This is a genomic window from Rhizobium sp. MHM7A, from assembly GCF_005862215.1.
Classification (GTDB): domain Bacteria; phylum Pseudomonadota; class Alphaproteobacteria; order Rhizobiales; family Rhizobiaceae; genus Rhizobium; species Rhizobium bangladeshense.
In genome coordinates this window covers 1-57,671 of sequence record NZ_VCHT01000002.1, presented here as the reverse complement: position 1 = coordinate 57,671, position 57,671 = coordinate 1, and the positions used below count along the sequence as shown (strand labels likewise).

Annotated in this window: 53 protein-coding genes and 1 pseudogene (1 of these 54 running past the window's edge); 31 read left to right on the top strand and 23 right to left on the bottom strand. The window is 58.0% G+C overall.

From position 1 onward, the window contains the following. The 5 genes from FFR93_RS08500 to FFR93_RS08480 all read right to left on the bottom strand — a co-directional run. Positions 1–560, bottom strand: partial view of a YcaO-like family protein gene (locus FFR93_RS08500; RefSeq protein WP_138392908.1) — the 5' portion only. 628 nt of this gene lie to the left of the window's left edge; the window shows 560 of its 1,188 coding nt (coding positions 1–560); it begins with the start codon at positions 558–560; the stop codon falls past the left edge of the window. Between the two features lie 42 nt (positions 561–602). Next, on the bottom strand, positions 603–815 hold the full coding sequence (locus tag FFR93_RS08495; protein WP_064705902.1) for a hypothetical protein: 213 nt from the start codon (positions 813–815) through the stop codon (positions 603–605). A gap of 20 nt (positions 816–835) precedes the next feature. Beyond that, positions 836–2,680 carry a peptide antibiotic resistance protein gene (locus tag FFR93_RS08490; protein ID WP_138392907.1) on the bottom strand — a complete coding sequence of 615 codons (1,845 nt, stop codon included), beginning with the start codon at positions 2,678–2,680 and terminating at the stop codon, positions 836–838. Positions 2,681–2,690: 10 nt separating this feature from the next. Beyond that, positions 2,691–3,116, bottom strand: coding sequence for a helix-turn-helix transcriptional regulator (locus FFR93_RS08485; protein WP_064705904.1), 426 nt, complete (start codon positions 3,114–3,116; stop codon positions 2,691–2,693). Positions 3,117–3,332: 216 nt separating this feature from the next. Further along, on the bottom strand, positions 3,333–3,965 hold the full coding sequence (locus FFR93_RS08480) for a methyltransferase domain-containing protein (RefSeq protein ID WP_138392906.1): 633 nt from the start codon (positions 3,963–3,965) through the stop codon (positions 3,333–3,335). Between the two features lie 529 nt (positions 3,966–4,494). On the opposite strand from FFR93_RS08480, the gene FFR93_RS08475 reads away from it, so the two are divergent. Then, entirely contained in the window at positions 4,495–5,361 is an 867-nt protein-coding gene (locus FFR93_RS08475; RefSeq protein ID WP_138392905.1) for a DUF6030 family protein, read from the top strand. A 30-nt stretch (positions 5,362–5,391) separates the two neighbouring features. Here FFR93_RS08475 and FFR93_RS08470 read toward each other — a convergent pair whose 3' ends face one another. Next, positions 5,392–5,766: a hypothetical protein gene (locus tag FFR93_RS08470; RefSeq protein ID WP_138392904.1), complete on the bottom strand. Its 375-nt coding sequence runs from the start codon at positions 5,764–5,766 to the stop codon at positions 5,392–5,394. Positions 5,767–5,964: 198 nt separating this feature from the next. On the opposite strand from FFR93_RS08470, the gene FFR93_RS08465 reads away from it, so the two are divergent. From FFR93_RS08465 to FFR93_RS08390, 16 genes are all read left to right on the top strand, one after another. Continuing rightward, complete coding sequence (locus tag FFR93_RS08465) at positions 5,965–7,038, top strand: endo-1,4-beta-xylanase (protein ID WP_138392903.1); 1,074 nt, start codon at positions 5,965–5,967, stop codon at positions 7,036–7,038. 31 nt (positions 7,039–7,069) lie between these two features. Continuing rightward, positions 7,070–8,221 (top strand): glycosyltransferase, encoded by a 1,152-nt coding sequence (locus tag FFR93_RS08460; RefSeq protein ID WP_064705909.1) that lies wholly within the window; start codon positions 7,070–7,072, stop codon positions 8,219–8,221. Further along, positions 8,221–8,727 carry an acyltransferase gene (locus tag FFR93_RS08455; protein WP_020922035.1) on the top strand — a complete coding sequence of 169 codons (507 nt, stop codon included), beginning with the start codon at positions 8,221–8,223 and terminating at the stop codon, positions 8,725–8,727. The genes FFR93_RS08460 and FFR93_RS08455 overlap by 1 nt, the downstream gene beginning before the upstream one ends. Next, the gene (gene pssM, locus FFR93_RS08450) at positions 8,724–9,626 is read left to right on the top strand and encodes an exopolysaccharide glucosyl ketal-pyruvate-transferase (protein ID WP_064705910.1); all 903 of its coding nucleotides are present in this window, start codon (positions 8,724–8,726) and stop codon (positions 9,624–9,626) included. The genes FFR93_RS08455 and pssM overlap by 4 nt, the downstream gene beginning before the upstream one ends. Before the next feature lie 147 nt (positions 9,627–9,773). Beyond that, positions 9,774–11,276: a lipopolysaccharide biosynthesis protein gene (locus FFR93_RS08445; protein WP_064711672.1), complete on the top strand. Its 1,503-nt coding sequence runs from the start codon at positions 9,774–9,776 to the stop codon at positions 11,274–11,276. A gap of 30 nt (positions 11,277–11,306) precedes the next feature. After that, the gene (locus tag FFR93_RS08440) at positions 11,307–12,338 is read left to right on the top strand and encodes a polysaccharide pyruvyl transferase family protein (protein WP_138392902.1); all 1,032 of its coding nucleotides are present in this window, start codon (positions 11,307–11,309) and stop codon (positions 12,336–12,338) included. An 11-nt stretch (positions 12,339–12,349) separates the two neighbouring features. Then, positions 12,350–13,171: a hypothetical protein gene (locus FFR93_RS08435; RefSeq protein WP_064705912.1), complete on the top strand. Its 822-nt coding sequence runs from the start codon at positions 12,350–12,352 to the stop codon at positions 13,169–13,171. 80 nt (positions 13,172–13,251) lie between these two features. Continuing rightward, on the top strand, positions 13,252–14,196 hold the full coding sequence (locus FFR93_RS08430; protein ID WP_064705913.1) for a glycosyltransferase family A protein: 945 nt from the start codon (positions 13,252–13,254) through the stop codon (positions 14,194–14,196). 172 nt (positions 14,197–14,368) lie between these two features. After that, on the top strand, positions 14,369–15,337 hold the full coding sequence (locus FFR93_RS08425) for a glycosyltransferase (protein WP_138392901.1): 969 nt from the start codon (positions 14,369–14,371) through the stop codon (positions 15,335–15,337). 91 nt (positions 15,338–15,428) lie between these two features. Further along, positions 15,429–16,403 (top strand): glycosyltransferase family 2 protein, encoded by a 975-nt coding sequence (locus tag FFR93_RS08420; protein WP_138392900.1) that lies wholly within the window; start codon positions 15,429–15,431, stop codon positions 16,401–16,403. After that, a complete protein-coding gene (locus FFR93_RS08415; protein WP_138392899.1) occupies positions 16,400–17,284 on the top strand; it encodes a glycosyltransferase family 2 protein in 885 nt (294 codons plus the stop codon). Before FFR93_RS08420 ends, FFR93_RS08415 begins: the two co-directional genes overlap by 4 nt. Next, a complete protein-coding gene (locus FFR93_RS08410) occupies positions 17,281–18,264 on the top strand; it encodes a glycosyltransferase family A protein (RefSeq protein WP_138392898.1) in 984 nt (327 codons plus the stop codon). The genes FFR93_RS08415 and FFR93_RS08410 overlap by 4 nt, the downstream gene beginning before the upstream one ends. A gap of 24 nt (positions 18,265–18,288) precedes the next feature. Continuing rightward, positions 18,289–19,686: an O-antigen ligase family protein gene (locus FFR93_RS08405; RefSeq protein ID WP_138392897.1), complete on the top strand. Its 1,398-nt coding sequence runs from the start codon at positions 18,289–18,291 to the stop codon at positions 19,684–19,686. 3 nt (positions 19,687–19,689) lie between these two features. Further along, positions 19,690–20,730 (top strand): acyltransferase, encoded by a 1,041-nt coding sequence (locus tag FFR93_RS08400; RefSeq protein WP_138392896.1) that lies wholly within the window; start codon positions 19,690–19,692, stop codon positions 20,728–20,730. A gap of 153 nt (positions 20,731–20,883) precedes the next feature. After that, positions 20,884–21,342: a glucuronosyltransferase gene (locus FFR93_RS08395; protein ID WP_064705920.1), complete on the top strand. Its 459-nt coding sequence runs from the start codon at positions 20,884–20,886 to the stop codon at positions 21,340–21,342. Beyond that, positions 21,339–21,815, top strand: coding sequence for a glycosyltransferase (locus FFR93_RS08390; protein ID WP_064705921.1), 477 nt, complete (start codon positions 21,339–21,341; stop codon positions 21,813–21,815). The genes FFR93_RS08395 and FFR93_RS08390 overlap by 4 nt, the downstream gene beginning before the upstream one ends. A gap of 37 nt (positions 21,816–21,852) precedes the next feature. Here the strand turns inward: FFR93_RS08390 and FFR93_RS08385 are convergent, their stop codons facing one another. The 4 genes from FFR93_RS08385 to FFR93_RS08370 all read right to left on the bottom strand — a co-directional run bounded on the left by FFR93_RS08385 (position 21,853) and on the right by FFR93_RS08370 (position 27,969). Further along, positions 21,853–22,548 (bottom strand): SGNH/GDSL hydrolase family protein, encoded by a 696-nt coding sequence (locus FFR93_RS08385; protein WP_138392895.1) that lies wholly within the window; start codon positions 22,546–22,548, stop codon positions 21,853–21,855. A 223-nt stretch (positions 22,549–22,771) separates the two neighbouring features. Next, positions 22,772–24,079 (bottom strand): HlyD family type I secretion periplasmic adaptor subunit, encoded by a 1,308-nt coding sequence (locus tag FFR93_RS08380; protein ID WP_138392894.1) that lies wholly within the window; start codon positions 24,077–24,079, stop codon positions 22,772–22,774. A gap of 15 nt (positions 24,080–24,094) precedes the next feature. Beyond that, a complete protein-coding gene (locus tag FFR93_RS08375) occupies positions 24,095–25,858 on the bottom strand; it encodes a type I secretion system permease/ATPase (RefSeq protein ID WP_138392893.1) in 1,764 nt (587 codons plus the stop codon). 485 nt (positions 25,859–26,343) lie between these two features. Continuing rightward, complete coding sequence (locus FFR93_RS08370) at positions 26,344–27,969, bottom strand: right-handed parallel beta-helix repeat-containing protein (RefSeq protein WP_138392892.1); 1,626 nt, start codon at positions 27,967–27,969, stop codon at positions 26,344–26,346. A 663-nt stretch (positions 27,970–28,632) separates the two neighbouring features. Between FFR93_RS08370 and FFR93_RS08365 the strand changes: the two genes are divergently transcribed. Beyond that, complete coding sequence (locus tag FFR93_RS08365) at positions 28,633–29,340, top strand: Ig-like domain-containing protein (RefSeq protein WP_064705926.1); 708 nt, start codon at positions 28,633–28,635, stop codon at positions 29,338–29,340. 265 nt (positions 29,341–29,605) lie between these two features. On the opposite strand, the gene FFR93_RS08360 is transcribed toward FFR93_RS08365, so the two are convergent. The 5 genes from FFR93_RS08360 to FFR93_RS08340 form a co-directional block, all read right to left on the bottom strand. After that, on the bottom strand, positions 29,606–30,310 hold the full coding sequence (locus FFR93_RS08360; protein WP_064705927.1) for a hypothetical protein: 705 nt from the start codon (positions 30,308–30,310) through the stop codon (positions 29,606–29,608). Continuing rightward, a complete protein-coding gene (locus tag FFR93_RS08355) occupies positions 30,310–32,586 on the bottom strand; it encodes a polysaccharide biosynthesis tyrosine autokinase (protein ID WP_138392891.1) in 2,277 nt (758 codons plus the stop codon). The genes FFR93_RS08360 and FFR93_RS08355 overlap by 1 nt, the downstream gene beginning before the upstream one ends. A gap of 51 nt (positions 32,587–32,637) precedes the next feature. Further along, positions 32,638–33,351, bottom strand: coding sequence for a sugar transporter (locus FFR93_RS08350; RefSeq protein ID WP_138392890.1), 714 nt, complete (start codon positions 33,349–33,351; stop codon positions 32,638–32,640). An 81-nt stretch (positions 33,352–33,432) separates the two neighbouring features. Next, the gene (locus FFR93_RS08345) at positions 33,433–34,644 is read right to left on the bottom strand and encodes a polysaccharide biosynthesis/export family protein (protein ID WP_064705930.1); all 1,212 of its coding nucleotides are present in this window, start codon (positions 34,642–34,644) and stop codon (positions 33,433–33,435) included. 301 nt (positions 34,645–34,945) lie between these two features. Further along, positions 34,946–36,355, bottom strand: coding sequence for an O-antigen ligase family protein (locus FFR93_RS08340; RefSeq protein ID WP_138392889.1), 1,410 nt, complete (start codon positions 36,353–36,355; stop codon positions 34,946–34,948). A 302-nt stretch (positions 36,356–36,657) separates the two neighbouring features. Here FFR93_RS08340 and FFR93_RS08335 point away from each other — a divergent pair, with 302 nt between their 5' ends. Further along, the gene (locus FFR93_RS08335) at positions 36,658–37,257 is read left to right on the top strand and encodes a transglutaminase-like cysteine peptidase (protein ID WP_138392888.1); all 600 of its coding nucleotides are present in this window, start codon (positions 36,658–36,660) and stop codon (positions 37,255–37,257) included. Between the two features lie 267 nt (positions 37,258–37,524). Further along, on the top strand, positions 37,525–38,844 hold the full coding sequence (locus FFR93_RS08330; RefSeq protein ID WP_138392887.1) for a UDP-glucose/GDP-mannose dehydrogenase family protein: 1,320 nt from the start codon (positions 37,525–37,527) through the stop codon (positions 38,842–38,844). A gap of 219 nt (positions 38,845–39,063) precedes the next feature. On the opposite strand, the gene FFR93_RS08325 is transcribed toward FFR93_RS08330, so the two are convergent. Further along, positions 39,064–39,855, bottom strand: coding sequence for a metallophosphoesterase family protein (locus FFR93_RS08325; RefSeq protein WP_064711388.1), 792 nt, complete (start codon positions 39,853–39,855; stop codon positions 39,064–39,066). A 686-nt stretch (positions 39,856–40,541) separates the two neighbouring features. On the opposite strand from FFR93_RS08325, the gene FFR93_RS08310 reads away from it, so the two are divergent. Next, positions 40,542–40,784 (top strand): KTSC domain-containing protein, encoded by a 243-nt coding sequence (locus tag FFR93_RS08310; RefSeq protein ID WP_064711387.1) that lies wholly within the window; start codon positions 40,542–40,544, stop codon positions 40,782–40,784. A gap of 169 nt (positions 40,785–40,953) precedes the next feature. On the opposite strand, the gene FFR93_RS08305 is transcribed toward FFR93_RS08310, so the two are convergent. From FFR93_RS08305 to ung, 3 genes are all read right to left on the bottom strand, one after another. Further along, entirely contained in the window at positions 40,954–41,559 is a 606-nt protein-coding gene (locus tag FFR93_RS08305; protein ID WP_138392886.1) for an alpha/beta hydrolase, read from the bottom strand. 10 nt (positions 41,560–41,569) lie between these two features. Then, positions 41,570–42,502 carry a VOC family protein gene (locus tag FFR93_RS08300; protein ID WP_138392885.1) on the bottom strand — a complete coding sequence of 311 codons (933 nt, stop codon included), beginning with the start codon at positions 42,500–42,502 and terminating at the stop codon, positions 41,570–41,572. 135 nt (positions 42,503–42,637) lie between these two features. Then, complete coding sequence (gene ung, locus FFR93_RS08295) at positions 42,638–43,339, bottom strand: uracil-DNA glycosylase (RefSeq protein WP_138392884.1); 702 nt, start codon at positions 43,337–43,339, stop codon at positions 42,638–42,640. 232 nt (positions 43,340–43,571) lie between these two features. Here ung and FFR93_RS41270 point away from each other — a divergent pair, with 232 nt between their 5' ends. The 3 genes from FFR93_RS41270 to FFR93_RS08285 all read left to right on the top strand — a co-directional run bounded on the left by FFR93_RS41270 (position 43,572) and on the right by FFR93_RS08285 (position 46,897). Continuing rightward, positions 43,572–44,996, top strand: coding sequence for a phosphomannomutase (locus FFR93_RS41270; RefSeq protein WP_205910735.1), 1,425 nt, complete (start codon positions 43,572–43,574; stop codon positions 44,994–44,996). 39 nt (positions 44,997–45,035) lie between these two features. Then, the gene (locus FFR93_RS41265; RefSeq protein ID WP_205910734.1) at positions 45,036–46,463 is read left to right on the top strand and encodes a mannose-1-phosphate guanylyltransferase/mannose-6-phosphate isomerase; all 1,428 of its coding nucleotides are present in this window, start codon (positions 45,036–45,038) and stop codon (positions 46,461–46,463) included. A 134-nt stretch (positions 46,464–46,597) separates the two neighbouring features. Then, on the top strand, positions 46,598–46,897 hold the full coding sequence (locus tag FFR93_RS08285) for a hypothetical protein (protein WP_064705940.1): 300 nt from the start codon (positions 46,598–46,600) through the stop codon (positions 46,895–46,897). A 26-nt stretch (positions 46,898–46,923) separates the two neighbouring features. Here FFR93_RS08285 and FFR93_RS08280 read toward each other — a convergent pair whose 3' ends face one another. Further along, complete coding sequence (locus FFR93_RS08280; protein WP_138392883.1) at positions 46,924–47,880, bottom strand: endonuclease/exonuclease/phosphatase family protein; 957 nt, start codon at positions 47,878–47,880, stop codon at positions 46,924–46,926. A gap of 226 nt (positions 47,881–48,106) precedes the next feature. Here FFR93_RS08280 and FFR93_RS08275 point away from each other — a divergent pair, with 226 nt between their 5' ends. After that, on the top strand, positions 48,107–49,123 hold the full coding sequence (locus FFR93_RS08275; RefSeq protein ID WP_138392882.1) for an NAD-dependent epimerase/dehydratase family protein: 1,017 nt from the start codon (positions 48,107–48,109) through the stop codon (positions 49,121–49,123). A gap of 11 nt (positions 49,124–49,134) precedes the next feature. Here FFR93_RS08275 and FFR93_RS08270 read toward each other — a convergent pair whose 3' ends face one another. Continuing rightward, positions 49,135–49,449, bottom strand: a complete 315-nt coding sequence (locus FFR93_RS08270; RefSeq protein ID WP_138392881.1) for a hypothetical protein — start codon at positions 49,447–49,449, stop codon at positions 49,135–49,137. 691 nt (positions 49,450–50,140) lie between these two features. On the opposite strand from FFR93_RS08270, the gene FFR93_RS08260 reads away from it, so the two are divergent. The 6 genes from FFR93_RS08260 to FFR93_RS08235 all read left to right on the top strand — a co-directional run bounded on the left by FFR93_RS08260 (position 50,141) and on the right by FFR93_RS08235 (position 56,361). Beyond that, on the top strand, positions 50,141–50,845 hold the full coding sequence (locus tag FFR93_RS08260) for a CerR family C-terminal domain-containing protein (protein WP_064705943.1): 705 nt from the start codon (positions 50,141–50,143) through the stop codon (positions 50,843–50,845). Continuing rightward, complete coding sequence (gene hlyD / locus FFR93_RS08255) at positions 50,842–51,855, top strand: secretion protein HlyD (RefSeq protein ID WP_138392879.1); 1,014 nt, start codon at positions 50,842–50,844, stop codon at positions 51,853–51,855. Before FFR93_RS08260 ends, hlyD begins: the two co-directional genes overlap by 4 nt. Continuing rightward, a complete protein-coding gene (locus FFR93_RS08250) occupies positions 51,852–53,597 on the top strand; it encodes an ATP-binding cassette domain-containing protein (RefSeq protein WP_138392878.1) in 1,746 nt (581 codons plus the stop codon). Before hlyD ends, FFR93_RS08250 begins: the two co-directional genes overlap by 4 nt. After that, on the top strand, positions 53,594–54,721 hold the full coding sequence (locus FFR93_RS08245) for an ABC transporter permease (RefSeq protein ID WP_138392877.1): 1,128 nt from the start codon (positions 53,594–53,596) through the stop codon (positions 54,719–54,721). The genes FFR93_RS08250 and FFR93_RS08245 overlap by 4 nt, the downstream gene beginning before the upstream one ends. Before the next feature lies 1 nt (position 54,722). Then, positions 54,723–55,835: an ABC transporter permease gene (locus tag FFR93_RS08240; RefSeq protein WP_138392876.1), complete on the top strand. Its 1,113-nt coding sequence runs from the start codon at positions 54,723–54,725 to the stop codon at positions 55,833–55,835. 130 nt (positions 55,836–55,965) lie between these two features. Further along, entirely contained in the window at positions 55,966–56,361 is a 396-nt protein-coding gene (locus FFR93_RS08235; protein ID WP_064705948.1) for a DUF1236 domain-containing protein, read from the top strand. Positions 56,362–56,506: 145 nt separating this feature from the next. Here the strand turns inward: FFR93_RS08235 and FFR93_RS08230 are convergent, their stop codons facing one another. Further along, positions 56,507–57,550, bottom strand: coding sequence for a Gfo/Idh/MocA family oxidoreductase (locus FFR93_RS08230; protein WP_064705949.1), 1,044 nt, complete (start codon positions 57,548–57,550; stop codon positions 56,507–56,509). 9 nt (positions 57,551–57,559) lie between these two features. Further along, positions 57,560–57,671: pseudogene (locus tag FFR93_RS08225) on the bottom strand (trehalose utilization protein ThuA); the annotation flags it as partial.

Genomic DNA, 57,671 nt, shown 5'->3' with positions numbered 1-57,671 from the left:
CGATCCGGTTCCCCGCCAACCTGCCACAGCACATGCGCGTCCCGCTCGATCCGCTCGAGCACGCCATGGAAAACCGCCTCCTCGACACTGTTTCCTGATGCCAGGCCGTCCGATGACATCCAGTATCGCGCATCGTAAGTGCGGTCGAGCAACACCGCTTCAAAAGGGATATAAATCGTCTCTCCGGTTAGGATATTGATGCCGGCCACCCATTCCGTCTCCTCGTCCGGGCCGAGATCGGGTTTATGCATCGCAATCAGGCAGTCCAGCGTATCAATCCTGTGCCCCATCGTCTGCAGACCCAACGAGGTACTCAGGACGAGATCGACGAAAGGTTCGCCGGCAACTGCCCGTTCCAGGGCCTCCATGACGGTGGACACTTTGGCGTCGACATCGGTCAGACCCTTTCCCTGAGCAATCACGATTGATCGCGAATTCGGAGTATAGGCGCACCAGACCGGAATTCCGACGTCATCAAGCCCGGTGTGTCTCGCAACTCTTGTTATGCCGAACCGTGCCAAGAAAGGCTCGACGCGGGAAAGAGTTTCCCGCGGCGATATAATCCTGTCGGAATATATGGATCGGTCCGTCAGAATGCCCGCTCAGCCGTCGACGTGACCGGAAAGAGCGACCTGCGCCGACGAAACGGCGACGGCCATATCGGCGCCCTTCACGAATATGCCGCCGGCTTTGCGCAGGCCGCTCGCGGTCGCCAATTCTCCAGTGGGATTGAGCGGTCTGACCGTGCCGGCGTCGAGATCGGCGAGCCAAAGACCTGCCTCGCCAGGTATTCCTATAATGACAGCCTTCGCCATGTGATGCCCCTCAGCTATTGTTAAAATCCGGCCTTCAACAGGCCCTCCCTATATAGGTCTTTTTGCCATTGCTCCTTGAAGGGAACGATGGCGAGCCACTTCTCGACGTCGAACACCGGGTTGATGCTCTCGACGCGCTGCCGATGGAAGAGTGCCCGTTTTCGATCGCCGGCCATTGCGCAACTGGCCGCGGCGATACGATGGGCCGGCGCCTTGTCTTTCATCGCGTCGACATAAGCGATGGCCTCTTCATACTGTTCCAGGAAGAAACTTGCTCCCGCCGCACACCAAAGATAGGCGTCAGGTGCGATCGGATTGAGCGAAATTGCCTTCCTGATCTTGGCGAGCGCGTCGCCTGGGCGGGATGCATGAACGAGTGTATCGGCATGGCTGTAGATGACATCGGCAAAATGCGGGCTGAGTTCTTCCGCCAGATGAAGGGCTGCGACGCTGGCATCCACATCACCGAGATAAAGTTTGGTGACGCCGAGCTCACGATGACCCGCCGCCGATCCCGGATCTCGCTCGATGGCGCGAAGCGCATGCTGCTCCGCCAGATGCAGCAGTTCATCGTTTCCCTGCGCCGTTACGAGCCATTCGCTGGTGAAAGTTCTTGCCAGGCCGGTAAATGACGGCGAGAAATCCGTCTTATGCGACAGCGACTGCTTGAACGCCTTCCTTGCCCGCCGGATATGCGGCAGTGTCAGCTTGCTCATCAGGCTCGAGCCGACGAGATAGGCGTGATAGGCCTCGGGGTTGGCTTCGAAACGTAACCGTTCCTCCTCGTTTTCAGCCAGCTCACGCGCCACCGACGCGGTCAGCTGCTGGGCGATAATCCGTCTTTGACGCGGCAATATATCGGGGGTCATCCTGAAACGATTGGCCCAGATGATCTCGTCCGTGGGGAAATAGATCAGCTGAGCGAACAATCCCTCTTCGGAAAATCGGGTATCCAGAAGATAGGCGATCGAGTGCCGCGCGACCACGGCCGCTTTTTCGGAGTCGCGGCGGATCTGTCCAGCCGTATGCGGGGCGACGATGGAGATATGCCGGAGCGCACAGAGTTCGATTGTGACGTCTTCGATCAGGGCGTTGGCAAGCGCAAGTCCGGCATCGGCGTGCTTCGCTGTAGGAGGAAGCAACACCAGACGAGGGAGGATCCTCAGTGTCGGCGATATGCGTTCGATGTCGGTTGATTGGCTGCCGGGCTCGGGACGCTTCACCTCCGCCCTTGGACGGCCGCCGTCATCTGGCAATCTCTCGCCCAACGACGAGCCACCGGATAGCCGATGCAGCAATGCCCTGATCTGCTCATCATTCGGATCCCGTTCGAGGATTTGCAGGGCAGCGCTGGAAATGATACGCGCCGCGCCTGGCTTTTGCTCATCCGGCAACGCCTCCAGCAATGTTTGACGCAGTTGCAGCGCATGGACGTCCCGCTGCGCCCTGATCCAAGCATCTACCGGCTTTGTCGCCGGCTTGATATTTCCGATGAAACCACGCTGGGTCAACTCGGCGATCGCCTGCAGCCGGTCCAGCGGCGTACCGCCGGCCCGAAAGACATCCAGATCGCTGGAAACCACTTGCTTGTTGAGGCAAACCGTGGTGGCGGTGAAATCAAAAGCTGTTTCAACGCGCCCGCCGTCCATCTCACGGATGCGGGACAGCATTTTGCGCAAATTGAGCCGCGCCAACTCCGGCTCGACGTCGCTCCACAGAAATTGAGCTAGTTCATAGCGGCTGAGTTCATTGCTCGCACCCGCGTAGATATGGGCCATCATCAACAGCCCTTTGATCGGATAGCGAACGAGCTCGCCATCCGCCTCGGTCAACCGCAGATCGCCAAATGTCTGCAGATGAAGCACGATCCGTTCCTCAGTTGTGTACGACCGGATCCTGCAGGTCGCTATCGACGTCAGGCAATCCCGCCACCGCGAGACTTTTGGCCAATGCCACCAGCTTCTGGCGGATGTTCGGATCTTCGATCGCGATGAACGCCTTGTTGAGGGCCAAGCCCTCCTTGGAGGACAAAAACTTGTTCAATTCGCTCGTCTCACCCTCGACCGGACCGGAACCGCCGTTCTCGAAGAAGAAGCCGACCGGCACGCGAAGGATCTCGGATATGCGCTGGAGCCGGCTGGCGCCGATCCGGTTCGTTCCTTTTTCGTATTTTTGAATCTGCTGGAAGGTAATGCCGAGAAGTTCGGCCAAACCATGCTGGGTCATCCCGAGCGTCTTTCGTCGAACTCTCACACGGTTGCCAACATAGACATCGATGGAATTCGGCGATTTGGCCTTCATCTGATTAAGTCTCCCGCTTCATCAATATGCCCCGCTGTATAATGGAGAGTTTAAGCAATAATGCAACTAAAAGTAAATATTTCGTAACGGTTTTTTTCAGCGCCGCCTGCAGTAGAAACAACCTGTGGATTACTGCGGCGCATGACGCGATGTCGTGCCGTCTGCATCCTCGCTGCCGGAAGACTGTCGCGCAATCGACCAGCCGCCTACACTTGGCTAAAGCGGCTTGTCGGCGACGGCGATCATTGATTTGGCAAAGGCAGGAATTCTTCCGACATATTCGAAGCGGACATTATCGAAGCCGGTTTCAACCAACAGTGTGCGCAGCGTGTTTTTCGACCAGAACTTGATATGGCCGTGATCCTTCAATGGCATGAAGTGATCATCCATTTTTCCCGTCACAGCAAGCGCAAGGTTCTTCAGATAGCCGTGATAGGGCGTCGACATGACCGCGATCCCGCCTGGTTTGACGAGATCAAACATCGTGGAGGTGAAGGTCTTGGGATCGTAGACATGCTCGACAACCTCCAGGCTGATAACCGCGTTGAAGCTGCCATATTCGCGCGACAGGTCGTCATAGGCCGAGCCGACGCTCAGCGCCAGTCCAGGATACCGGATATTGGCCTTGCCGATCCCATCGCTGGAGGGATCGACGCCGACGACATCATATCCTGCTTTCGCCAGAGCAGCGGCGGCTCCCCCGGTGCCGCACCCCAGATCGAAGACGTCGTTTTCTACAGAACCATCGAAATGATCCCCCAGCACATCAAAAACCTTGGGCAAAATATAAGAGTGTGCAGTTGTCGCCTTGGCGTGAACGTAGGTGGTTGCGTCTAGCTCGATGGACATGTCCTCTCCTTTCTGCAGTTTCAGCGCAACCTATCGATCATTACGTCGAAAATTTGATACAACCCTCGAAATCCACCTGATGGACAAATATATCGGCAAAATAATGTATGGTTTCAGCGCCAATATTCTAACCAATCGCGCGAAATAAAAGCAAATATCCGACGTTTTTACGATTTTTGGTGCGGATTATATTTTCAGCTCGACCATTAGCTGAAATATTAATGTCAATTCAACAATGATTTCAAACTGACCAGTTTTAAATACAATTCGGACGATACCGATTGATGCGGTCACAGAAGCAGCAAGATCAGCGGCTAACCCCTCGCCGCAATTGCCGAACGCTGTATCGGAGTTCTCGGCGCCAATGCTGTGAAGCATTTCGACGGCGGAACCGACAGCTTGCTTTTATGAGGAAGCGGATGACAGGGCGCTCGGTTGCAGACACGAGGCCAAAGATATTTAACGGATCATGTATACTGCTGGATCTGGACAGACATCGAAACCTTCTCGCGTGCCGGAGAAGACAAGCTTGCCCGATAATTCGTCGCCCGCATATGCGAAACAGCCGGCAGGAAAACCGCGGATTCCTGTGATCTTCTGGTTGCTGCTGACGATTTCCGTCTCCTTGGTTATCGGAACGGTGCTCCTTTCCAACGATATGAGACACTTGAGGGCGGTCGGCCATTATTTCGGCTTCGATCTTTTTCCGCCTGAGGTTAAGCCGCAACCGCCCAAAGCCCTTCCCCGCCCGGCGCCGGCGACTTACAAGCTGCCGCCGCACACCATTGAAGCGCCCGTGGCACAGACCGCTTCGGCCTTTCTGCGCACATGGCGCATATCCGGACCTGCAATGTGCGCGGCACTGCGCCAGGCAGGCATTCAGACCAGCAAATGGGCAGCGGCCAGCTTCGACGCCGACACCTTCGAGTGTTTCTACGAGCATAGCGGCAAGCGCGAGAAGGATCAGCTCGCAAATTCCATCTTCGTCATCGTTCGCGGCGATGCCGCCGGCGCGATCAGCAACATGCGCGTAAAGATCGTCAATCCCGAAAGGGATCAGAATGGCCAGCTCGACCCAGCCATCCTGCGCATTTTCGAAACCATGCTGCGTCAGCCGCAATGGCTCGATTTTCATGAGACTCTGAATGCGATAAAAGACCTAAAGGATATGAAGGAGGACGGCTTCGGAGCCAGCATCAGCTTCACCCACGAAGTGCTCAATCCCGAGCGTTACAATTTTACCCTCTCGCTGGATGCAACGTCAGGCCCTGAGAAAAGGACGAGGAACTATTTTTCCGGCAGAACATGGCTCCCCGCGCCGGAGCACTCGGTTGCGGCCAACCACACGCAACCGAAACTTCTCCGTCAAGAGCCGCCGGCAGAAAATCGCAACTAGTCTAAGCTCCCCGCCCGCATTGGCCGCGCTTCAGGCTATGCGACTTTCATCAGCGTTATGCCTGGACAGGATCCTGTAAAGCTCCGTCAAGCTGTCTGCAGCTGGCCGTTCAGCCCCGTCGCCGCCGGCCAGGCGCCAGAGACGCTCTACGTTAAGGTCCTGAGTGGCCTGCGCAAGTTCATCGCTGAGCGAGCGAACGACGCCTGTCGATCGACGCAACCGCGACGAGGTTCTGACGAGCGCGACGAACAGGATGAGAATGATGCCGACAATGCTGAGAGCAAGTGCTGCGAACTGCCGATCATCAAGCCGGGAGACGCCGTTTTGGACAGTCGCCATAAAAAAAACGGCATTTTGAAATGCCATATAAAAACAGCTCATCAAATAGTTAAACCAATCTTCCATAAAGAGCTTCCTCCGCAGCGGTTTGTATCTTGGAACATGCAGAAAAGTCCAGAAATCACTGTCGTTATCCACTTCGCGGTAAATATATCTGAAGTTGTATCGCTGTTTTGATTTCGATTCCGCGCTGGCTCGTCGTCCGCGCGGTTGGCCCTTCAATTCCGTCGCAGACGTGAAACGCCAGCTACGGCGAGAGAAAGAATGAATAGAAGACGTTTCCTCGCCTCCGTCCCGCTCGCCCTGTTATATGCGCGTGCGGTTCAGACTTTGGCGCAAGTGCCGCCATCTGCCGGACTGCGCGCCCTTGCCGACGGAAAGTCGTTTCGATTCGGTTCGGCGATCGATGCGGAGGATGTCAACAATCCGATTGCGTCGCAGCTATACATCGACAACGTCAATTCGATAACGCCGCGAAACGAGCTCAAGTGGAATGCAACGGAGAAAAGACCCGGCGTCTTTTCCTTCGGCCCAGCCGATCGCCTCGTTGCGTTTGCACGCAAAAACAACATGAGGGTTTATGGACACACGCTCGTCTGGTACCGCACGCCCGATTGGGTGTCCGCTATCACCGACGCTGAGACCATTCGCGTGGCGATGAACCGTCATATAAAACAGGTTGTCACTCGCTATAAGAGGTCGATCGATGCTTGGGATGTGGTGAATGAGCCGTTGGAATATGATGCGCCGGATCTGCGGAATTGCGTTTTCCGACGCCATCTTGGCGACGACTACATCCGAATGAGCTTCGACATGGCACACGAAGCCGATCCCGACGCAATGCTGGTTCTCAATGAGACGCATCTGGAGAAAAAATCCGACGTGTTCGAACAGAAGCGTGCGCGCATCCTGAAGATTGTCGAGGATCTCGTCGCCAGAAAGACGCCGATCGGCGCCGTCGGGCTGCAATCGCATTTCCGCCCCGGTCTCGATCGAATCGATCCGGAGGGGATGGGCCGTTTCTGTGCAACGCTGAAGGATATGGGTGTCGGCGTTTTCATCACAGAACTCGATGCGTCCTGCCACTTCCTCAACCGCGACCAGAGCTTCACGCCGGTCCCTTATGCCGAGATATTCGGTGACGTGATCACAGTCGCTGCCGAACGTGGTGACTTGAAAGGCGCCACGGTTTGGGGCATGTCGGAGAAATATGGCGAGCTTGACGAGAAGGACACCCATCCCGGCGCGGCATGCACGAAGCGCGTTAATCTTTACGACGAAAACAACGATCCGAGAAGTTCGATTGACGGCATCAAGCGGGCAATAGAGGCAATGTGATCGCCAAGACAGCGGAGACGCGAATAGATTCATGAGAAAAGCCGTTATTTATGTAGAAAAATTTTTGCCTGCCAGCCAGGCATTTGTTCTCAACCAGGCGGTGGCATTTCGTTCCTTCGAAGCTGAAATCCTTGCTGGTTCGCGAATCTCTTCCGCCCACACCAAAAAATCGACTGTCCCGGTTCATGACATACGTCGGTCTCCTGTTGCGCGCGCCGGTGAACTGCTTCTGAAAATTCCGCAGATCGGCCTGCCTTTCCTCTTTCCCGCGATCGGCAAAGCCGATCTCGTCCATGCGCATTTCGGCAAGAACGGCTACGTCATCGGTCCCTTGGCGCAGGCCGCCGGCAAGCCGCTCGTCACGACGTTTCACGGCTTCGACGCTACCTATCGGGGAGATCCGAAAAAACCGGGCGGCTTCAATCAGGTGCGCTTTTTCGCCAAGGGCCGGAGCGAGATGGCAGGCTGGAACAGCTGGAACATCGCGGTTTCGGATTTCATCCGAGACCGGCTGCTGGCGCTCGGCTTCCGAGCCGACCGCGTCTTTCGCCATCACATCGGCATCGATCTCGATCTCTTCAAAATGGAGCCGCGTCCACGAAAAAAGGGGCTGGTGGTTTCCATTGCCCGTTTCGTCGACTATAAGGGCCACCGCTTCATGATCGACGCGCTTTCACGCGTGGCGGCCGCCGGCACCCCGGTTGAATTCGTCATGGTCGGACAGGGACCGTTGAAGGATGAAATCGAAGCCTTGGCGCGTCGTTCCTTGCCAAGCGTCACGATCCATGAAAATCTGTCGCAGACAGAGATAAGGGATCTGCTCGCCAGTGCGGAGCTCTATCTTCATGGCAGCGTGACCCTCGACAATGGTCACGCGGAAGCCTTCGGCCTCGCCAATCTGGAGGCCGAAGCCGTCGGCACTCCGGTCGTCGCATTCCGCTCGGGAGGCGTGGGCGAAGCGATCGAAGAGGGGAAAACTGGTTATCTCGTGGAGGAGCGGGATGTCGCGGGTATGGCGGAAGCGGTCGGAAGACTGCTCAACGACCGGGGCCTGTGGACAGCCTTCAGCGCGCGGGCACCGCTTCTGGTGGCCGAACGCTTCGACATACGTCGTCAAACGGGGATGCTAGAGGACTATTACAGTTCCGTACTAGACCAATTTTCCAGCCGGGGTCGGACTTGATGGTGCAGACAGGAAAGAAGCCGAAGTGGGGACTGAACGTATTTCGGCCGCTGCGGAACGGGATCGTTAAGGCCAAGTGGCTCTATTATACGAAATTCTGGGGCATGGACATCGATCCCACGGCAAGCTTTTCGCTGAGCGTGCGCTTCGACAAGACCAACCCGAAGGGATTGCATATCGGCGCCGAAACCTACGTCGCCTTTGAAGCCGCCATCCTGACCCACGACCTCACACGCGGGCTCTACCTTCACACGAGGATCGGCAAACGCTGCTTCATCGGTGCCCGCAGCATCATCCTGCCCGGCGTAGAGATCGGTGACGAATGTGTCATCGGCTCCGGCTCGGTAGTGACGAAGAGCGTGCCGCCGCGCTCGCTCGTGGCCGGCAACCCGGCAAAGATAATCCGCAGCGACATCAAGATCATTTCGCGTTACGGACGCATGGCCCGCGAGGACGAAACGGTCACGCAGCTCGTGACGCACTTGCCGACTGGAGAAGCACGATGAAGATGTTTGCCTATCGTGGGAAACACGAGAATTTTGGCGACGAGCTGAACCATTGGCTGTGGGAACGTCTTCTGCCCGGTTTCTTCGACGACGATGAGAGCCAGCTGTTTCTCGGTATCGGCTCGATCCTCTACGATAATTTCGATCCGAACATGCAGAAGATCGTTTTCGGTTCGGGCTATGGCGGCTACACAAATCCGCCGAAAGTCGACGGCAATTGGACGTTCTATTTCGTGCGCGGAAAGAAGACCGCCGAAATCCTCGGCATTGACTCGAGTTACGCCATCGGCGATTCGGGCATCCTCACGCGCAGCTGCTGGGACGCAAAGACCGTTGAGAAGCGTTATCCCGTCTCCTTCATGCCGCATTATGAAAGCGCCATGTATGGCAGCTGGGACAAGGTCTGCGATCTCGCCGGCATCCACTATATCGACCCGCGCTGGTCGGTGGAAAAAGTTCTGACCGAGATCAGCGCGTCGCATAAGATCGTCTCCGAGGCAATGCATGGCTGCATCATCTCCGATGCGCTGCGCGTTCCGTGGCGAGCGATCCGGCCGATTGCGCCGGGCAATCGCGCCAAGTGGTATGATTGGGCGAGTGCGCTCGACCTGGAGATCGATTTCGATCCGATCGGACCGTCCAACCTCGTCGAGGCCGGCGCATCTTTGGTGCGTAAGAACACATATCTGTTGAAGAACATCACGTTCCGCCACCGTCGCATCCGGCAGCTGACCGGCAACTATGTCTTCGGCTCGACGATCAAAACACTGCAGCGCGTGGCTGAGAAGCCGGGACAGCTCAGCTCCGACGAGGCTATCGTAAGAGCGCACGAGAAAATGCTGGTCGAGCTGGATCGGCTGAAGCAGGATTTCTCCAAGAAGACGGCCAGCGCGCTTTGATGTCGCAGACCCCGTGACGAGGCAATAAGGCATGATGCTTTCTAGTTCCGCCAACGCTCTCCGCTCCCGCAAGGGCAGGAAGCACTCCGGATGGGCCTGCAGCCCTGTCCGATGGTCAAGATCTCAGACCTCGGGAGCCATTCGCCCATGAGCAGTGTTACCGACCGCCTGATTCGGGGCAGCATGTGGCTGAGTCTCTCCCGCGCCATCGTCAACGGGCTCTCTGCACTCAGCACCTTCGTGCTCGCCTGGTATCTGGTGCCGGCCGATTTCGGTCTCGTCGCCATTGCAACCACGATCCAGGTGATCCTGAGTTCGGTCACCGAACTCTCGCTCAATCAGGCCCTTATCCGTCACGAGTCGCCCAGCGAAACGCACTTCAGCGCGGTCTGGACCTTAAGCGTGACGAGAAGCGCGATATTGGCGCTGCTGTTTGCCGCCGCGTCCTTTCCGATCGCCGAATTCTATAACGAGCCTCGGCTGACGAGCGTTATGCTCGCCTTGAGTTTCAGTCTGCTCCTGAGCGGGCTCGCCAATCCGCGCCGTGTCATGCTCCAGCGTGATCTGATCTTCTGGCAGGAGTTCGTCCTCAACGTCTCGCAAAAGCTGGTAGGATTTGTCGTCACCGTCGGAATTGCGGCCATCTACCATAGCTATTGGGCGCTCGTGATCGGCACCCTCGCCTATCAGGTGACCAATATCATCGTTTCCTACACCGTTCTGCCGTTCTGGCCGCGCATCACCTTTCGGCATGCACGGGAACTGTTTTCGTTCTCGGTGTGGCTGACGGCCGGACAGATCGTCAACACGCTGAACTGGCGTATCGAATATCTGCTGATCGGCAAGATGCTCGGCGCCACACAGCTCGGCCATTATACGGTGGGCAACACCCTCTCGACGCTGCCGACGCGCGAAGCGACGGCGCCGTTGAACCAGACGATCTACCCTGGCTTCTCCAAGGTCCGCAACGATCCGGTCCGGCTGATCGCCGCTTATCAGCGTGCGCAGGCGCTTTTGGCAGCCGTGGCGCTTCCGGCGGGCATCGGCATGGCCGTGGTGGCCGAGCCAATGATGCGGCTTGCCTTGGGCGAGAAGTGGGTTCCCGCCATCTTCATCGTCCAGGCGCTCGCATCGGTCTTTGCCCTTCAGACCCTCGGCTCGCTCGTCCAGCCGCTCGGCATGGCGAAGGGTCATACGAAGATGTTGTTCATCCGCGACACGCAGATGCTGGTGGTCCGCATTCCCATCATCATCGCCGGCCTCGTGATGGGGGGGCTTCCGGGCGTCGTCTATGCGCGTGTGTTAACCGGCCTGATTTCCACCGTGGTCAACATGCTTCTCGTCAAGCGCTTGATCAACCTGCCGTTCCTCCAGCAGCTTGCGGCCAACTTCCGCGCGCTTACCAGCGTCGCCTTGATGGCCGCCGGCGTCTGGGGATTGTCGCATATTCTCAGCATGCCTACCGACAAGCTGCACTTGGCCCTTCATTTGGCCGTTCTGGTCATCGCCGGCGGTATCATCTATGCCGGATCGAGCTTCGTTCTTTGGGTTGCGATGAAGAAGCCTGACGGCCCGGAAACCGAAGTTTACCGCATCATTGTCAAGTTCCTGTCAAAAGCAAAACGTATTGCCGTACCCAAGTCGGCCTGAAGCTAAACGAACATCAACAAGAGAGGCAGAATGACCAGCCAATCCAGATCGGAGCTGATCGCAAAACTCAATGGCATGATCCATGATTGCCTGAAGGACTATGTCTCGCGCGATGAACCGCTTGCGATTCTCGATTTCCCCGACATACGCAATTGCGGCGACTCGGCGATCTGGCTGGGTGAGATGGCCTATCTCAGGGATCGCTTCGGCAAGCGCCCGGACTATGTTTCCAGGCTCCACGATTTTTCCGCCGACGAACTGAAACGGCGGGTGCCCACCGGCCCGATCTTCATTCACGGCGGCGGCAATTTCGGTGATATCTGGGTGGCCCACCAGGACTTCCGCGAGATGGTCATGGAACGTTTCCCGGATCGGCAGATCATCCAGTTCCCGCAGTCGATCCACTACAGTTCGCCCGAGCGCATCGAGCAGTCCAAGAAGGCCATCGGGCGCCACAAGAATTTCGTACTGCTCGTGCGCGATGAAGAATCGAAGGAGTTTTCCGAGAAGCACTTCGACTGCACCGTGCGGCTGTGCCCTGATATGGCCTTCGCCATCGGCGCGCTACCGGACAGGGCGACGCAGATTCCGGTCCTCGCCATGTTGCGGGAGGATGCGGAACGGGTCGGTGGCACCGATCGCAAGATCCCTTCGGATATTCCTGTGCAAGACTGGATCACTGAATCTAAACGGAAAGTGGACATCGCCAAAAAATTGGGCGTCGCCTCTGCTTATCTCGCATTGAAGCCGAGCGAGGTTGCCTTGCGCAGGCTGGACGCTGCGGCCCATAACCGCTTCGAGCGTGGCATCAGCCAGATTTCGCGCGCCCGCGCGATCGTAACCGATCGCCTGCACGTCCATATCTGCTCGCTGCTGCTTGGCCGTCCGCATGCGGTGCTGGACAACAGCTATGGAAAGATCCGCCGCTTCATGAATGCCTTCTCCGGCGGCACCGACCTTTCCTACAAGGCGACTTCGCTCGACGACGGGATCGAGTGGGCGCGTCAGCAGGCTGCCACTGGGCGCGTCGCTGAGAAAGACGCTGTGGGCCTGCGGGCTTGAGGGGGAATTCGATGCCACTTGTCACCTTCATCATCCCGGTCCGACATCAGGACAACGCGCGCGATTGGAGCAAGCTGAAGGCAAATCTCAGCCAGACCGTGGCCTCCATCGCCAACCAGACCAATGGAGATTGGCGCGGCATCATCGTGGCCAACGAAGGCGCCGATCTGCCCGATCTGCCGGAGAAATTCTCCGCCGTGCGCGTGACCTTTCCGCCGAACGACATGCACGAGCTTGGCAAAGGCAGCAAGGAAGACTTCCTCGACGCGTTCCGCGCCGACAAGGGTCGGCGCGTCCTGAGCGGCATGCTGGCCGCGGCCGACAGCCGCTTCTTCATGATTGTCGACGATGATGATTTCGTCAGTTCCCGTATCGTCCAGCATGCTTCCGAAAATCAGAACGCGAACGGCTGGACGATCGACCATGGTTACATCTGGGACGATGGCGGTAATTTCCTGCTTGGTCATGATGACTTCAGCCATCTCTGCGGGACATCGCTGATCATTCGCGCCGATCTTTATGAATTGCCGCAGCGGTTCGAGGACGCTTCGCTCGACTGGATCAAGTCGATGCTCGGCAGCCATGTCCGCATTGCGGACATTCTTGCCCAGCGCGGAGCACCGCTGGCCAAGCTCCCCTTTAGGGGCGCGGTCTACCGGGTCGCCCATGGCGGATCGCATAGCCGGGCGCCGAGTCTGATGCGGCAGTATTTTCTCAATCGCGGCGTGCTTCTGAAGCCGCGACGCTTGTTGCGCAATTTTCGCAAGCTGAGGGTTCTCGGCCAGGGTTATCGGCGCGAATTCTTCGGCGGGGCGCGGTCGAATCCTGCATAAGACACTCCAATGCGTATTAGCGAAGGCAACTAAATTATGAGGCTTTTCTCGTTCGATTTCACCAAAAGGGTTGGTTGAAGATGGCGAATCTTCTCGTCAGCGTGCTCTTTTCATCTTACAACGGCGCCAGCCGTCGGCTGCGCCATACTTTGGACTCCCTGGTACGCCAGGAGCTTCCCCATGATCAGTGGGAACTGATTGCTGTCGACAACAACAGCAATGACGACACGTTTGATCTATTGAAATCCTACAGCGACAAGCTTCCCATCACCATCCTGCAGCAGCACAAGCCGGGGAAGTCCGGCGCGCTGAATATGGCCCTGGATCTCGTGAAGGGGGATCTCATCGTCTTTACGGATGACGATGTTCGTGCCGAACCGAACTGGCTGAAAGCGATCGTCGACTGCGCCGCAGCCCATCCAAGTTATGGCGTCTTCGGCGGCAGAATCGTCCCTGAATGGGAGAAAGAGCCAAAAGATCAGTTCATCCAGTGGATTCCGATGGGATCCACCTTTGCGATCGTCGATGAAACCCAAAGCGGACCGTGTGATCCGACAAAGGTCTGGGGGCCGAACACCATCGTCAGACGCGAACTGCTCGGAACAAGCGTGCGTTACCGCGAAGATATCGGGCCTCTTCCCGGGAAGATTTTTGCCATGGGTGAAGATGCGGAAATCATCATTCGCCTGGCGGCCAATGGCGCCAAATCTTATCGATGCGCCGAGGCCGTGGTCCATCACTGGATTCCGGCGTCGAGCGTAACGGAAGATTGGGTACAGAAAAGAGGCGAGCGGCTTGGCTACGGCATGCCGGCGCTCTTTCCCGACGAGGTGCCCGGGGGGGTGAGGTTAAGCGGGGTTCCGCTTCCGACCTGGATCGAAAGCGCGCAATGGGCTTTCCGAGCAGCAGTGCTTTATCTCCTGCCGCAATCGAAGAAGCGCTTCTGGGCAATCTGGAAATATTATTACATGCGCGGCTATCGCGCCGGAATTCGTCGATACGTGCCTGAGACGATGGCACAGTGATCGATTGCTCAGGAGGCAGTAGTCTGAAACTCTCGGTGCTCATCAGTAATTTTGTGGCAGTATTTGCATCCATGCATCGACAGCGTTCTGTCGCAGGCCCAAGTCATCGGTAACGCGTGAGCTGAGTCCGTACTGGGAGGCGATCAGACCGAAACGGGAGCCGGAGCAGTAAATGAGCAAAGTCAAGGTTACAATACTTTTCTCGACTTATAACGGAGAGAAGACTCTGCCAACGATGCTTGACGCACTCTGCGCCTCCACCCTGCCGAAAGAAGTATGGAAAATCGTTGCGGTCGACAACAACAGCAGCGACAACACTGCAGCAGTCCTGAATTCCTATAAGGAGCGGCTTCCGCTGGAAGTTTACTTTGAGCCAAAACAAGGCAAGCAGCATGCATTGACTTTGGGCTTCCGCCATCTGGAGGGCGAACTCGTCATATTAACCGATGACGACGTCATTCCCGCGCCGGATTGGATCGAGCAGTTTCTTGCCTTGGCAGATGAGCAGCCACAATTCGCCATATTCGGCGGCCTGATCACGCCCGAATGGGAGGAAAAGCCTGCACCGTGGTTGATGCAGTATGGGCATCTGGGAATTCTTTATGCGCTGAACGACGATCTTCCCGAGGGCCCGATTTCGGCGGCGTTGATATCAGGGCCAAATTCGGCCTTCCGCCGCTCGATTTTAGGGCCCGGCTATATCGTACACGACGGTCTCGGTCCGGATGCCACTGTCGCCCAGTTCCCGATGGGTGAGGATACCGCTTTCGCTCTGAGGTTGGAAAAGAATGGCGCCAGGGCTTTTCATTCGCGGCATCCCCGGGTTCGGCACATTGTAAGGCAGGGCTACCTGGATGAAGGCTGGGTTTTGCGGCGCGGCGAGCGCTATGGCATGGGTCTGGTGATCGTTCGACCGGACCTCTTCGAGAGCAAAACGAAAATCGCCGGTCTGCCAGTCGGCAGCGCCCTCAGATGGCTTCTGATGGCGCCGGCCAGCGTCGCCGTCAAGCGTTTCCCCTTAAGCGGCGTTCGCTTCAGATTGCTGTGGGCGCAGTCGGTGAGACAGGGCATCCTGCGCCAATTTCTCAAGCAGCGATCAGCGACGAATAAAACGATCTATTCTCAGGTTAGTACCAAATGATGATTGTATTAAACCGCGGCATCGGCTGGAAGTGCTCGAGCTACGGCGGCGGGGCACAGGATTTTCGCACTTCAGGAGGTGAGCGGATTTGATGACGGATCCAAGAATTAGTGTCATCTTTTCGTCCTTCAACGGCGCTAGTAGACGGCTTCAACAGATGCTGGATTCGATGCTGGACCAAAACCTTCCGGCTGAACAATGGGAACTGATTGCCGTCAACAACAACAGTGAAGACGAAACAGAGCAGCTTCTCGATCAGTATGCCAAGAAGCTTCCGATGATTGTTGTCAATCATGCCCGTCCAGGCAAATCAGGAGCTATGAACGCCGCCCTGGCAATCGCTCGAGGAGCGCTGATCGTTTTTACGGACGACGATATCGAGGCGGATGTGAACTGGTTGAGTTCGATTGCCGCATGTGCAGAGGCGAACCCGGATTATGGCGTTATCGGCGGTCGCATTCTCCCGAATTGGGAGCATTACCCCCATGGAGATCCGCTGCTGGACTGGATTCCCATGGGATCAACCTTCGCTATAGCCGACGAGGAATCCAGTGGCCCATGCGACCCGACAAAAATTTGGGGTCCGAACACGAGCGTGCGTCGTGAACTGCTTGGCGGCAATGTACGATTCCGTGAAGACATCGGTCCGCTTCCAGGAGGTCTTTTCGCAATGGGAGAGGATACCGAAATCGTCAGCCGCCTATCCCGAAGCGGCGTGAAAACATATCGATGCGCCGAGGCCATTGTTCATCATTGGATTCCAGCCTCCAGCGTGACGGAGGCCTGGGTACAGAAACGCGGGGAACGTCTGGGCTATGGAATGCCGGCGCTCTTTGCCGAGGATATTCCCAAAGGCGTAAGGATCGGGGGCGTGCCCGTGAGAACCTGGATAGAAAGCGCCAACTGGGCGGCTCGGGCAGCTCTTCTTTATCCTTTGCCGCGATCAAAGCAGCGTTTCTGGGCCATCTGGAAGTATTACTACATGCGTGGCTACCGCGCCGGACTTCGCCGATACGCACCGGCAGGAAATCATTCTGGTCGACTGGTGCAGGAGGTCGTGCGGTGAAATTATCGGTGCTCATCAACAATTTCAATTACGGCCAATATTTGCGCCCATGCATCGACAGCGTCCTGTCGCAGGCCTATGCCGATTTCGAAGTGATCGTCGTCGACGACGGCTCCACCGACGATTCCCGAGAGATCCTTGCCGCCTATGGCGAGCGGATCCTGCCCGTATTGAAGGAAAATGGCGGCCAAGCATCAAGCTTCAATGCAGGTTTTGCGGCCGCAAGCGGCGATATTCTATTTCTCCTCGATGCCGATGATGCGTTTCTGCCGGGCAAACTCGCGCGCGTCGCCGAGATCTACGACCGCAACGAGATCGACTGGTGCTTTGACCGCGTGACGACCCATGAAGGCGACCAGCCTCCAGCTCAGTTGCAGGTGACGCTGTTCGACAAGCGGGACACGTTGCGCAAGGGCGGCTTCCCCTCGCTTCCGGTGCCAACCTCCGGCTTGAGCTTCCGCCGCGAACTGCTGTCCCAGATCCTGCCGATGTCCGTCGCGAAAGACGTCGTCCTCAGCGACAATTACATCAAGTTCGCGGCCGCCTATCTCGGTCGCGGCGCCATCGTCGAGACGCCGCTGACTTTTCAGCGCATTCATGCCTCCAACCGCTATACGGGCACGAGCAGGGCAAAAACCCTTCGCCCGAGGATCATGATCGCGACAGGATTGGAACTGGCACGCCGCTATGATGGGCTGCATGCGCTCGGCAAGAGCCTTGTGGCCGGCGGCATTGCCGAAACGACATCGCTCTTGAAGCTGAGGAGCGAGGCTCGCAACACGGTGACGGGCGGTCCGTTTGGTGATGATGCCATTAACGAAGTGGCCTTGATGGCCGCGCGCAAGCGTTTGGGAAATATGCTGCGGAGAGGACAGTCATGAACCAGCAAGACACCTTTCCACCTTCATCGGTCAGATCTGATCGGCAAGACGCCTCGCCGTTGAACATCGCCGTCGGCGTTCTGACCTATCGGCGGCTGGACGGGATCGCCAAGCTGCTCGACGTGATGACACGCCAGACCAGGGATCCGGCCCGTCCCTACCATCTGACGATGGTGATCGTCGATAATGATGCCGCCGGCAGCGCAAGAGCCACCGTCGAGGGCTTTGGCCAGACGGGCGCCTATGATCTGATCTATGTCGTCGAGCCGAACCAGGGCATACCCTTTGCACGCAATCGCGCGCTCGATTCAGCCCCTGCCGGCACCGACCTCTTCTGCTTTCTCGATGATGACGAATGGCCCGTCGATGGCTGGCTCGATGCGATGCTGGAGACGCGGGAGAAAAACCGCGCCGATTGCGTCTACGGGCCGGTCCAGCCGGTCTATCCCGAAAACCCGCCGGAATATTTCATCAAGGCAAGGGTTTTCGAGCGCAAGAAAAACAAGGATGGTCAGCGCATTTCCTATGCGGCTTCGAACAACGTCATGTTCGATTATCCCCTCATCCGCTCGTGGAATCTGCGCTTCGAAGAGAAGATGCGCTTCACCGGGGGCACTGACTATCTCTTCTTCAACCAGGCGATTCGCCGTGGCATGCAGGTTTTCTGGGCTGACAAGGCGCTCGTCTATGATATCGTTCCCGCCAGCCGTATGACTTGGAAGTGGGTGTTGCAGCGGCAATACCGGCTCGGCAACACTTTCGCCGTCAGCGAGGTCCTGCACGGCAACCTCAAGCGCCGGCTCTATCGCGCAGCCTATGGCGCCACGAGAGTGATGCTTGGGCTGGCCATGCTGCCAGCGATCCTGATTTCACCCTATTGGGGCATGCGAGCACTCACCCATGTCCTGCGTGGCGCAGGCATGGTCAACGGGATCCTCGGACATGCATACCAGGAATACAAACCCAATGCCGCCCTCTGATATCATTTGCAGGAGCGCCCTCGCATGAGTTTTGGCCCAACCTATGTTCGAGACGGAGATATCGGCCTGCGGCCGTCCGTCCGTGCGCGGCCACGCCATGGCATCAAAAAGGAGACGCTCGTCCGCCTGCTCCTGACGGGCATTTTCTACGTCGCCCTGCTGCGGGCAACCGGCATGTGGTATGGTTATCCATCGAACTTCGATGACGGGGCAAGCGTTGATCCGCTGCCGCAGAAGCTGATGCTCTATTCGCTGATCCCGTTGATCGGCTTCTATGGCATCCTTGAGCCAAACCGCTTCCTCGCCTTTTTCCGCGGCATTCCGCTGCTCGTCGGTATCGTCATCTTTTCGATCGTGGTGTCGTTCTTCGGCTCGCTCGATTTCGGCGCATCTGTGCGCGGTGCCGCGGCCGTCGGTCTGCTCGCGCTTGGCCCCCTGCTCTTTCGACTGCGCTACGGCAACGAGGAAACCTTGCGTCTCCTCGCCAACTTTGCCATTTTCTCGGCCTTCGCAAACATCCTTTACACCGCTGCTTTCCCACGTTTCGGCATCATGGGCGGTTCGCTGGCGGGGGCGGTGAAGGGACTGTTTTATCACAAAAATACAATGGGGCAGTTCAGTGCGATCTGTTTTATCGTGCTGATTTCCCATCGGCTGCCCTCCCCCCGGCTTCGCTACAGCGGCTTGCTGAGAACCATCGCAATCGTGCTGACCCTCGTCCTTATCGTGGTCTCCTTGTCGTCGACCGCGGTCGTCATGGTGGCGATCGGTCTTGCAACGATCGTCGGCCTGAAGATGATGGAGAATATCAGGCACAGCATGGCCCGCGCTTTCATCGTCTTATTCCTCTGCCTCCTGATCGGCTTCGCCGGCTCGATCGCCTATCTCGGCGTCGCACAGGCCGTCGCCGAGGCGTTCGGAAAGGACCTGACCCTATCGGGCCGATCCGATATCTGGGAGCAGGTAATCCCACTGATCTATGATCGGCCGATCTTCGGCTATGGCTTCGCCACATTCCGACAGGCGGACATTGTCGAGGAATATGTCCGTCTGGGACACACCGTGCGCTCCCTGCACAACACATATCTCGAGATTTGCCTCAACATCGGTATTCCGGGCTTCCTTTGCTGGATCGCCTTCCTGCTGACGCGAATTTTCAAGAAGATAGCCGCAGTCTACAGGAGCCATCAGCTTCAGACCGTTCAAGCCAAAGAGGTTGCGCTGATCCTGCTCGTCATGATCGGCGCGATGACCGAAGCGGGAATGATGCTTGCACCGATCGGTCTGTGGCCGGTCCTCGTCTCTGTCTTACCGATGAGAACGGAACCTGTTGTCCCCCCGCCAAGTCGGCGGCGGCTTCTTTCAAAGGGACCGGGCGGGCGGCGCAGCCCCCGTCGTCCACAACCCGCTTTAGGAGAATAGGCAATGACCAGCGCCCCAATGGCCGTGCCCGAATCGAAAAGAGCCGCGGTCAGCGTTGAACGCGAAAAACTGCTGGATATCGAACGCGGCAAAGGCCTCGGCATCCTTCTGGTCGTCTACGGCCACCTTGTCATGCAAGGTACGCTTGGTGAGCAGGCATGGTACCAGGCGACGAAATCCGCGATCTACACCTTCCACATGCCGTTCTTCATGTATCTCAGTGGCTTCGTGTTCTTTTTCACAGGCGCGCATAATGCTCTTGATCGCAACTTCAGCCAGTTCTTCGCCAAGAGATTTGATCGGCTGCTGATCCCCTTTATCGTTATGTGCCTGATCAATGTCTTCGGCAAGCAGATCGCCGAGACGTTCGTTCACGTCGATGACGGCGTCAGCGGCTTTTGGCAGGGGCCATGGGCGGTGATTTCGAACAGCCCGAACAACCCGACCATTTCGATCTGGTATCTCCTCGTGCTTTTCGTCTATTCGGTGCTGACACCGATCCTGTGGCGGCTGAGCAGCCGGCAGATCGGCATTCTTTTCCTTTTCTCGCTGGCGATCTTTTTCATCCCCGCCTCGGAGAGGTTTTATGTCGCGCGAATTCTGAGCTATTTCGTATTCTTCGCCGCTGGAATGCTGAGCTGCAAATATTCCGAATACGCTCTCAACATATTCTCCAAATATATCATCCTCTGGCTAGTTGTTTTCGCAGCCGCACTTTATATCGGCCGGAGCTTCCCCTATTGGCTTCTTTTGTGCGGAGCGGCGTCAATTCCGTTTCTGCATGCTCTCGTCAAATTGCCGATTTTCGAAAACGACAAGATCCTCCTTTGGTTCGGTCAAAATTCGATGGTGATATACCTTTTCAATACGATCTTCATTGGAATAGCCAAGGGTATCTATGTGAAGATCCTGCCATATCACGGTCCGTGGTTTACTTTTATGGTCGTTATATTGATGCTGGCCGGGACGTTATTGCCGATTCTTGCCAAGTTGGCGCTTCAGGCAGTACCGATGGCGGGACCGATTTATAAGTATGTCAGGTGAAAGATTGTCCCGAACCAGGAGTTTTACACAATCCGCGCTTCGACGTGTTGGTTACTAATGTTAGAATTCCATTGAACTGCCGCGATACAGCCACGGTTTCAGTGGAACGGTCCAACCCTCCCGTCATCGGTCAAACATTGGAGATGCCTGTCTATGGCTGAGAAAAAACTGAAAGTTCTCGCTGCTTCGTCAGGAGGCGGTCACTGGGAACAGTTGATGTCCATGCGTAGCGCGTTCGAAGGCTGCGATATCATTTTTGCAACGACCATCCCGGGGCTTCTCTCCAAATACGAAATTCGAGACGGGCTGGTCCTTCCCGATTGCAGCCGTGACTCGATAACCATGTCGATCCGGTGCTTTTTCAGCGCCTTCGCCATTGTCATCAGGCACAGGCCCGACGTCATCATTTCCACGGGTGCCGCGCCCGGGCTCTTTTGTCTTCTAGCCGGCAAGATGACAGGCAAACGCACGATCTGGATCGACAGCGTTGCCAATGTCGAGAAACTATCCTTGTCGGGAAAATTGGCAGGCCATATCGCGACGCTCTGGCTCACGCAATGGAAACATCTTTCGCGGCCGGATGGCCCCCATTACGCAGGAGCTGTCCTTTGATCCTCGTCACCGTCGGAACGCAGCTGCCGTTTGATCGCCTCGTCAAGGCCGTCGACACCTTCGCCAAGGACCTGACCAGACCGGTTCTGGCGCAGATCGGCAAGGGCACCTACACACCACAGAACATGAAATGGATCAAGAATATCGAGCCTGCGGATTTCGACGGGATCTTTCGCGATGCGAGTGTCATCGTCTCCCACGCAGGAATCGGCACCGTCCTCACGGCCAAACGCTTCGGCAAACCGATCATTCTGGTCCCGCGCAAGGCAGCCCTTGGCGAGCACCGAAATGACCACCAGCTTGCCACCGTCAGCCAGCTCGTCGGCCGGCCCGGCATCTATGTCGCCCAGAGCGATGAGGAACTCAAAGATTATCTCCTCCAGGACCTGGACGGCCCCACTCATGAAGACGCGTCGGATACCAGCCGGACGTCACTGGTCAACTATTTGAAGGGTTATCTGGCGGCAGGTTGACCCCGCAGGTACGCGCAGGCCCTCGAGAAAGAGGAAATCATTCTCCGCAACCGGGGCCGGCTATGTGTCCGACGAGTTCGGGCACGATGATTTTCGAGGCGACTTCAGGCCGCGGATGCGCGCCGTCGGGAATTGCGGCAGCCAGCTCGTCCGGGGTGAGACGCTCCCAACCGGGCCTATGGTCGACAAACTCCAGGCCCCGTTTCTGTGCCTCCGCCTGATGAACCAAAATATAGCTGTCGACGAAAGGACGGATCAGCCCCCGCAATCCTGAAAACGGATTCATCGCCATGAGGATGATCCGCGCCCGCGGCAGCCGTTGATGAAGCCGATCGAGAATCTCGCCAATATTTTTTCGGCTTTGCGCCAGCGACACGAACCGATGCAATGTCGCGTCATTGGCGTAGAGTTCGATGAGAATGATATCCGGCTGCTCGGCAACGACGCGATCCAGCTGGGTCAAAGCCCATGTCGAGGTCTCGCCGCTCCTTGCAACGCTCTCGACGCTTACAGGTCTCTGCAGGCAGGCGGCAAGCCTTGTCTGAAGGCTGGGCTGCCATCCCCCGCGAGCTGTGAGGGACGTTCCGAAAGCCACGATTTTCACAGGCGGAAGGTTCTCGGCATCACTCTTCCCAGTCATTGAAACCAATATGAGGCTGGCCAGATACAGAACCAGACACCATGCCAGTCGCCTCTCGGTCGGCACCGCTCGCCAAAGCTGCAAACATATCATGACGAAACCATATCTCGGCGAGAGCTATACGTCACCCCGCCGCACATCCGTTTGGAATGGCCGTCAAAGTCCTTCGCGGAGCCGCGCCGCGGCAGGCTTGAGACTATCATGAAGATAGGTTCTCACGCCTGTTTCAGTACGCGACGCGAGCCTTGCCTCCAATCAGGGGCGGCACTGCGCTGACGTGCCGCGCCATGCAGCAACGGCGTCGGGAAGACGCCAATCATTCCTCACGAAATACGTGCTGCATCTGATCGGTCAGCGGCTTTGTGAGATAAGAGATGACGGTCCGGTCGGCGATCTTGATAAAGACTTCGGCCGGCATGCCGGGATAGAGTTTTATCGATTTCAGCTTCGCGATACTTTGCGCCTCCGGCTTGACGCGCAGCGGATAATAACTGAGCCCTGTCCGCTCATCCTTGACGATATCAGGCGCAATCGAGGTGATCACGGCCTGCACATCGGGCGTCGTGCGCTGATCAAAGGCGCTGAAACGTACATCGACGGATTGGCCGACATGGACCTGGTCGATATCGCGGGTGGCGACCTTCGCCTGGACTGTAAGATCGTCGTTTTCGGGAACAACGAGCATCAACGTCTGACCGGCTTCGATAACGCCATTGACGGTGTGAACCGCCAATTCGTGAACGCGGCCGCTCAGCGGTGCGGTAATGTCGAGACGGCGGAGTTGATCAAGCGCAGTGCCGCGGCGCTCTTCGTTTTCGGCGATCTGAGCTTCGACATCGGTCAGGTCCTTTGCGATCTCCGAACGACGATCCTCATCCAGCTGAATCGATTGTCGGTCGATTTCGATCGCCTTGCCCTCGGCCTCCGCCTTTGCAGCGATTTCCTGACCGCTGTTACCCTGAAGATCGGCGCGGGCGCGCTTGAGCGTATTCAAACGCTGAAGCGTGACCAGACCCTTCTTGTAGAGAACATCGACAGCTTCGAGTTCCTGTTCGATCAAGCCGAGGGAATCGGCGGTGGCATTGATCTGAACGACCAAGCCTTTGATCTGCTCGGCGAGTTGATCCTTGCGCGATGCCAGCTGGCTCTTCATCCCGATCAGCGCTGACCTGCGGCTGTCGAACAACTTCCGCTCGCCGTCGAGCAGCTGCTGTGCCGCGGTGCTGGACGTCAGATCGCTGAGGTTTTCTTCGACTTCGAACGATTCCGCGCCGATCCGCTCCGCCTTCAGCCGGGCACGGCGCGCATAGAGCTGAGCAAGCGTGCTCTCGACAATCGAGAGCTGTGCTCTTGTCGCCGTTCCATCAAGCCGTATCAAAACCTGCCCGGCCGACACATGGTCGTTTTCGGAGACCAGAAGTTCTGAGACAATGCCGCCCGTTAGATGCTGGACCTTCTTGACATCGCCATCGACGATGACAACGCCTTCGCCGATAACGGCGCTGGAAAGCTCCGTTGTCGCCGCCCAACCGCCGATGCCGCAAACCAGCGCAATGGCCAACGCCCCGACAACCGCCACATGGCGATTGAGGGAACGCTTCGATTCACTAATGACTTTACTCACGATCTACCTTCCGGACTATTCGGCTGCATTGCCGTCGACCACGACTTTGAGCTGAGCCACGCGCTCGGCAATCGGGGTGCGCGCCGCCTCCGGCCGGCTGACCCGTGCCAGCACCTCTTCCTTGGGACCGAAGGCGATCATTCTGCCCTCCTGCATCATCAGCACGAAGTCGCACACTGCCAGAACGCCGGATCGATGCGCGATGACGACGACAATGCCGCCACGTGCACGCACACTCATGATCGCAGCGCTCAGCGCCCGCTCGCCTTCCTCATCGAGATTGGAATTCGGTTCATCAAGCACGACAAGGAATGGTTCGCCATAAAGCGCTCGCGCAAGCGCGATACGCTGTCTCTGGCCCGCCGAAAGCGCAGCTCCACCTTCGCCGATTTCCGTCTCGTACCCGTTCGGCAAACGCAGAATGAGGTCGTGAACACGCGCCGCCCTCGCCGCGGCAACCACGGCCTCCGGCGACATCTCTTTCGCGAAGCGGCAGATATTCTGCGCGACAGTTCCCGAGAAAAGCTCCACATCCTGCGGGAGATAACCGATATGCCGGCCCAGTGCGTCGCCGTCCCACTGATCGAGCGCAGCGCCATCCAGGCGGATGGATCCTCTGACCGTTGGCCAAATGCCCATCATCGCCCGCGCCAACGACGACTTACCCGAGGCGCTGTAGCCGATGACCCCGAGCGCGCTCCCTGCCCTCAGGCCGAAGCTGATATCGGAGATAACCAGCCGCTGGCCAGCCGGAGGCCCACTCGCGACGCCTTCGACCGTGACTTGCTTGGAAGGTGCGGCAAGCGCAAGCGGGGCCGGGATCTCGGGAATTGTTTTCAGGAGGTTCGAAAGCCGGGCCCAGCTCTGCTGGGCGGAAACGAAACCGCGCCAATTCCCGATCGCCGCCTCCACAGGTGCCAGAGCGCGGGACGTCAGGATGGAACCGGCAATGATGATACCCGAAGAGGCCTGTCCTTGAATGACGAGGATCGCGCCGGTCGCCAGCGTTCCCGATTGCAGAGCGATACGGAAAATTTTGGAAATGGTCGCGTATCCGTTGCCGACATCCGATGCCTGCCGGGTGATGTTCCGGTATTCCGCATTCTTGCGGTCCCAGGTTTCAGCCATGGTACCTGCCATGCCCATGGCATGAATGACCTCGGAGTTGCGAATCGAGCTCTGCGCAAAGGCGTTGCGCATGTTGGCCGCTTCCGACTGCCGCTTGGAGAGCGTACGCGTGCCATGGTTGGTCAGGAACGTCAGGATAGCGAGAACCAGCGCTCCGCCGATCGCGATATATCCGATCGCCGGATGGAACAGGAAACAGATTACGATATAGAAAGGAAGCCAGGGCAGATCGAACATCGCCGTCGGGCCCATGCCGGACAAGAAGGTCCTTATCTGGTCGAAGTCACGCAGGGGCTGAAGCCCGTCGCCGCCGATCTTGACCTTCAACGGCGCTTTGACAAGCGCCCGAAACACCCGACCGTTCATCATTTCGTCGAGCGCACCGGCAACACGAACGAGCATTCTGCTCCTGAGAACTTCGAACGCGCCCTGAAAAGCGTAAAGAATTAATGCAAGTATTGCCAGGGCGGCGAGCGTCGGTATGCTTTTGCTTGGAATGACGCGGTCATATACTTCAAGCATAAAAAATGAACTTGTAAGATAGAGGATATTGACAAGCGCGCTTGCTATGCCAATGAAGATCAGCCCCCCTTTGCATTTCCGCAAGGCCTTGGACGGTTCATTGACGTCAGCTGCTGAACTTTGAAACACGTAACAATCCCTCTTCTACCGCATCGCGCACCCACGAACACGCGGACACACACTGCAGTTGCGAGCCTATAAAGCCCGAACATTGACATGGCTGCCTACGGATCCCCGGCACCGGTGCCGACGCTCCGCTTGCAGGCCCATAACTTAGCCCATAAATCCCACTGAAAAGTGACCGAAAATACAAATTTACCACGAACAATTTCAGAGGATCTAACTTTAACGCTACGATAATTATACCGGCCGAAGCAAGTGAAAATCGCAAAACGCCCAATAACGGCGCAAAGCGGCAAACGTGTGGCACGCTTAGCTCCGGCGTTTACTGGAATGTTAACTTTAAATACAATTTATAGTTCACATATTTCGGGCCAGCGGAACATTTTTTCACCGGGAATGGCGTGATTTGCAACGTCACCGGTAGCGAGAACCTTGGCCTACCTTGAAAATTGAAGCACTTCCGCGGCCAGCGGAAATGCTTCAGGTTCAGTTTAAGCCAGCAGCATTTGCGAGGCGTGGCTGCTGAGGAATGCGTCGACGTTAATGGAGACGCTCAAGCTGTCGGCATCGATATGGGAAGCGCCATCAGAAATTTTGTATTGGAAGAATTCGCTCACCTTTCCACTCAATCCGGCGAGCTTGGTTGCATCGACGGTATAGCTGTAATCGCCATCGCTTTCGACGTGGATGACGCCGTATTTCCCGGTTAGCGTCAGGCCATGCTTGTCCACCGCGCTGTCGCCGAAGCGGCGAAGCAGCACCGTTCCGTTGCTCGCATGGTCGTTTTCAAGAAGATTTCCGTGATAGGCACTGCCGGTATCGGCTGAAATTTTCAAGCTGTCGTGGACAGCAACAATTTTCGGAACGGCGACGGCAGGTACGGTCACAACCGGCGTTTCAACACTGGGCCCCGGAGCGCCAACCAGAGGCGGCGTCGGCACGTCTATATTCTCGGGGACTGGTGTGGCAGGCGTCTGGCCGTTGCTCGACGACGTATCGCCGCTTGCGCCCCCAGCTGCGCCATCAAGCTCTGCTTGTGCTTGTTCGAGCGTCTTGTTTACACCGATGGAGAATGTGTTCTGAGCGGCAATCGTCGCGGGCATGGTCAGAATCGATATATCGCTGTCGATAACATTATTGTAGAACGACCCCGACGCCGGCTTGTCGACTTTCAAGGCGGACGAGGACAGTTCGTCGAAGACGTTGTCGTGGACAGCGATATTCTCGCGAATGTAGCTAGGGTTGCCGACGGCGCTGACCAAAACGCCATAGACCCCGTCATGCAGGTAGTTTCCGCTGATGTCGTAGTTCTTCGCATCGCCCTGGTCGCCGAGACCGATACCGTAAGACCAGCTATAGCCGCCATATCCCGAGATGTCATTGTCGTGGATGGCGATATTCGTACCTCCCTGAGCGCTCAGCCCAAAACCGCCCCCGACTAGAGTATTGCCCTCGACCACGGCATTGGTCGCCCGGATCAGCACCAGGACACCCTTGGCGCTATTCGTCGCTGTCTGCTCGAGGTGATTGTCCGCGATCAATATATTGCTGCTGTCGTTGAGTTGGATCGCATCTGCTGCGCTACCCAGGCTATTGGTGACGGTATTGTTGATGAGAGTGACGCCATTCACTTTATCCATCCATATTCCGTCGGAACGCACACCGGTCAGCGTGCTGTTCTCGATGGTGATGTTCTGACTGCTCTGGAAGCTGACCGAGCCGGGTTTGCCGGACAGACCTGTATTCGATACTTCGACGTTGCGCACGGTCCAGTTCGAGACGTTGCCAGCGTAGATCGCGTTAGCGCCTGTGTCGGCGATCTTGATATTCTCGATGACGATATTCGAAGCCTTGGAACCGTGGATCCCGTCATTGCTGCTGCGAATGACCGGCGCATCACCGATGCCATAGCTGCCGATGGTGATGGGGGCGCTGACACTGCCGGAATATTTCAGATCGAACTGCTCATTGAATACGCTTCCGGCAGCAAGCAGCACGCTATCACCCGGGTTTAGTCTCAAGGTTTCAACGGCAGACAAGGTCGCGAAGGCCGAACTCTCACTGGTTCCGTTATTGTTGTTGGATCCTGTCACCGAATTCACGTAATAGACGGTCATGCCGCGATCTCCCAAATGTAATGGAAAATCTTTAGCCGCCGATCTCTCTCTGCCTGCTGAAATGAAACACTAAAATGCGCGATATCAGGCGATAATTCTTGTATTCGCAGCGATAATAACTTGATTCCGCCGCATATTGCGGCACCGCAAGGGTGCCGGACGTCGCCGGCAAACAGTCATTTGCCACTATTCGGGCAGGACAGAGTTCGTCGCGAGCTGCACGACCGTGCAACATTCCCAGTTATACCTGATAGAAGTATAATGGAAGACAATATTTCTGCAGTTTCGCGCCTGAGCCTTCAGACAATCGTCAGAACTCGCAAGTTCACGTCAATCATTATAAATGATTATAGCTGAACTCTATTCCGACTCGTCCCGGTGTTCGCATTCCGATAATTGCTTCATGATAAAGAATCTTTCAGCGAGGAGACAAGCTGGCGGATTTTGAAACAATTCTCCATTCACTTATTGTTAAAGCAATAATATCGAAATCTTTCATGATCTTATGCACAGTAAGCGTGTATCAATACTAAAAAATGCAGCCGTGAATATTCGATTCTTGTTAACTATGCGCTTGACTCGATGTATTAAGATATCCTTAATCGGGCAGCTCGCTGAAGGTCAAAAATGACCAGCGAAGATTAATTTCAAGGAGAGACAATAATGGCTATTCACGCAACCGACGATACTGCAACATTTCTGGAAACCGACGTTATTTCCGGAAACCTGCTTACCAACGACACATCCGACGGTAACCTTTTCCTGCGCTTCTTCGACCAACAGAGCGTCGGCGCCAAGCAGCCCGGCCAAGTTACCGAAATCCAGGGCGACTACGGCACCTTCTACGTCAAGGCCGATGGCAGCTACACCTATGTGCTGAGCGATGCCGCCAAGATCGGCTTCACCAACGGCGAGCTGCTCCAGGAGAAGGTTTCCTACAAAATCTCCGATGGTGCCGGCAACACTGACTTCGGCCTGTTCACCCTGAATATTCAGGGCGTCAGCCAGGTCAATCCGGTCGCTGTCGATGATCATTACAGCTTCAGCGAAGGTGACGCTATCGGGGGCAACGTTCTGGATAACGACATTCCCGGCGACAATGGTCACCTTTTCCTCCGCCAGTTCGACGGCTCGAACGTCAATGCAAGCAGCGGCGCTGTAACCGAGGTTCTCGGTACCTATGGCACGTTCCATGTCCAGGCGAACGGCGAATTCACCTACGAGCTGACGCAGGATATCGCTCCGGGCGCTCAGGTGACGGAAACCATCGAGTACTACAAGATCTCCGATGGTGAAGGCCACACGGATGTAGGCATTCTGACGCTCAACATTACCGGTACCGACGTCGTTTCCGGCGGCGTAGACGTCTGATCATCAAAGTCCGATCAAGAAGCAACGCCCGCGACACATGCTGCGGGCGTTGCCGTTTCTGGCAAGGACTCTGCGGGCACTTTGGCCGCATTGATGATTGAATGATCCGGTGCCGCGTGGTCAGCTTGTCCGCCCTTAATCCGGTACGCAGCTCTCTTTGAAGCCCCGCTGACGCGCGGGAGTTCCCTGCGCTCTTGAATTTCGCGGACAACAAGGTCGAACATTCTTAGCTCGCCGGAAATCGAAATACTGCGAACGGCTGTAATCACCCGCTGCAGCGCTGCCGAAGCCGCGCCGTGGCGCCTTCCCCGACACTTGCCCAGACCCGATCGAGGACTGGGCGCAGCTGCGGACTCACCGCTTTTATGGTGGCATTGACCCTGCAGCGGTCGCCGCGTTTCAGCATTGTCGTAAGATCGCTGTCGACTGCGCTGCTCGCCGCCGAAAGCGTTGCATGGGTGAAATCGTTCCAGAAATAAAATCGGGTCAGGATGATCGACTCGTCGTAGGGCGCGAGAGCGACCGAACGTTTCATCATGCCTGCGACCTGAAGCGGCTCCTCCGCAATTGCCGACTGAACGGCGGCGAGACGAAGCCAGAAATTGCTGTTTGTAGGCATGCACGAGAGCGCGTGCTGGAGATACCGGCGGGCATCCGACGCCGCGGCAACCCAGGCATCGTAGTTGATATTGACGTTCTGTCGATCGAGCTGCGCCAGAACAAGCGTAACACCGGCGGCGACAATGTCGGATCGGCAATAGCGTCCGTCAACCACCTCAATCGTGCGAGCCGCATATCTCGCTGCGACGTCGTTCGGGACAGTTTGGCCGCGCTCCATCCTTTCGGCGACAATAGAAATGCTGGCCGTCCTTATCGAAGCATAGAGCTCTCGGCCGGCCAGCATCGTAAAGATTACAGCGACGATAAGGAAAGTGATCCTCGTGGGCGAAACATACCGAGCGCCAAGCATCAGCTTTCAGTATAATATCGCGAATACCGCTTGTAATAATATTCGCTGGAACCGAACGTCCGGTAAAGCTTCATCTGCGCCGGATCGACCTTGGTCAATATGGCACCAACGCACTTGGAATACAGATCCGGCTCAGACAACAGTGTTGACTGCACCACCTTCCGCGAAGTCTTGCCCCACTCGATCACGAACACGACGGCGTCGAGCTTCGGATTAATGGCGCGCGCATCCACCACCGGAGCCAGAGGAGGCAAGTCAACGATAATGTAATCGAAACTTTGACGCGCGATTTCCAGAAGCTGATCCATACCGCGCGATGCGAGCAGCTCCGACGAATGCGGAACGCGATATCGTGCCACGGTTGGCAAGAATGCCAGCTTGGTCCTGGGGTCGAGGAGAATGAGATCCTTCAGCGGACGATTGTCGACAATCGCTTCAAGCAAGCCGGCTTCCGCGTGACGGCCGATGGCGCGCGTCGCTCCTGGATTCCGCATATCGCCGTCGATGAGCAGGCACCGTGCACCTTGCATGGCCAGAAGCTTGGCAAAGTTGATGGCTGTCGTCGACTTACCTTCACCAGGCAAGCTCGACACCATACCGATGACCTTGCAGCGCTGATCGGACGCACTGATATCGATCGCAATTTTCGCGCTACGCAGCGTCTCGGCGAATGCCGACAGCGGATGCTCCTCGACATAAGTCGTTGTCTTTCCGCCCCTGGCGATGCTTCGCGGGTTCCCTGGATCGACAAGCGTCGGATCCTCGACATTGTTCTCAATCAGCGGCATGACGCCAAGAGATTCGACATCGAGCATATCCCTGACATCGTCACCAGTGCGGAAGAAGCGATCGCGGAATTCACGGAAAGCTCCAATGCCGCTACCGAACGCGCACCCCAGGAACATGGCGAAAGCGATAACGAGGCTTCTTTTTGGAGCGCTCGGCTTCGTCGGCGTCTCCGCGGTCGTGATGATACGTGCGGCAGTTATCGGGAAGCTCTGCTGCTGGATCGCTTCTTGATAGCGCGCCAGGAAGCTCTGATAGAGATTCTTGTAGGTATCCCGTGTCCGCTCAAGTTCGCGGAGCTGTCCCTGCGTCTCGCCCGCCGTTGCGGCCACACCCGTTGCCTTATCAACGCTGTCGCGCAGCGATTTTTCGCGGGATTGCGCAACTGTTAGCTCGCTCTGATAGCTTTCGGCGATGCGATTAAGTTCATCGAACATGAGCCTTTCGTATTCGGCCATTTCCGCACGAAGCCGAACTGCCTGAACGTGGTCCGGGCCAAGCCGCGCTTCGATTTCGGCCTCGAGCTTCGAAGCTTCCAGATATTTCTTGCGAAGATCGTTTGAAATCGAGCTGTCGAGTACATCGGTCACGATCGCATCGGTCTGTCTGGCGTCGATAATCGATTTGATGCGGGTATATTTCGCCTCGGCCTGCGCCGTTTCGGCCTGAGCCTTGATTAACTGGGTGTTCAGCTCGGAAAGCTGCTGCTCACTAAGCAAGGTGCCCGACCCTGCCTCGACAAGGCCATGCTCGCTGCGGAATTTCTGCACTGCGAGATCGGTATCCAAGGCCTGTTGCCGCAGCTCTTCGATACGCTCCTGCAGCCACTCGCCGGCGCGGCGTGTCGCCTCATACTTCGAATTCAGTTTATCAACCAGATAAACATCGGCAATAGCGGCGGCGATTACACGCGCCAGGTCGGGCGACTGCGAGGTATAAGTGACGTCGAGAACGTAGGATTTGCCGACACGCTCGACATCGATGTTGCCGGCGACGGTTTCCGCGGCCCATCGCCGCTTCATTTCCGGATCTGGAGCAACTGCCACGTCATCGGCGAACCAGGAGCGAAAATTCAGCAGAGATTTCAGCGTTGCCACAGAAAAGAGTGAGTTTTTCTGTGCCGTGAACACCGGATCGTCCACAAGTTTCAACTTGTCGACGACCGCATAGGCGATCGTATCGGACTTCAGCAGCTCGACCTGACTGAGGACCGTGCCTTCGTCATCGTCTAGCTGGCCGAACGCCGCGAGCTGGTTAATCATCTGATTGTCGCTGCGGTCGATCAGCACTTTGGTCTCCGCTGTATAGACCGGTACCGCAGTCAGGACATAAACGACACCAAGAATGGCAAAGACGAAAGCGCATACCGCAACGATCCGCCACTGCCGACGGACAATTGCGATAAGCTTGTCGAAATCGATGAAATCAGCTTCGTTTCCCGTATCGCGGGAAGGGTCGATACGCGGCGTAAGTTTATCTGGCGACAGCAATTTCGATCTCCAACAAAGGCGTCAAGCGCTAAGATCTACAGGCAATTCCAGCTATTGTGTGACGGGGACGCTCTGACTCGTCGACTCCGTCGTATCAGATGACGACTGTCCCGCTCCTCCCGTGCTGATGACTATCGTCGTCGAACTCCTGGACGAGCTGTCCTCCTCCTCGCTCGCATCCGAAACTCTCAGCGTGCCCGCAGTCGTGGCGCTGCCATCAAACGGCGTACCGTCATCCGACCCCGGGCCTGTCGGCCCGATTGAGCCAGTATTGCCGATACCAGATGCCGCGGCAGGCGCACCTGTGCTGGGGCCAAGCGCGGCGGTCCCGCCTTCTGCGAGAACTTTTGCGAAGGCTGTCAGCAGCGGCGCAAGGTTGGGATCGGCGCTGGCCGCTTCGGCAACCGCTTTTTCGATCGCCAGTTTGAACTGCGGATCCGACACCTGGCAACTGTTTGCGGCTCGCCCAAGACCCGATCCGATCGCGGCCATCTGCGCGGCACTGGCGCTCTTAGCCTGGTCGATCACCGGCAACAGGGCATCGTTGCTGCTCGCCACCAGCGCTCGAACGCGCGATGACAAAACCAGCGGATCGGACATGTCGAGCAAGGCGGCGGGATTGGCGGTAAATCCGCTGACGTCAATGGTTGTGAGATTTGCAGCCCCCAGGCAAGCAGCCGCGAAAGCGCTCGAAGCCATGCCGACAAACATTGCCGCGGCAATTCCGCCATATGCAAGTTTACGATGAACATTAAACCTTGCCATAAGTGGCTTCCTTCATCAAATCCACTATCGAAAAACAGGCCCCGGCACCGATCGCTTATGAGCGGCACCGGCTATTCCCCATTAACGCCCGAGCTCTCGCACCGCACTGCGTGTATCGCGTGCGTCGTCCGTCACGCCGGCCACAGTGGACGATACCGAGTTTACGATGTCAAGGAACTTGACCAATTCAATAGAGTCCGAATTGGAAATATAGATAATATCCTTGTCTTCCATCTTGAATTGCTGAGCAGCAAACAGGGTTGCCGGGTCACGAAGATTGGCGCGGACAATCACAGGAACCGTATCGCCAGCGAACCTCGTCGTATCCACATGCATTGCCGCAACCGTCTTCTTCGGGACAAGACGGTAGAGCAGGACCTGAGACGGATCCGCCCGATCGTCACGCAGGCCGCCGGCCTTGGCGATCGCCTCCCCGAGGCTCAGGTCCGACTCTTCGAAATCAAACCGGCCGCTGACGCCAGCTGCGCCGAGCGCGAGAAAGGTGCGGCGCTCATGATCGACGGAGATCGTATCATCCGGCGCGACATAGATATTCTCAGCGGGGTTCTTCAGCAGCGTATTATAAGCGACGGTTGCCGTCCTGCCGCGGCGCTGCAGCGTCACATTCGTTTCGATGTTATTGGTCGTCAAACCACCCGCGGCGGAAATGACGTCGAGAATGCGCTCACCGGCCGGGCTGACCTGAACGCGCTGAGGATTGTTGACGTCCCCAAGCACGGCTACCTGACTCGAGCGGTTGGTGGTCGTTGTGATCACCACCTGAGGCTCGATTGCGCGGCTGGCCAGACGGTCCTCCACATCCTGCTCAACGGTCTCCTTCAGGCGACCGGCAGCCGGAACGCGACCCGCGTAGGGGATCGTGATCGTTCCGTTTCTGTCGATGGTCTGCGCCGGCAGAGAGATATAATTGCCAGGTCGGCTACCGGCGTCGGAGGGAATGAAGAGGCCGCCGGACTGCGCTTCAAAGATCGCAACCTCGACGACATCGCCATAACCAAGCGGAATTTCAGGCGCACCGCCGCGACCACCACCAAAACCCTTGAAGGAGGTGGGCTGCGGAGATGAGAAATAGGGCAGGACGTTCTTGCTGAGATCAATCAGGGCGTAGTCGATACCGACGCGACGCTCCTTCGTTGTTACCTTCACCGCCGCCCCTCGATCAACATCTTTGTGATCTGGGCCGGACCTTGGCAAGGACGTGCAGCTTGCCAATATACTCGTTAGCGCTACAACAATGGCGACGCGTGTACTACCAACAGGAAAACAACCCATAGAATAACCCGTGTTGACGCCCTTGAAGCTACTGCTCCGCAATCGGACAAATTACAAGACAATCCCTGATCATTAATTACCAAAAGCCGTTTATCATTCTCTAACTGTGGCAGCTTGGCAACGCCAAGCCCTTCAACAAACGAACGGCCTCGGCCCGGCTCTCTGACGCCGGCAATAATCTAAAGGCTGCGTCCGCTATAAAATCTCTTGCATTTAAGAGTCAACCCGCAGCCCTCAATCTGTCGGCATTTTCGGAAAACCTTCATAATTCCATTTATTTAAACTATTATGCGCTGGTCGGTCACCCATATTGGCGTTCATTTTTGCCATGACTGCGGCCGAGGCTGATCGCCACGACGGCGCTCAGAAAGGCGGAGAAAAATACCGCGAAGCCAGGGATTTGAAGCGAAAAGTCGACCGCCGCATGAAGGGCGACCAGGACCGTTCCCGCTATGCCGAGTAGAACATAGTACCTGAGGCGCCGCCTCTCGGAGAGCCCACGCCAGAAAACCCTCGCAAGCACCGCGAAAGTAACGAGCGTCGCAACCGGAAACGTTACCCCCAGCCCCAGAAATCCTTCGAGATAGAAATTATGTGCGCGGTCAAAAATCCCGAAGATGCCGCAGGCTGGATCGCGGTAGGCCGAAAACACCGTGCGAAAGGTTCCCAGGCCAGTTCCCGTTAACCAGTGATCCGAAATGGCACGCCATATGCCCGGCAGAATACAGAAACGATCGTCATCCTCGAGCCGCCGCTCCTGTGCACGCAAAATCGCTCGTCCTGCAAACATGCTTAGCAAAAGAACGATGAAGATGACCGCGGAAAGAAGCTTCAACACCGAGCGCCATCTCGGCACCGGTGTTATGTATCGCCTTGAGCTGTTCCAATTGATGACAAGCCATGGAAAATAGATGAGAGCAGCAACAAAAGTCGCGAATATGCCGGCGCGTGATCGGCTCAGCATCAAGGCGGTGAAACATGCGCACAGGAGCAGAATGCAGATCCATGTTCTCAAGAGCAGAAGGTTTCGGCCGGGCTCGCCAGGCGGGTGGGCTGAATAGGAACGGGCGATGTCCCTCACCAGCGTCAGCATGAGCAACGTTCCTAGTCCGAGGAAGGTCGCAGCGGTATTGCGGTTGACGAAGACGGCGGTCAGGCTGTCGAGATAGGCGTGTTTTTCGACGACGATCAGGACGTCGGGAAACATGGAGAATTGCAGCAGGCCGAAAACGGCGACGCCCCCTGCAGCAAGTCCCAGACCGGTAAGCAATTTCCGTGCGCGTTGATCGGTATCGCACAAGATCAGGCCGGTCAGAAACGTCACGAAAGGAAGAGCCACCCAGAGGATCGAGGCAAGCGTATCGGCCGGCTCGACGGAGATCACTGCATGTTGGACGCCCGCCAGATCGCGCGCAGCGCGCCAAGCGGGGTTCGCCAGCCAGTTGGCCGGCAATTCGATTGTCTGGATAAACGTCCAGCTCGTCAGCACGACGAGTAAAGACAAGGCGATGTTGAACACCCACCTCCCGTGTTTTGGCAGCGCGAACAGCAATCCCGCAAGGATGGCGAGAGCAAACATTCCGATTGCGGCGAAAGCGAAGGGAAAGGGCGTGACGCTCCCAAAAGGAACGAGTGTCAATATAACCAGGCCGATAAAGGCAACGAGAATCGCCTCCCGCAAGACCTGCCTGTTGATGAGGTTGGATAGCATTTGACTTCGCTTACCAGCAGCGGCACCGAGGGGATTACAACCGTTACGGTTAATATACTCGTACTAACATAAGTTGCATATCAAGCGCTAGCGTGTTAAAGTGCAACAGAATTCCACATCGTTTAAAATTGTCTCGAACGGCTTAAGCCAATCGAGACAAGACCCGATTATGCTCCTCATGCAGCAGAAACGGGATAGACGTTCTGTGCCTTATACTTGGCAGATCACTAAATCGCCATGCCATTGACTGCGCGAAAAGGCAAGCCTGATCTCAATCGGTTGCCCTGACGGGGATTTAAGAGATGAAGAAAACGTTTGTTACACTTCTGGCGCTTGCTTTTACGGCTGGCAATGCCTGCTCGGCATTTGCCGCCGGCCCCACAGGTCTTGCCCGCGGCCTGAACGACAATTCGGCGGTCAGCTATATCTCTGAAAAAGGCAAGATCATTCCGCCCTTCGCCCAGGTGCTGTTCTGCGCCCAGAACCCAGCCGAATGCCGCGACAACAATGGATTGGCTGTCATCACGCTGACGGACAAGGAGATGCTGCAGCTGAAAAATGTAAACAGCTCCGTCAACCGGACGATGGTCGGCCGGAACGATCCCCGCAACGAATTGAACGGCGACGTCTGGAGGGTGAATGTGCGCAGCGGCGACTGCGAAGATTTTGCGTTGACCAAACGCAGTCGACTGATAGCGATGGGCTGGTCGTCGCGCGCCCTGCGGATTGCGACAGCGTTTACGCCTTCCGGGGAAGGACATGCAGTGCTAGTGGTCAGAACCGACATGGGCGACCTTGTGCTCGACAACAGGCAAAGCAGCATCAAGAACTGGCACGATACCGACCTGCGATGGGACAAGATTCAATCGGGAACAGACCCCTACGTCTGGTATCGGCTGTAGCAGCCAAGGCAGTCCACAGGACAATTCCTCCCGTTACGGAATTGAAGTCGAGCCGGCTATAACGAACGGCTCGACTTGTCATATCGCCCACACAAACCTATGTTTTTGCTGTCGCGGGGTAGCCGGCAACGAGCAGAGGCACCTCGAGTACGACTTCCGATGTGGGTATCAAGCGATCTTCGATATTGTCTTTTGGCCCAGATTCAGTATGACGAACCTCATGCTGCGACGCAGCATGACGTTCTACTCTAATGATTTGAGGGAAATATGCGCATCACGATGATTGGATCAGGCTATGTAGGCCTCGTTTCAGGCGTTTGCTTTGCGGATTTCGGCCACGACGTCATCTGCGTCGACAAGGATCTGAGCAAGATCGAGGCCCTTCGCGAAGGCCGCATTCCGATCTACGAGCCGGGTCTCGATCAGCTGGTTGCCGAAAACACCAGCACCGGCCGCCTGTCGTTTTCGACGGATGTCGGCGAAAGCGTGCGTGGCGCCGACGTCGTGTTCATTGCTGTCGGCACGCCGTCCCGGCGCGGCGACGGCCATGCCGACCTCTCCTACGTCTATGCGGCTGCGCGCGAGATTGCCACTTATGTGGAAGGCTTCACGGTCATCGTCACCAAATCGACGGTGCCGGTCGGCACCGGCGATGAGGTTGAGCGCATCATGCGGGAAACCAATCCTGCAGCGGATATCGCCGTCGTTTCCAACCCGGAATTCCTCCGTGAAGGTGCGGCGATCGAAGACTTCAAGCGCCCTGACCGTATCGTCGTCGGGCTGAACGACGATCGGGCGCGCGAAACCATGACCGAAGTCTATCGCCCGCTTTACCTCAATCAGGCACCCTTGGTTTTCACGACCCGCCGCACCTCCGAACTGATCAAATATGCCGCTAACGCATTTCTTGCGATGAAGATCACCTTCATCAATGAGATCGCCGATCTCTGCGAGCGGGTCGACGCAAACGTCCAGGATGTCTCGCGCGGCATCGGCCTCGATGGCCGTATCGGTTCAAAGTTCCTGCATGCAGGCCCCGGTTACGGCGGCTCGTGCTTCCCCAAGGACACCCTTGCCCTTGCCAAGACCGCGCAGGATCACGACGCCCCGATCCGTCTCATCGAGACGACGATCTCGATCAACGACAACCGTAAGCGAGCGATGGGACGCAAGGTCATTTCGGCCGTCGGCGGAGACATTCGCGGCAAGAAGATCGCCATCCTCGGACTGACCTTCAAGCCGAACACCGACGACATGCGCGACAGCCCGGCCATCGCCATCATCCAGACGCTGCAGGACGCCGGCGCCCAGGTCGTCGGCTATGATCCCGAGGGTATGGATAATGCCCGCAAGGTCATCGAGAACATCGAATATGCGAACGGCCCCTACGAAGCCGCTGCCGACGCCGATGCCCTCGTCATCGTCACCGAATGGAACCAGTTCCGAGCACTCGATTTCAATCGCCTGAAGCAGTCGATGCGCGCTCCGGTACTCGTCGATCTGCGCAACATCTATCGCAGCGACGAAATCCGCAAACACGGTTTTACCTATACCGGTATCGGCACCAACCTTTACCAGGAAGCCTGAGAGAGCCTGACAAATACGTGAAGCTTCTGACGCCGCGGCACAATCCCGCGGCGTTTTTTTGAATCGTGCCGCCGAAACCGAAGCAGTTTTTGGTTGGCGTCACGTTCTCCTTGCCCAGCTCATCGGCCCGAAGATCGGAATGGATTTTCGGAAGGCACCGATGCGTTAGATTCAGAGTGTTGAAGTGTCCTTACTGTGTGCGGGAAGGAGCACGGCGCTCTAAAGAAGCCCTACCCGCGTCCCCTTGATCGTTAGCACGGTCAGCCGGCCCGTCGCCGAAACCGCGGTGTCGATGCCGATGCGTTGCGGACCGAATGTCGGGATTCGCCCCGGGGTATGTCCGTGGATCACGAGCACAGGAAGCTGCGGCCCCTCGTCCAGGAAGGGTTGCCTGATCCACATGAGGTCGCTGTCTGTTTGTTTCTTGAGATCGATGCCGGGTCTGACACCTGCATGCACAAACACCACCCTGCCTATCCGCAACATGACCGGCAGCGATTCCAGGAACTCGATATGCCGCTCGGGTATCATGTTGCGAATGACGCGGGCAATCGTTTCGTTTCCCGCCGCCGACTGCAGGAGATGCTCGATATCGATGCCATATGATTGCAGCGTCTCCGTCCCGGCAAAACCCAGCCACTCGAAAATTCCCGCCGGTTTGCGATAAAGCTTCACCAACTCCGCATCGTGATTGCCGCAAAGGACCACACGCTGAAATCCCGGCGGCGGACTCTTGCTCAGGAACTCCAGAACCGCACTCGAATCGGGTCCACGATCGACGTAGTCGCCGAGCATGACGATGAGTTTGGGACCCGGAATACGCGCTGCATCCTCTACGATGCGTCGATGCACCTCGACGAGCTCGTTGTAACATCCGTGAACATCGCTCATGGCATAGACCGCAGCGAATTCGCTTTCGGCAAATGTCAGCCGAGCGCGCTTCCTACGGCTGCCGGCCAGTATCGGTATCTGTTGTCGCCACGGTCCTAGATAATTAAACATATAACCCATTTATGAGACCCGACCGAATGGCGGGTTGATCGAATTCTCATCCATTGCTGCCACGGCACCAAGCTCAGTGTTCATAAGAAGTTGGCCTGATCGCGGCGTCGAGATTGTAGCGGAGACCTGTTGCCACATTCACAACGGCATAGTCCTTCGCCATTTACTGAACCGCCTGCGTCAGGCTCGCCTGGGCGGTCGCGGCCGAACGTTGCGCGTCCAACTCATCAAGCAGTCAGGATTGTCCATCCTTGTAGCTCCCGATTGAAAGCGCAAGAGCTTCCTGCGTGGGCCTCACCTCGGCAGGTCGGCTCTCGGCGGCACATGATCTAGCCCGATCACGCAGTCCGCTCGGGATAACAAACGACTTCCGCAAGCAGCGGCGCTTGGTATCCATCCATAGCAGAGAAGATATCGCGATTAATATTCGCCTGTATTTTAATACATGATGGTTAATTGCCGGTTAATCGTGCGTTTACTGCTCCGGACCTTCTATCACCAGCTGTATTTCCAAGTATTTTCGCGTTTGGAAGAACTGGAAACTCGCGGCTTTCCACAGACGAGGTCTCCGAAAAAGCTGTATATATCAACTACAGCGAGAGTCGCCATGAAAAAATGAACGTTAAAGCAGATCGCGCTTGACGACCTTGCGACGTCGCTTAAAGATGGTGCGCTGCGAGAGTGAATGACAATTCTTGATCAGGAATCTCAGATCCAAAATTGCGGGGTGCAAAGTGGAAACTGCGGTTGATTCGAAACTTATCCAAGCGATCAGCTACGACGAAGACAGCCGGCATCTGCGGGTCTATCTGACCAACGGTCAGAGGCGAGAATATGAAGGTGTTCCCAAAGGGGTCGTCGTCGGTTTGACGATGGCGGAATCACCGGGGAATTTTTACATGAAAGCAATAAGGGGCAAATATCCGCCTCGCCCTTAGCTGCCGCACCGACTGCCGGCGGTCTTAAGACGGCGACATCTGACTTAAACGGCGGGCGGTTCCGAGCCCCCTTGAGTGTCAATCTACGACGACATCATCGTCGTCTCAGAACGATGCGGGACCGGTATTCACCGGTCCCGCTCACGTTTTGGCCACTGTCCTTGCACGGTCAATAACCGCTGAGGAACTCGCGAACCGCATCGATCTCAAGCGGCGCGATCTCGTGCCCGCCGGCATGCCAGACCGTTCTGACCTCCGCACCCCGACTCTCCAGGTGCGCTAAAAGGGCCTCGGTGGCTGCGATCGGAGCGATGGGATCCCGTTGTCCGGCTGTCACCAGTACCTTTCTTCCCGCCAGCGTCGACCGAGCTTCGGGCTGAAAGGGAATGAGCGGATGCATCAAAACCGCCGCATCGAAGATGCCCTTTTCAATCAGCACATTGGCAAGAATATTTGCGCCGTTCGAGAAGCCCAGGCCCAGAACATGAGAAGCCTGGTATTCGGCGGCCAATGCCGTGACATAAGCCGCCATCTTCTCCGTCGCGCGTGAAAGGTCGGACATGTCGTAAACCCCTTCCCCAGTGCGGCGGAAGAACCGGGCCGCGCCATATTCGGAAACATCGCCACGCGGTGAAAGAATCGTTGCTTCGGGCAGCAGCCGTCGGCCGAAATCGAAGAACTGGTTCTCATCGCCGCCGGTGCCGTGCAGCACCAGCAGAATCGGTTTGTCAGGTGCGCCGGCACCCAGCCGATGCACATACCCGGTTTCGATCATATCACCCTCCCTACGCTTCCAGCGGCTGCAGATGCTGCTCGAGCAAGGAGCGAAGATGAGCGTGCTGCTGCGGCAGCTTCAGCGCTTCGCCGAGATGGGCAGTGTCTTCGTCGCGGTCGAAGCCAGGCTCATTGGTTGCGACCTCGAACAAAACACCACCTGGCGTGCGGAAATAGATCGCCCAGAAATAATCTCGGTCGATCACCGGTGTGACCTGATAGCCCGTGTCCATCAGCGCCTTGCGCACTTCGAGCTGCTTTTCGCGGTTTTCGACCGCAAAGGCGACATGGTGGACGGAGCCGGCGCCGGGAAGCGCGCGGGCAATGTTCGGCATGGTCTCCAGGTCGATCAGTTGGGCGCCGTTGCCATCCGGCCTGATCAGGCGTTTGACTCCGTCCCTTTCCTCGGCGACTTCGTAGCCCATGAACTTCAGCAGTTCGGCGGTTGCGCCTTCATCCCTTAGCCGCATGGCAACGGAGTGGAAGCCGCGAATAGCACGATCCTCGCTGATGCCGCCATGCGTCCACGGCTGGCGGCTGTCATTCTCGACCTCGACGAGTGCGAAGCCATCGCCATCCGGGCCGGAGAAGTTCAGGCGCTTTTCGCCGAAGCTCTCCTCGGCCTTCAGACCGCCGACGCCAAGCGTGGCGAAGCGCTCGCTCCAGAAGCCGAGCGAGCCTTGCGGGACGGAAAATGCGGTCGTGCCGACCTCACCGGTGCCGGGACGGCCCTGTGCCATCTTTGGGAAGGGGAAATAGGTCATGATCGTGCCGGGTGCACCGGTCTCATCACCATAGTAGAGGTGATAAACATCGGGCGCATCGAAATTGACGGTCTTCTTGACGCGGCGCAGGCCAAGCGCATGGGTGAAAAACTGGTTGTTGGTGCGGGCATCCTCCGCCATCGACGTAACGTGATGCAGCCCCTTGATCTGATCGAGCATGTGAGACCCCTTTCTCGCCCGCCATTCGCGAGCTTTTGATGGATCATAAATGCGCCCGGCCTGGCCTCCGGAATAGACCCTAAGACCAAAACGCATTGTCTCCTTTTAGCGAACGAAAATCAATTCATGTTCACTTCAGGCCCCATGAGGATCTGCGGGCAATTGCCAGTTGATCGGCGCCCGCCCGCGGGACTGGAGGAAAGCATTCGCCTTGGAAAAGTGTTTGCAGCCAAAGAAGCCGTTATGGGCCGAAAGCGGCGAGGGATGCGGCGCCCTGAGCACCAGATGTCGGGCCGTATCGACAAAGGCAGCCTTGCGCTGAGCATAGGAACCCCAAAGCATGAAGACGACGGATTCGCATTCATCATTGACTTTGCGGATAACGGCATCGGTAAAGCGCTCCCACCCCTTGCCCTGATGGGCGGCCGCCTGCCCTTCTTCGACAGTCAGCACGCTGTTCAGCAGGAGCACGCCCTGCCTTGCCCAATGTTCGAGAAAACCGTGGCGTGCCGGTGTTATGCCGAGATCCGTCTCCATCTCCTTATAGATATTGACGAGCGAGGGCGGTATGCGCACGCCGGGCCTGACACTGAAGCATAGACCGTGAGCCTGCCCAAGCCCGTGATAAGGATCTTGGCCGAGGATGACGGCCTTGACGTTGGCGATCGGCGTCAGATCAAGAGCGCGAAAATATTCGCTGCCCTTCGGAAAGATCCGTTTGCCGACCTGCTTCTGGGCGACGAGGAAGGATCTGAGTTGCTGCATATAGGGACTTGAAAACTCCCCCGCCAGCGCGGCCTTCCAGCTCTCCTCGAGACTGACGGATGTATCGCTCATCAGAAACCCTTCAGCATAGGACGAAATAATCGACAGGCGGTTCCAGCAAACAAGCTGACGTCGCAATGCCTGCGGGGTTTCGCGTCGGCTTCAGCCCATCGAAACCTGGCGGCGAGCCGCAGAGCTTGTTCGAGACGTCATCGTCCGTGTTTACTATATGCCCGCTTCGGTATTTACGCCGACTGACGGGGTGAGTAGAACCTTATTGTGACAATCGGGGGCATGTCTTCACATGAAATTCGGCACGAGCGGCCTTCGCGGACTTTCAGTCGATCTCAAGGGACGCGCCTCGGCACTCTACGCCGCCGCGTTCGGCAAATATCTGCTGCGGACCGGCAGGGCGCAGGTCGGCGACGTTATTCTGATCGGCCGCGACTTTCGCGATTCTAGCCCCGAAATCTCGGCAAATTGCGCCGGTGCGCTAACGGCTCTCGGCTTCCGGATCTTCGATTGCGGCAATGTGCCGACACCAGCCCTTGCCCTTTATGGCCTCCAACGCAAGGCCGCGTGCCTGATGGTTACGGGCTCGCACATACCGGCAGACCGCAACGGCATCAAATTCTATCGCCCGGACGGTGAGATCGACAAATCGGACGAGGCAGCCATTACTGCAGAGGCAGCCGCGATCGAGCGAAGTGGTCAAGCGCCGGTCGTGGCGCTGGCCAAAATAGAAGAGCATGAAGCAATCTGCCGGCAGCTCTTTTTCGAACGTAACGCCATGCTGCTTCCACAGGGCGCGCTGTCGGGCTTGAAGATCGGCGTCTATCAGCACAGCACCGTCGCCCGCGACCTGATGGTCGACGTTCTCACCCATTACGGTGCCGAGATCATTGCTCTCGGACGCTCGGAGAGCTTCATTCCTGTCGACACCGAAGCCGTGTCCGACGAGACGATTATGCTGATGAGACGCTGGGTATCCGAGCACAAACTCGATGCGATCGTTTCGACCGATGGCGACGGCGACCGCCCGCTTGTCGCGGATGAAGCCGGCCTACCGCTGCGCGGCGACCTTCTCGGTCTTGTGGCAGCCAATTTCTTGGGAGCTCGCACAGTTGTGACGCCCGTCACCTCCAATTCCGGCATCGAGGCCGCAGGCTCCTTTGCCGTCAAGCGCACCCGTGTCGGCTCCCCCTTTGTCATAACAGGCATGGAAGAGGCTGTGGCCGCCGGCGATGATCGCGTCATGGGCTTTGAAGCCAATGGCGGTTTGCTGACCGCTACCCCTTTCGATATCAACAGGCAAAACTTGCGCGCCCTGCCGACGCGTGATTGCTTTATTCCCATGCTCGCAATCCTGTCGCTCGCGGGCGCTCGCAGGCAGCCCGTCTCTGCCGTTGCCAGTTCCTATAAACTGCCCTTCGCCGCCGCCGGTCGTCTGGAGAATTTCCCGGTTGAGACGAGCGCCGCGCTGATGGAATATCTCCGCGCCTCGGACGAAAATCTGGCCTCTTTCCTGCAGCCCATCGGCGTGGTAGCGGCGCAATCCAATATCGATGGGCTTCGGGTGACATTGAGCGATGGCCGGATCATCCATTTCCGCCCATCCGGCAATGCGCCGGAAATGCGCTGCTACGTGGAAGCCGGCAGCGAATCCGCAGCCTTCGACCTGCTGCATGCCGGGCTCGACAGAATAAGAGCCTGGGCAACTGCCCGCTAAAATGCAACGAATAAGCGTTCTATTTCGAGGAACCCGCCTATGAAGCAGAAAATCGTTCCCGTGATCATGGCCGGCGGCAAAGGCACGCGGCTCTGGCCGCTTTCCCGTGCCACTGCGCCGAAACAATTCATCCAGTTCGTGGGCGACAAGACGCTGTTTCAGGAAACGCTCGAACGCGTTTCCGATCCCGAGCTCTATGAAGCTCCGATCGTCGTCACCAATGAGGAGTTCCGCTTTCTGGTCGCCGAGCAGGCGCGCGCGCTTGCCATCCCGCTCGCCGCCGTCTTGCTCGAACCGGTCGCCCGCAATACCGCCGCGGCGGTCGCCGCTGCAGCAACGCTTGCCGCCGACCTCTTTGGCAAGGACACCATCATCCAGATGCTCGCCTCGGATCATGAGATCCTCGCCGACAAGAGCTATTTCGACTGTATCCGTATCGCCCGCGACGCGGCGGCCGGCGGCAAGCTCGTTACCTTCGGCATTAGCCCGACCGAGCCGGCGACGGGTTATGGCTATATCGAGATCGGCGATGCGCTTGATAATGGCGCTCACAAGGTGAGCCGCTTCGTCGAGAAACCGGCACTGGACGAAGCCCAGCGGATGCTCGCGAACGGCGGCTTCTACTGGAACTCGGGCATCTTCATGTTCCCGGTAGCAGAACTTCTTGCCGAACTGCAGGAATATGCTCCCGAGGTGTTGAAGGCTGCAAGCAAGGCTGTTTCCAAGGCAAGCCGCGACCTCGATTTCACCCGCCTCGACGCCGACCATTTCGCCAAGAGCCCCGACATATCGATCGATTATGCGGTGATGGAAAGGACATCGAAGGCAGCGGTCGTTCCCTCTCCATTCCGGTGGTCCGACATGGGAAGCTGGGATGCGGTTTGGAAGTCGGGCAAACGCGACGATAGCGGCAATGTCGCCGCCGCCAACACGACCGTCGTCAATACCCGCAACTCGCTTGTCATGACCCATGGCGTGCACCTTGCCGTGCAGGGCATGGAGGATGTCGCCGTCATCGCTAGCGAGGACGCCGTCTATGTCGGGCCGCTCAAGGACAGCCAGAATGTCGGGCAACTGGTCAAGATGCTGGCCGCCTCCTCCGCGACGGCAAAATTCGCCGAAACGCATCCGACATCCTACCGACCCTGGGGCGGCTACACCTCTATCTTCAACGGCGACCGCTTTCAGGTGAAGCGCATATTCGTCACGCCGGGCAAGAAGCTTTCGCTGCAAAAACACCACCATCGCTCCGAGCACTGGGTCGTCGTGAAGGGAACGGCCGAGGTGACGATCGGCGACAACGTGCAGATGCTGCGCGAGAACGAAAGCGTCTATATCCCGCTCGGAGAGGTCCACCGTCTCGCCAACCCGGGCAAGATCGTCCTCGAACTCATCGAGGTTCAGACGGGCTCCTATCTCGGAGAGGACGACATTATCCGCATTGTCGACGAATTCGGAAGAACATAGAGCAAATGCCGGAACGGCTGGCGGACTAGGTCAGTCCGCCAGCGCTGCCGGCATGAGCACCATTCCAGTTGAATTCCTTTCCGGGTTTCTCGTACAATGCATGAGCCGACAGACCTGACAGGAGATGTCTTCTAATGCGTACCCTGCCCGCCTTGGCCGGATTTCTTGCAATCGTGCTTCCGGCAATAGCCTTTGCCCAAAACATGCGCGCTGCAAGCGAGGCGGAAATCCGCCAGCATCTGCCCGGCACGTCGGAGCTGAAAGAAAGCAGCAACGGCTATGAATATCGCGAGGGCAACGAGAACGGCTATAAGATCGGCAATGGCCAGGTGTGTGTCCGGTTTCCCGACAAGTCGACCGACTGCGTTAGCGTGAAGACTGACGGCAAGAATTTTCAGATGATCGACCGTAAGGGCGGCCGAACCAGATTCTGATTTCGGCCCGGACTGCTTTGCCCCGTTTATTGTGCCGGCCCCGTTTCGCCGTCCTTACCGAGAACGAATTCGGCGATCAGGCCCGAATGGTTGGAGCCGAGATTGTCATCGAGACGTTTCAGCGACTTCAGATGAAGCGGCGCGCGCGCGAAGATGTGATCTATGGCGATCCCGAACCGCCCGGCGGCGATCGGCCATGTCGCCGGTTCGGGCGCCAATGTCTTCAGCTTCTGCGTGCGCAGCAAAGCCCGAACGCCAGGAGCGATCGAAGACGAATTGAAATCGCCGGACAGCACCAGCGGACCTGAGATCGAACCGAGCGCTTTGCCGAGATCTTCCAACTCTTCCACCTGGTAGTCGTCGAAATAGGGTTTGGTCAGGTGCGCCGATACGAGATTGACGGTGTGCCCGCCGAAATCGACACTTGCTGCGACCAGCCTGTCTTTCCGCAAGCTGCCGATGCTCGCGACCTGCCGCGTCACGAACGGGCGTTTGGACAGCACCAGCGTATCGCAGCTGTCTTTGCCGTGGTCGCAGCCGATATGATACGGATAAACCTTGAACAGTCGCTGCAGATGGAACGTCAGCGGCTTGGCTTCGAGCAGATTGGCGACATCGGCATTCGAAGCGATCACCATGTCGGCGATGGCGGTCGAATTTTTCCAATTGTCGATCGCGATGTTGAACGACATCAGCCTGAAAAGCGGCGCTGTTCCTGTCCCCCTGTCTTCCCCGGCAAATTCGCGCAGCATGATAAGGCCGTGCGCGGCGAGAAACAGCGAGGCGAGCAGAAGGGCAAAGCCGTAAACATGTCTCCTGACTGCGAGGATGACGAGGCTGCCGGCGACGAATGCGACGGCGAGGTGGATTTGAAAACTGTAGACGAAGGAGAGCAGCCAGAAGTCCGTGATATAGCGCAACGACACGACCACGATGGCCAGGGTCATAAAAGCCGAAAGAATCCAATAAATTATGTTTCTCATCAATCCCTGGTTCCGCCGGCATCATGCTCAAGACGACGAGCCGCCCATAACATGCAGGCCGTGATGGTGCAATGCAGCATAACATCCGGAAACGACGACAGCGGCACCGGCTCAGCCGCTATCTTTCAAAGGCCTATCGACTCGCCCTCTTTTTATCCTGTAAGTGGGTGCCATTTTATACGGAATCGGCTTTTGCCGTCGGCAGGGAGCCGAGAAAAAGGTGGGAATGCGCTACTTCATTACAGGCACTGCCGGCTTTATCGGTTTTCATCTGGCCCGGCGCCTGCTGCAGGAAGGGCATGAGGTGACTGGCTTGGACGGCCTCACTCCCTATTACAACATCAAGCTCAAGGAGATGCGTCATGCGGCGCTCTCTCAGTTTCCCGCCTTCCGGCCTGTCATATCAATGCTTGAAGACCGGCGGGCACTGGAGGCGGCAGTCTCCGCGAGCGAGCCTGACATCCTGATCCATCTCGCGGCGCAAGCCGGAGTCCGCTACAGCCTGGAAAATCCCGAAGCCTACATACATTCGAATGTCGAAGGCTCCTGGAATATCATGGAAATCGCCCGACGGGTTGAAGTTCGCCACCTGATGCTGGCCTCGACATCATCGATCTATGGCGCAAACGCGACGGTCCCCTTCCGTGAGACCGACCGCGCCGACGAGCCACTGACAATCTATGCCGCGACGAAGAAATCGATGGAGCTGATGGCGCACAGCTATGCCCATCTGCACAAGATTCCGACGACCGCCTTCCGCTTCTTCACCGTCTACGGCCCGTGGGGCCGGCCCGATATGGCGCTCTTCAAATTCGCCAAGAACATCCTCGAAGGCCAGCCGATCGAGATCTACGGCGAAGGCAATATGAGCCGCGACTTCACCTATATCGACGATCTCATCGAAGCGATCGTCAGGTTGTCGGCAATTGCCCCAAGCGAGGAAAATCGGCTCGGCGACGTGTCGGTCGAAACGCTTTCGCGTCAGGCGCCCTTCCGCGTCGTCAATATCGGCGGCGGCCAACCGGTCAGCCTGATGGATTTCGTCGAGACGGTGGAAAACGCGCTTGGCCGTCCTGCCATTCGCAAGATGCTGGCGATGCAGAAGGGGGACGTGCCGCGCACCTTCGCGGCTCCCGATCTGCTCGTGGCACTGACGGGTTACAAGCCCGATACGACATTGGATGCCGGCGTCAAGGCCTTCGTCGACTGGTATATCGACGTGCGTCGCGAACTGAATGCCTGAAGCGCGTGGCCTTAACGGAAAAGCGTGACAGCTTCCACAGCACCGACTGCCTTCGAGAAGAGATAGTCGATGGCGACGGTCAAGCTCTGCGAATAGGCCTTGAGCTGATAACCCCTACCCTCGATAGCAGCCGGGCCTCGCAGAACGAGGGGAGCGCTCGGCCGCACGAAGCCGGCGCGTGTCGTCAAGGGATTTTCGGTCGAATGGTCGATGGCGGAAGTGTACATCAGGTCGCGGGCGAGGCTCGCAGGCCCGGCGGCGAAGGCCGAACCCGCGGCCGTGGTTATGCTCAAGGTCAAGGCGATGGCGGCAACAGTTTTCTGCATGTCGAAGTCCCCGTTCTTGGATTGGCGGGCTTTCTTTTGCCCGTCTCCAAGCGATCGACGCGTCTGTCCACGCTTCGGCCGCTTTCATGGAACACTCTACAGGTCGGAATTTGCAGGGCTTTTAAGCAGTTCGCTCAATTTTTAGGAAATTTGACTTTTGTCCCGCACAACCGTCGCAGTCTCAGAGAATGCGATCCAGCTTCTTGTTGATATGCAAGTTCGGCATCAATCCCGCGCTTTGCGCAGCATGATAGGATTCTCGCGCCGCATCGAACGAGATCGACCACATAATGGCGCTCAACAGGAACGCGATAATATAGATCTGGATACGCATCGAATTGGCGATACGCAAAGAGCAAGGCAGTTTTGTGTCAAAAAATGAGCGTAAAACGAGAAAAAAGCGGCACACTTTTCCCGCCGTTCAGATCGCGCCGGACATATTAGTGTCGTCAAATTTAGAGATGGTGCATTGCTACTGTTAGCAGCCACCCCAAGAGCATGAGAGGCCCGTTCGCTGCGGGCCTCTTTGCTTTTCCTGCGGGCGCTGGAAAGCTCGTCTGCACGACGTACCAAGACCGGCTCATCCCCTCATTCCGGAAACCCTGATCGAGGAAACGCGCCGAGGAGGCCGCGCACCAGCGAAAAAATCAATCGATTGACTTATTTTGCGAAGGGGCCTATAAGGAATGTCATGACTCAGGAACGCGACAACTCAAATCCGCCAGCTTCCGCCCGTGCCGAGATCGCCCGCCAGAAGATGTTGACCGCTGCTCTCGACGTCTTCGGGCGCTATGGCTTCGACGGCGCCTCGACCCGGCAGCTGACCGAAGCTGCGGGCGTCAACCTGCAGGCGATCCCCTATTATTTCGGCAGCAAGGAAGGCCTCTACATCGCCACCGCCGAATATCTGATGATGCAGATCGACGCGCATGTCAGCGGCATGCGGGCCCGCATCGGGGCGCATCTCATGGCTCTCGACGCAGCCGGCGAAACGCTCGGAGAGACGCAGGCGCGTGTCTTCCTGACCGAAATTCTCCAGACCATGGTGACGCTCTTCGTCGCCAAGGAGTCCGAACCGTGGGCGCGGTTCCTCATCCGCGAGCAGATGGAGCCGACCGAGGCCTTCAAGCGCGTCTACCAAGGCATCATGCGGCCGATGATCGAAATGGGCCGGCGCCTGGTCGGCGCAATTCTTGGCGAGGATCCGGCCTCCGAACATGTGCGCCTGCGTACCTTCAATCTCGTTGGCAGCATCCTCATCTTCCGCTTTGCCCACGCCGCCGTACTCGCCCAGATGGAATGGGACGGCTTCGGTCCCGAGCAGGTGGAAATACTGCGGCGCCTGGCCGCTGAGCTGGCCGATGTCATCGGTCCGCCGAAAGGAGGCGCAGCATGAAACGCATCCTCCCGCTCGCTGTCCTTCTCCTCCTTGCGGCAGGTGCGGCCGCCTGGTGGTATGGCCTCCCCGCAAGGCTCGGCTGGCTGCCCGATGCCCGCCGCGAATTCGTTCTTTACGGCAATGTCGATATTCGCCAGGTCTCGCTCGGCTTTCGCGTCAGCGGCCGCCTCTCCGAACTCCGCGTCGATGAGGGCGATCTCGTCAAGAGCGGAACGATCCTGGCGAAACTCGACGCCGCGCCCTACGAGTTCGCCGTCCGCTCCGGCGAGGCCAATGCAGCCGCTCTTCGGGCAACGCTTGACAAGCTGAAGGCCGGTCCGCGGCCGACCGAGATCGCCCAGGCGCGCGCCGCCTATGACGAAAGTCTCGCGGATCTGCAAAATGCCAACCTCGCCTATGAGCGCGCCCGTCAGCTTCGCCCGCAGGGCACGATTTCCGAAGCGAGCCTCGACCAGGCGACCGCCGCAAAGGCGATGGCCGCCGCCCGATCAGAGTCCGCCAACGAGGCGCTGAAGCTGCTGCAGGAAGGCTCGCGGGTTGAGGATATCGCCGCCGCCGACGCCCAGCTGAAGGCAGCCGAGGCAACGCTCGCCTCCGCTCGAACCTCGCTGGCTGACACGGAACTGCGCGCGCCGAACGACGGCGTCATCCTCTCGCGGGTGCGGGAGAACGGCGCGATCGTCTCGCCGGCAGATACCGTCTTCGTGCTCTCCCTGACCGAGCCAGTATGGGTGCGCAGCTACGTCGCCGAGCCCGATCTCGGGCGCATCCACCCCGGCATGAAAGTATCCGTCGCCTCTGATACTCAGCCGGATAAACCTTATGAAGGCACCATCGGATTCATTTCGCCGGTCGCCGAATTCACTCCGAAGTCGGTGGAAACGCCGGAGCTGAGGACTGACCTCGTCTATCGCCTGAGGATCGTCATCGACAGGCCCGGCCCGGATCTGCGCCAGGGCATGCCGGTCACCGTGCGGCCGTCTGCGCCGACGGCAGGCCGACAATGATCGCCCCCGGGCCTGGCCGGGACGACAAGCCGCTCGTTTGGATCGACGCCGTCACCAAACGCTTCGGCGACGCGCCTGCGGCTCTCGATGCCATCTCCGGCGTCATCGGCGGCGGTGCGATCACCGGTCTCGTCGGCCCGGACGGCGCCGGAAAGACAACGCTGATCCGGCTGATGACCGGCCTGATGCTGCCGGACAACGGAACCATGGAGGTTCTTGGCTTCGACACCAGAAAAAATGCCGCCGGCATTCAGGCTGCGATCGGCTACATGCCGCAGCGCTTCGGCCTCTATGAGGATCTCTCAGTGCAGGAAAACCTCGACCTCTATGCCGATTTGCGTGGCCTGCCGAAGAGCGAACGCGCCGGCGCCTTCGATGAGCTGCTGACCTTCACCGACCTCAAGCGCTTCACCGGCAGACTCGCAGGAAAGCTCTCCGGCGGCATGAAACAGAAGCTCGGCCTCGCATGCGCGCTTCTGAAGAAGCCGCGCCTGCTGCTGCTCGACGAGCCGGGCGTCGGGGTCGATCCGATCTCGCGCCGCGACCTCTGGAAGATGGTCGAGAACCTGACTAGGGAAGGCATAGGCGTGGTCTGGTCGACCGCCTATCTCGACGAGGCCGAAGCCTGCGACCACGTCCTGCTCTTGAACCAGGGAAAACTGCTCTTCTCCGGAAAACCGGACGAAATGACCGAGCGTGTCAGCGGCCGTGTCTTCCGCGTATCCGATGTTAGCGGCCGCCGCCGGCAGGTTCTCGCCGAACTTCTGCAGGCCGATGGCGTCATCGACGGCGTGATCCAGGGCGAGGCGATCCGCCTCGTCGCAGCCAGCGGTAAGAAGCCCGATATCGGCAAGGCCGGCGACGGCGCATCGCTTTCTCCTGCCCCACCGCGTTTCGAGGACGCCTTCGTCGATATGCTCGGCGGCGGGCCCGGCGGCCGCTCCCGGCTTGCGGAAGCGCAAGAGCCGCTGAAGGCCGAGGGCGACCGCCCGGTGATCGAGGCCAGGGGCCTGACCAAACGCTTCGGCGATTTCACCGCCGCCGACGATATCAGCTTCGATATCCGCCGCGGCGAGATCTTCGGTCTGCTCGGTCCGAACGGGGCCGGCAAGTCCACCACCTTCAAGATGCTCTGCGGCTTGTTGAAACCGACCGGCGGCGAAGGCCGTGTTGCCGGTTTCGATCTTCGTCACGACGCCGCCGAAGCGCGCAATCAGCTCGGCTACATGGCGCAAAAATTCTCGCTCTACGGCGATCTCACGGTCATGCAGAACCTGGAATTCTTCGCCGGCGTCTATGGACTTCGCGGGCAGCGCAGGCGCGAACGCATCGAGCTGATGGCGGATATTTTCGATTTCGGCCGCCACGCCCGCGAACCTGCCAAGGATCTGCCGCTCGGCCTCAAACAGCGCCTGGCGCTCGCCTGTGCTGTCATGCACGAACCGCGCGCCCTGTTCCTCGATGAACCGACCTCCGGCGTCGATCCGATCACCCGGCGCGAGTTCTGGACCCATATCAACGGCTTGGTGGAAAAGGGCGTCACCGTGCTCGTCACGACTCATTTTATGGACGAGGCGGAATATTGCGACCGGATCTCGCTGATCTATCGCGGCCGCTCGATCGCGCTCGGCTCGCCCGATGAGTTGAAGGCACGTGTCGCGACAAAGGATGAACCGGATCCGACGATGGAGGACGCCTTCATCGCTTTGGTGCAGCGATCGGAAGCGGAGGATACCGCATGAGTATTTCCTCCAGCCGGCTCCGGCGCCTTGCAGCCCTGGTGCGCAAGGAAAGTTTCCAGGCAATCCGAGATCCGAGCAGCATCCTCATCGCCTTCGTATTGCCGCTGATCCTGCTCTTCCTCTTCGGCTACGGCGTCTCGCTCGATACCACGCGCACCCGCATCGGCCTCGTGGCCGAGGAGATGACGCCGCTGACGCAGGACCTCGCGGCCAGCTTCCGGGCGTCGCGCTATTTCGACGTGCTGATCGGCCGTGACCGGCGCCTGTTCGAGGAAGATCTCGTGATCGGCAAGGTGCGCGGTATCGTCGTCATCCCGGCCGATTTCACCACGCGCTACACCGCCGGCAATCGCCCGGAGATCCAGGTTATCGTCGACGGCTCCGATCCGAACACGGCGAATTTCGTCCAGAATTATGCGCAGGGCGCCGTCGCCAACTGGGAACAGCAGAGGCAGGCCGACGTCGCCTCGCGTAATCCCGCCATCGCCATCGAACAGCGTTTCTGGTTCAATCCGGAGCTGACAAGCCGCAATTTCCTCGTGCCGGGCTCCATCGCCATCGTCATGACGCTCGTGGGTACGCTGCTGACCTCGCTCGTCGTCGCCCGCGAATGGGAGCGAGGTACGATGGAGGCGATCATGGCGACGCCGGTGACGGCCGTCGAGCTGCTCGCCGGCAAGATCCTGCCCTATTTTCTGCTCGGCCTCACCTCGATGACGCTCTGCGTGCTGCTTGCGGTCTTTCTGTTCGGCGTGCCGTTCCGCGGCTCCGTCGCCGGCCTTTACGCCCTGTCGGCCGCCTTCCTGATCCCGGCGCTGGGGCAAGGCCTGTTGATCTCGACAGCAACCAAGAACCAGTTCCTGGCGTCGCAACTCGCGCTGATCTCCGCCTTCCTGCCGGCCTTCCTGCTCTCGGGCTTCCTGTTCGAGATCAACTCCATGCCGAAGATCATCCAGTGGATCACCTTCATCGTGCCGGCGCGCTACCTGATCCCCAGCCTGCAGACGGTGTTTCTCGCCGGCGACATCTGGCCGATGTTTAGTCAGGCAATCTCGGTCATGCTGACGATCGGCGGCGTCATGTTCGTGCTGGCCGCACGCAGCACCAGAAAGAGGATCGGCTGAGATGGGATGGACAAGGCTCTACGCGCTCATCGTCAAGGAATTGCTCGCGGTGCTCCGCGACCCCAAGGGACGCGCTATCCTGATCGGCCCGCCCATCGTCCAGCTGCTCGTCTTTTCCTACGCGGCGACACTTGAAGTCCGCAATGTCGACGTCATGATCCTCAACCGCGACAGCGGCCATTGGGGCCAGGAGCTGATCGAGCGCATCGATGGCTCGCCGACCTTCCGCAATATTGAGATTGCCGCCGAACAGGCGGAGATCCAGGTGGCGATCGACAATCAGATGGTACTCGCTGCCATCGAGATCGGCCCGGATTTCTCCCGCAATATCGAAGCGGGGACGCCGGCCGACCTGCAGGTGGTGCTCGACGGCCGCCGCTCCAACGCCTCGCAGATCGTCGCTGGTTATATCTCGCAGATCGGCGCCGCTCTTGCCGCCGAGACACCGGCCGGCAAACGCGCCGGCGCCAGCATCCTCTCATCCGTGCCGCGCAACTGGTTTAACCCGAACCTCACCTTCCAATGGTTCATGGTGCCGAACCTGATCGCCAGCATCGCGCTTTTGATCGGCCTGATCGTCACGGCTTTGTCGATCGCCCGCGAGCGCGAGCTCGGCACCTTCGATCAACTGATGGTCTCGCCGTTGCGTCTGCACGAGATCCTGATCGGCAAGCTGATCCCGCCGATGATGATCGGCCTCTTCCACATCACCGTATATATTGTGGCCGCCGTCTTTCTCTTCGAGGTGCCGCTACGCGGTTCGCTCTTGCTGCTTTATAGCAGCGCGATCTTTTATCTCGGTTCTGTCGCCGGCCTTGGCCTCTTCATCTCCGCACTGTCGATGACGCAGCAGCAGGCGATCCTCGGCGCCTTCCTGTTCATGGTCCCAGCCATGTTGCTCTCCGGTTTTGCGACTCCGATCGAAAACATGCCAGCCTGGCTGCAACCGATAACATTGGTCAATCCCCTGCGCTACTTCCTGGTGATCGTCAAAGGCGTCTTCCTCAAGGATATCCCCTTAAGCGAGGTGGTCAATCAAACCATCCCGCTGGCGCTGATCGCCACTGTTACTCTCAGCGCCGCCGCCTGGCTCTTCCGTCGGCGCCTGGAATAATCTCACCCCATGCATGCTTCAGCCGCCTCACAGAATGTGAACCGGCCTTCCAAAGCGTGACTCTTTGCTGCTGGAACCTCGGTTTGGCACCGTCGTTAGTCGAGTGCAACCCCAGCAAAGGAGAAGCAAAATGTACAAGATCATACTTGTCTCCGGCGCCCTTGCGCTGTCGTCGCTTGCCACCAACGCGCTCGCTGACGGCGCCGTGACCGGTGCCGCCGGAGGCGCCATTACCGGCGCAATAGTCGGTGGCCCCGTGGGTGCTGCCGTGGGCGGCATCGCCGGCGGCGTTGCCGGTGCCGCTATTGACCCGCCGCCGCGCGAGGTCGTCACCTACGTCGAACAACAGCCGGCCCCGACCTCTCGCGTGGTCGTCGAGCAACCGATCGTCGTCGGCAAACCGCTTCCGGCCGATGTCGTCGTCACCCCGGTTCCGGATAACCCCAAATACGCCTATACCGTCGTGAACGACCGTCGCGTGATCGTGGAACCCCGGACCCATCGAGTTGTGCAGGTCATCGAATAATCAAACGGTCGAGACCGCCTGCTGCGTCTCGGCTACCTCCGGCCCCGCTTCGGCGGGGCTTTTTTTGTTTGCAGCACGACCGATCGGCGCGTGATAGCACGGCAAGCAGCCGCCTGAACGGCGGCTTCCATACCCCAACCGGAAATCAGACCTTCAGCTCGCGCCGCTCGCGTTCCGTGACCATGGCGAGATCGAGCACCTTCTGCAGGTTGGCCGCGTGGCGGAAATTTGGGTCTGGCTGGATGCCGCTTGCCACCGCTTCGGCGAAGCGCTGATAGTTGGTCGGCACTGGAGGCACTTCGATCTCCTTCCAGGTGGCGGTCTCGGCATCGTCGCCGAGGCAGCCGCGCAGTTCGGACCCTCCGGGCCGATGGATCACTTCGAGGCTGCCCTTTTCGCCGTAGATGCGCAGCTTCAGCTCGTTCAGATGGCCGGTCGCCCAACGGCTGGCATGGATGACGCCGAGCGCGCCGTTGGCGAAATCGACCGACATCGTGAAGCTGTCATTGGCGTCTAGCATATATTCACCGATCTGGCCGCCCGGCGCCTTGTTGAAGGTCTTCAGCCGCGCAAAGACATGGTCGATGTCAGTCGCGGCGCCATAGGCGGCGAAATCGAGGATATGGATGCCGACATCGCCGAGCACGCCGTTTGAGCCGTGGCCGGTGGAAAGCCGCCACAGCCAGGTCGATTCGGTGCGCCAGTCGCCCCACGCGCGCGAGACGAGCCAGCTCTGGAGATAGGAGGCCTCCACATGCTTGATCGTGCCGAGCTCGCCGGCGAGCACCATCTCGCGGGCGCGCTGCAGCGGCGCGACGTTGCGGTAGGTGAGGTTCACCATGTTGATGACACCGGCCTTTTCGGCAGCTTCCGTCATCTCAAGCGCCTTCGGATAGTTTTCCGCCAGCGGCTTCTCGCAGAGCACATGTTTGCCGGCGGCAATCAGCGCCAGCGTTGTCGGGTGATGAATGCGGTCGGGCGTGATATTGGTCGCCGCGTCGAATTCACCCCAGGCAATCGCCTCATCAAGCGAGAGAAATCGCTTTTCGATGTCGAACTTTTCGGCAAAGGCGGAAAGCCGGTCGGGATCGGTGTCGACGGCGCCGACCACCGTGACCCCGTCGATTTTGCTGAAGTGGGTGAGCTGGTTTTTCGCCATCACGCCCGTGCCAAGAACGAGTAGTCGCATGAATGCTCCTCAGCGGTAACCGGCTTCGCCGGCCTGGTGCAGTTTCGGGCCGCGTTCGACGATCGGCTCCAGTGCCTTTTCTACCGGCACATTCGGAGCGTCGGTAATGCTCGTCAGAGCG

Coding starts and splice junctions, on each gene's coding strand:
- FFR93_RS08495 (WP_064705902.1), bottom strand. CDS start 815: ATGGCGAAGGCTGTCATTATAGGAATACCTGGCGAGGCAGGTCTTTGG.
- FFR93_RS08485 (WP_064705904.1), bottom strand. CDS start 3,116: ATGAAGGCCAAATCGCCGAATTCCATCGATGTCTATGTTGGCAACCGT.
- FFR93_RS08480 (WP_138392906.1), bottom strand. CDS start 3,965: ATGTCCATCGAGCTAGACGCAACCACCTACGTTCACGCCAAGGCGACA.
- FFR93_RS08470 (WP_138392904.1), bottom strand. CDS start 5,766: ATGGAAGATTGGTTTAACTATTTGATGAGCTGTTTTTATATGGCATTT.
- FFR93_RS08465 (WP_138392903.1), top strand. CDS start 5,965: ATGAATAGAAGACGTTTCCTCGCCTCCGTCCCGCTCGCCCTGTTATAT.
- FFR93_RS08460 (WP_064705909.1), top strand. CDS start 7,070: ATGAGAAAAGCCGTTATTTATGTAGAAAAATTTTTGCCTGCCAGCCAG.
- FFR93_RS08455 (WP_020922035.1), top strand. CDS start 8,221: ATGGTGCAGACAGGAAAGAAGCCGAAGTGGGGACTGAACGTATTTCGG.
- pssM (WP_064705910.1), top strand. CDS start 8,724: ATGAAGATGTTTGCCTATCGTGGGAAACACGAGAATTTTGGCGACGAG.
- FFR93_RS08445 (WP_064711672.1), top strand. CDS start 9,774: ATGAGCAGTGTTACCGACCGCCTGATTCGGGGCAGCATGTGGCTGAGT.
- FFR93_RS08440 (WP_138392902.1), top strand. CDS start 11,307: ATGACCAGCCAATCCAGATCGGAGCTGATCGCAAAACTCAATGGCATG.
- FFR93_RS08435 (WP_064705912.1), top strand. CDS start 12,350: ATGCCACTTGTCACCTTCATCATCCCGGTCCGACATCAGGACAACGCG.
- FFR93_RS08430 (WP_064705913.1), top strand. CDS start 13,252: ATGGCGAATCTTCTCGTCAGCGTGCTCTTTTCATCTTACAACGGCGCC.
- FFR93_RS08425 (WP_138392901.1), top strand. CDS start 14,369: ATGAGCAAAGTCAAGGTTACAATACTTTTCTCGACTTATAACGGAGAG.
- FFR93_RS08420 (WP_138392900.1), top strand. CDS start 15,429: ATGACGGATCCAAGAATTAGTGTCATCTTTTCGTCCTTCAACGGCGCT.
- FFR93_RS08410 (WP_138392898.1), top strand. CDS start 17,281: ATGAACCAGCAAGACACCTTTCCACCTTCATCGGTCAGATCTGATCGG.
- FFR93_RS08405 (WP_138392897.1), top strand. CDS start 18,289: ATGAGTTTTGGCCCAACCTATGTTCGAGACGGAGATATCGGCCTGCGG.
- FFR93_RS08400 (WP_138392896.1), top strand. CDS start 19,690: ATGACCAGCGCCCCAATGGCCGTGCCCGAATCGAAAAGAGCCGCGGTC.
- FFR93_RS08395 (WP_064705920.1), top strand. CDS start 20,884: ATGGCTGAGAAAAAACTGAAAGTTCTCGCTGCTTCGTCAGGAGGCGGT.
- FFR93_RS08385 (WP_138392895.1), bottom strand. CDS start 22,548: ATGATATGTTTGCAGCTTTGGCGAGCGGTGCCGACCGAGAGGCGACTG.
- FFR93_RS08370 (WP_138392892.1), bottom strand. CDS start 27,969: ATGACCGTCTATTACGTGAATTCGGTGACAGGATCCAACAACAATAAC.
- FFR93_RS08365 (WP_064705926.1), top strand. CDS start 28,633: ATGGCTATTCACGCAACCGACGATACTGCAACATTTCTGGAAACCGAC.
- FFR93_RS08360 (WP_064705927.1), bottom strand. CDS start 30,310: ATGCTTGGCGCTCGGTATGTTTCGCCCACGAGGATCACTTTCCTTATC.
- FFR93_RS08350 (WP_138392890.1), bottom strand. CDS start 33,351: ATGGCAAGGTTTAATGTTCATCGTAAACTTGCATATGGCGGAATTGCC.
- FFR93_RS08345 (WP_064705930.1), bottom strand. CDS start 34,644: ATGGGTTGTTTTCCTGTTGGTAGTACACGCGTCGCCATTGTTGTAGCG.
- FFR93_RS08340 (WP_138392889.1), bottom strand. CDS start 36,355: ATGCTATCCAACCTCATCAACAGGCAGGTCTTGCGGGAGGCGATTCTC.
- FFR93_RS08335 (WP_138392888.1), top strand. CDS start 36,658: ATGAAGAAAACGTTTGTTACACTTCTGGCGCTTGCTTTTACGGCTGGC.
- FFR93_RS08330 (WP_138392887.1), top strand. CDS start 37,525: ATGCGCATCACGATGATTGGATCAGGCTATGTAGGCCTCGTTTCAGGC.
- FFR93_RS08325 (WP_064711388.1), bottom strand. CDS start 39,855: ATGGGTTATATGTTTAATTATCTAGGACCGTGGCGACAACAGATACCG.
- FFR93_RS08305 (WP_138392886.1), bottom strand. CDS start 41,559: ATGATCGAAACCGGGTATGTGCATCGGCTGGGTGCCGGCGCACCTGAC.
- FFR93_RS08300 (WP_138392885.1), bottom strand. CDS start 42,502: ATGCTCGATCAGATCAAGGGGCTGCATCACGTTACGTCGATGGCGGAG.
- ung (WP_138392884.1), bottom strand. CDS start 43,339: ATGAGCGATACATCCGTCAGTCTCGAGGAGAGCTGGAAGGCCGCGCTG.
- FFR93_RS41270 (WP_205910735.1), top strand. CDS start 43,572: ATGAAATTCGGCACGAGCGGCCTTCGCGGACTTTCAGTCGATCTCAAG.
- FFR93_RS41265 (WP_205910734.1), top strand. CDS start 45,036: ATGAAGCAGAAAATCGTTCCCGTGATCATGGCCGGCGGCAAAGGCACG.
- FFR93_RS08285 (WP_064705940.1), top strand. CDS start 46,598: ATGCGTACCCTGCCCGCCTTGGCCGGATTTCTTGCAATCGTGCTTCCG.
- FFR93_RS08280 (WP_138392883.1), bottom strand. CDS start 47,880: ATGAGAAACATAATTTATTGGATTCTTTCGGCTTTTATGACCCTGGCC.
- FFR93_RS08275 (WP_138392882.1), top strand. CDS start 48,107: ATGCGCTACTTCATTACAGGCACTGCCGGCTTTATCGGTTTTCATCTG.
- FFR93_RS08270 (WP_138392881.1), bottom strand. CDS start 49,449: ATGCAGAAAACTGTTGCCGCCATCGCCTTGACCTTGAGCATAACCACG.
- FFR93_RS08260 (WP_064705943.1), top strand. CDS start 50,141: ATGACTCAGGAACGCGACAACTCAAATCCGCCAGCTTCCGCCCGTGCC.
- hlyD (WP_138392879.1), top strand. CDS start 50,842: ATGAAACGCATCCTCCCGCTCGCTGTCCTTCTCCTCCTTGCGGCAGGT.
- FFR93_RS08250 (WP_138392878.1), top strand. CDS start 51,852: ATGATCGCCCCCGGGCCTGGCCGGGACGACAAGCCGCTCGTTTGGATC.
- FFR93_RS08245 (WP_138392877.1), top strand. CDS start 53,594: ATGAGTATTTCCTCCAGCCGGCTCCGGCGCCTTGCAGCCCTGGTGCGC.
- FFR93_RS08240 (WP_138392876.1), top strand. CDS start 54,723: ATGGGATGGACAAGGCTCTACGCGCTCATCGTCAAGGAATTGCTCGCG.
- FFR93_RS08235 (WP_064705948.1), top strand. CDS start 55,966: ATGTACAAGATCATACTTGTCTCCGGCGCCCTTGCGCTGTCGTCGCTT.
- FFR93_RS08230 (WP_064705949.1), bottom strand. CDS start 57,550: ATGCGACTACTCGTTCTTGGCACGGGCGTGATGGCGAAAAACCAGCTC.